At 65.7% G+C, this 57,671-nt stretch carries 50 protein-coding genes (1 of these 50 cut by a window edge); 21 read left to right on the forward strand and 29 right to left on the reverse strand.

Features of this window, described 5'->3' with window-relative positions:
- Together H292_RS26740 and H292_RS0103715 are read left to right on the forward strand one after the other, a co-directional pair.
- A partial coding sequence (locus tag H292_RS26740) for an HNH endonuclease signature motif containing protein (RefSeq protein WP_196806152.1) occupies window positions 1-677 on the forward strand: 677 nt, incomplete at its 5' end.
- Between the two features lie 672 nt (window positions 678-1,349).
- On the forward strand, window positions 1,350-2,864 hold the full coding sequence (locus tag H292_RS0103715; RefSeq protein ID WP_020110469.1) for a DUF2339 domain-containing protein: 1,515 nt from the start codon (window positions 1,350-1,352) through the stop codon (window positions 2,862-2,864).
- A gap of 62 nt (window positions 2,865-2,926) precedes the next feature.
- Here H292_RS0103715 and H292_RS0103720 read toward each other — a convergent pair whose 3' ends face one another.
- The 4 genes from H292_RS0103720 to trmB form a co-directional block, all read right to left on the reverse strand.
- Complete coding sequence (locus tag H292_RS0103720) at window positions 2,927-5,086, reverse strand: MMPL family transporter (RefSeq protein WP_020110470.1); 2,160 nt, start codon at window positions 5,084-5,086, stop codon at window positions 2,927-2,929.
- Between the two features lie 209 nt (window positions 5,087-5,295).
- Window positions 5,296-8,892, reverse strand: a complete 3,597-nt coding sequence (locus H292_RS0103725) for an MMPL family transporter (RefSeq protein WP_020110471.1) — start codon at window positions 8,890-8,892, stop codon at window positions 5,296-5,298.
- Complete coding sequence (locus H292_RS0103730; RefSeq protein ID WP_019665556.1) at window positions 8,893-9,597, reverse strand: NYN domain-containing protein; 705 nt, start codon at window positions 9,595-9,597, stop codon at window positions 8,893-8,895.
- Window positions 9,594-10,373, reverse strand: a complete 780-nt coding sequence (gene trmB, locus H292_RS0103735; protein ID WP_019665557.1) for a tRNA (guanosine(46)-N7)-methyltransferase TrmB — start codon at window positions 10,371-10,373, stop codon at window positions 9,594-9,596. Before trmB ends, H292_RS0103730 begins: the two co-directional genes overlap by 4 nt.
- 164 nt (window positions 10,374-10,537) lie before the next feature.
- Here trmB and H292_RS27645 point away from each other — a divergent pair, with 164 nt between their 5' ends.
- From H292_RS27645 to H292_RS0103755, 4 genes are all read left to right on the forward strand, one after another.
- On the forward strand, window positions 10,538-11,632 hold the full coding sequence (locus tag H292_RS27645) for a hypothetical protein (protein ID WP_155949754.1): 1,095 nt from the start codon (window positions 10,538-10,540) through the stop codon (window positions 11,630-11,632).
- Window positions 11,629-13,128 (forward strand): hypothetical protein, encoded by a 1,500-nt coding sequence (locus H292_RS0103745; protein WP_020110473.1) that lies wholly within the window; start codon window positions 11,629-11,631, stop codon window positions 13,126-13,128. Before H292_RS27645 ends, H292_RS0103745 begins: the two co-directional genes overlap by 4 nt.
- Before the next feature lie 5 nt (window positions 13,129-13,133).
- Window positions 13,134-13,472 carry a DUF6802 family protein gene (locus H292_RS0103750; protein WP_020110474.1) on the forward strand — a complete coding sequence of 113 codons (339 nt, stop codon included), beginning with the start codon at window positions 13,134-13,136 and terminating at the stop codon, window positions 13,470-13,472.
- Between the two features lie 329 nt (window positions 13,473-13,801).
- Window positions 13,802-15,634, forward strand: coding sequence for a phosphoenolpyruvate carboxykinase (GTP) (locus H292_RS0103755; RefSeq protein ID WP_020110475.1), 1,833 nt, complete (start codon window positions 13,802-13,804; stop codon window positions 15,632-15,634).
- A 106-nt stretch (window positions 15,635-15,740) separates the two neighbouring features.
- Here H292_RS0103755 and H292_RS0103760 read toward each other — a convergent pair whose 3' ends face one another.
- Complete coding sequence (locus H292_RS0103760) at window positions 15,741-16,625, reverse strand: ROK family protein (RefSeq protein ID WP_020110476.1); 885 nt, start codon at window positions 16,623-16,625, stop codon at window positions 15,741-15,743.
- Window positions 16,626-16,795: 170 nt separating this feature from the next.
- Entirely contained in the window at window positions 16,796-17,593 is a 798-nt protein-coding gene (locus H292_RS0103765) for a class I SAM-dependent methyltransferase (protein WP_179278556.1), read from the reverse strand.
- Between the two features lie 166 nt (window positions 17,594-17,759).
- Between H292_RS0103765 and H292_RS0103770 the strand changes: the two genes are divergently transcribed.
- Window positions 17,760-18,971 (forward strand): glycosyltransferase family 4 protein, encoded by a 1,212-nt coding sequence (locus tag H292_RS0103770; RefSeq protein ID WP_020110478.1) that lies wholly within the window; start codon window positions 17,760-17,762, stop codon window positions 18,969-18,971.
- On the opposite strand, the gene H292_RS0103775 is transcribed toward H292_RS0103770, so the two are convergent.
- Window positions 18,909-20,606, reverse strand: a complete 1,698-nt coding sequence (locus H292_RS0103775; protein WP_027498592.1) for a hypothetical protein — start codon at window positions 20,604-20,606, stop codon at window positions 18,909-18,911. The two genes, H292_RS0103770 and H292_RS0103775, sit on opposite strands and share 63 nt — an antisense overlap.
- Before the next feature lie 25 nt (window positions 20,607-20,631).
- Here H292_RS0103775 and H292_RS0103780 point away from each other — a divergent pair, with 25 nt between their 5' ends.
- Window positions 20,632-21,834 carry a lipopolysaccharide biosynthesis protein gene (locus tag H292_RS0103780; RefSeq protein ID WP_027498593.1) on the forward strand — a complete coding sequence of 401 codons (1,203 nt, stop codon included), beginning with the start codon at window positions 20,632-20,634 and terminating at the stop codon, window positions 21,832-21,834.
- Between the two features lie 138 nt (window positions 21,835-21,972).
- Here the strand turns inward: H292_RS0103780 and H292_RS0103785 are convergent, their stop codons facing one another.
- Window positions 21,973-23,100: a DUF3068 domain-containing protein gene (locus H292_RS0103785; RefSeq protein WP_019665566.1), complete on the reverse strand. Its 1,128-nt coding sequence runs from the start codon at window positions 23,098-23,100 to the stop codon at window positions 21,973-21,975.
- Between the two features lie 209 nt (window positions 23,101-23,309).
- On the opposite strand from H292_RS0103785, the gene H292_RS26750 reads away from it, so the two are divergent.
- Window positions 23,310-24,428 carry an acyltransferase family protein gene (locus H292_RS26750; RefSeq protein WP_020110482.1) on the forward strand — a complete coding sequence of 373 codons (1,119 nt, stop codon included), beginning with the start codon at window positions 23,310-23,312 and terminating at the stop codon, window positions 24,426-24,428.
- Between the two features lie 12 nt (window positions 24,429-24,440).
- Here the strand turns inward: H292_RS26750 and H292_RS26755 are convergent, their stop codons facing one another.
- From H292_RS26755 to H292_RS0103805, 3 genes are all read right to left on the reverse strand, one after another.
- Window positions 24,441-28,739, reverse strand: coding sequence for an alpha-(1->3)-arabinofuranosyltransferase (locus H292_RS26755; RefSeq protein WP_037187960.1), 4,299 nt, complete (start codon window positions 28,737-28,739; stop codon window positions 24,441-24,443).
- Window positions 28,720-28,890: a DUF2613 domain-containing protein gene (locus H292_RS27805; RefSeq protein WP_019665569.1), complete on the reverse strand. Its 171-nt coding sequence runs from the start codon at window positions 28,888-28,890 to the stop codon at window positions 28,720-28,722. The genes H292_RS26755 and H292_RS27805 overlap by 20 nt, the downstream gene beginning before the upstream one ends.
- Before the next feature lie 84 nt (window positions 28,891-28,974).
- Window positions 28,975-29,442, reverse strand: coding sequence for a universal stress protein (locus H292_RS0103805; RefSeq protein WP_019665570.1), 468 nt, complete (start codon window positions 29,440-29,442; stop codon window positions 28,975-28,977).
- An 85-nt stretch (window positions 29,443-29,527) separates the two neighbouring features.
- Here H292_RS0103805 and H292_RS0103810 point away from each other — a divergent pair, with 85 nt between their 5' ends.
- Window positions 29,528-30,694 carry a glycoside hydrolase family 3 N-terminal domain-containing protein gene (locus H292_RS0103810; RefSeq protein ID WP_019665571.1) on the forward strand — a complete coding sequence of 389 codons (1,167 nt, stop codon included), beginning with the start codon at window positions 29,528-29,530 and terminating at the stop codon, window positions 30,692-30,694.
- A 121-nt stretch (window positions 30,695-30,815) separates the two neighbouring features.
- Window positions 30,816-31,421, forward strand: coding sequence for a TetR/AcrR family transcriptional regulator (locus tag H292_RS0103815; RefSeq protein ID WP_019665572.1), 606 nt, complete (start codon window positions 30,816-30,818; stop codon window positions 31,419-31,421).
- 116 nt (window positions 31,422-31,537) lie between these two features.
- On the opposite strand, the gene H292_RS0103820 is transcribed toward H292_RS0103815, so the two are convergent.
- Window positions 31,538-32,395 carry a MaoC/PaaZ C-terminal domain-containing protein gene (locus H292_RS0103820; RefSeq protein ID WP_020110484.1) on the reverse strand — a complete coding sequence of 286 codons (858 nt, stop codon included), beginning with the start codon at window positions 32,393-32,395 and terminating at the stop codon, window positions 31,538-31,540.
- On the reverse strand, window positions 32,392-33,738 hold the full coding sequence (locus H292_RS0103825) for a 3-oxoacyl-ACP reductase (RefSeq protein ID WP_019665574.1): 1,347 nt from the start codon (window positions 33,736-33,738) through the stop codon (window positions 32,392-32,394). Before H292_RS0103825 ends, H292_RS0103820 begins: the two co-directional genes overlap by 4 nt.
- Window positions 33,739-33,870: 132 nt before the next feature.
- On the opposite strand from H292_RS0103825, the gene H292_RS0103830 reads away from it, so the two are divergent.
- Window positions 33,871-35,169 carry an acetyl-CoA C-acetyltransferase gene (locus H292_RS0103830; protein WP_020110485.1) on the forward strand — a complete coding sequence of 433 codons (1,299 nt, stop codon included), beginning with the start codon at window positions 33,871-33,873 and terminating at the stop codon, window positions 35,167-35,169.
- Window positions 35,170-35,293: 124 nt separating this feature from the next.
- Here the strand turns inward: H292_RS0103830 and H292_RS0103835 are convergent, their stop codons facing one another.
- From H292_RS0103835 to H292_RS26760, 5 genes are read right to left on the reverse strand one after another with little or no spacing between them, the layout of a single operon-like run.
- Entirely contained in the window at window positions 35,294-36,613 is a 1,320-nt protein-coding gene (locus H292_RS0103835) for an ABC transporter substrate-binding protein (RefSeq protein WP_020110486.1), read from the reverse strand.
- Entirely contained in the window at window positions 36,610-37,665 is a 1,056-nt protein-coding gene (locus H292_RS0103840; protein ID WP_020110487.1) for a branched-chain amino acid ABC transporter permease, read from the reverse strand. The genes H292_RS0103835 and H292_RS0103840 overlap by 4 nt, the downstream gene beginning before the upstream one ends.
- A 1-nt stretch (window position 37,666) precedes the next feature.
- Entirely contained in the window at window positions 37,667-38,545 is an 879-nt protein-coding gene (locus H292_RS0103845) for a branched-chain amino acid ABC transporter permease (RefSeq protein WP_019665578.1), read from the reverse strand.
- 26 nt (window positions 38,546-38,571) lie between these two features.
- Window positions 38,572-39,291, reverse strand: coding sequence for an ABC transporter ATP-binding protein (locus tag H292_RS0103850; RefSeq protein WP_019665579.1), 720 nt, complete (start codon window positions 39,289-39,291; stop codon window positions 38,572-38,574).
- Complete coding sequence (locus H292_RS26760; RefSeq protein ID WP_231383744.1) at window positions 39,284-40,186, reverse strand: ABC transporter ATP-binding protein; 903 nt, start codon at window positions 40,184-40,186, stop codon at window positions 39,284-39,286. The genes H292_RS0103850 and H292_RS26760 overlap by 8 nt, the downstream gene beginning before the upstream one ends.
- Before the next feature lie 148 nt (window positions 40,187-40,334).
- Between H292_RS26760 and H292_RS0103860 the strand changes: the two genes are divergently transcribed.
- Window positions 40,335-41,633: a PucR family transcriptional regulator gene (locus tag H292_RS0103860; protein ID WP_269210580.1), complete on the forward strand. Its 1,299-nt coding sequence runs from the start codon at window positions 40,335-40,337 to the stop codon at window positions 41,631-41,633.
- A gap of 195 nt (window positions 41,634-41,828) precedes the next feature.
- Window positions 41,829-44,588: a VanW family protein gene (locus tag H292_RS0103865; RefSeq protein ID WP_020110490.1), complete on the forward strand. Its 2,760-nt coding sequence runs from the start codon at window positions 41,829-41,831 to the stop codon at window positions 44,586-44,588.
- Here H292_RS0103865 and H292_RS0103870 read toward each other — a convergent pair whose 3' ends face one another.
- Entirely contained in the window at window positions 44,589-45,356 is a 768-nt protein-coding gene (locus tag H292_RS0103870; RefSeq protein ID WP_020110491.1) for an SGNH/GDSL hydrolase family protein, read from the reverse strand.
- Window positions 45,357-45,517: 161 nt separating this feature from the next.
- Here H292_RS0103870 and H292_RS0103875 point away from each other — a divergent pair, with 161 nt between their 5' ends.
- The 5 genes from H292_RS0103875 to H292_RS0103895 all read left to right on the forward strand — a co-directional run bounded on the left by H292_RS0103875 (window position 45,518) and on the right by H292_RS0103895 (window position 48,933).
- On the forward strand, window positions 45,518-46,030 hold the full coding sequence (locus tag H292_RS0103875; RefSeq protein ID WP_019665584.1) for an NADPH-dependent FMN reductase: 513 nt from the start codon (window positions 45,518-45,520) through the stop codon (window positions 46,028-46,030).
- Window positions 46,027-46,518: a flavin reductase family protein gene (locus H292_RS0103880; RefSeq protein WP_019665585.1), complete on the forward strand. Its 492-nt coding sequence runs from the start codon at window positions 46,027-46,029 to the stop codon at window positions 46,516-46,518. The genes H292_RS0103875 and H292_RS0103880 overlap by 4 nt, the downstream gene beginning before the upstream one ends.
- A gap of 191 nt (window positions 46,519-46,709) precedes the next feature.
- On the forward strand, window positions 46,710-47,219 hold the full coding sequence (locus H292_RS0103885) for an NADPH-dependent FMN reductase (RefSeq protein WP_020110492.1): 510 nt from the start codon (window positions 46,710-46,712) through the stop codon (window positions 47,217-47,219).
- Entirely contained in the window at window positions 47,216-47,716 is a 501-nt protein-coding gene (locus tag H292_RS0103890) for a flavin reductase family protein (protein WP_020110493.1), read from the forward strand. Before H292_RS0103885 ends, H292_RS0103890 begins: the two co-directional genes overlap by 4 nt.
- Window positions 47,716-48,933: a bifunctional 3,4-dihydroxy-2-butanone-4-phosphate synthase/GTP cyclohydrolase II gene (locus H292_RS0103895; RefSeq protein ID WP_033188883.1), complete on the forward strand. Its 1,218-nt coding sequence runs from the start codon at window positions 47,716-47,718 to the stop codon at window positions 48,931-48,933. The genes H292_RS0103890 and H292_RS0103895 overlap by 1 nt, the downstream gene beginning before the upstream one ends.
- A 132-nt stretch (window positions 48,934-49,065) precedes the next feature.
- On the opposite strand, the gene H292_RS0103900 is transcribed toward H292_RS0103895, so the two are convergent.
- Window positions 49,066-50,901: an acyl-CoA dehydrogenase gene (locus H292_RS0103900; RefSeq protein ID WP_020110495.1), complete on the reverse strand. Its 1,836-nt coding sequence runs from the start codon at window positions 50,899-50,901 to the stop codon at window positions 49,066-49,068.
- Between the two features lie 93 nt (window positions 50,902-50,994).
- The gene (locus H292_RS0103905; protein WP_020110496.1) at window positions 50,995-51,618 is read right to left on the reverse strand and encodes a class I SAM-dependent methyltransferase; all 624 of its coding nucleotides are present in this window, start codon (window positions 51,616-51,618) and stop codon (window positions 50,995-50,997) included.
- A gap of 81 nt (window positions 51,619-51,699) precedes the next feature.
- Here H292_RS0103905 and H292_RS0103910 point away from each other — a divergent pair, with 81 nt between their 5' ends.
- The gene (locus tag H292_RS0103910; protein ID WP_020110497.1) at window positions 51,700-52,134 is read left to right on the forward strand and encodes a MarR family transcriptional regulator; all 435 of its coding nucleotides are present in this window, start codon (window positions 51,700-51,702) and stop codon (window positions 52,132-52,134) included.
- A gap of 17 nt (window positions 52,135-52,151) precedes the next feature.
- Here H292_RS0103910 and H292_RS28350 read toward each other — a convergent pair whose 3' ends face one another.
- From H292_RS28350 to H292_RS0103950, 8 genes are read right to left on the reverse strand one after another with little or no spacing between them, the layout of a single operon-like run.
- Window positions 52,152-52,313 (reverse strand): hypothetical protein, encoded by a 162-nt coding sequence (locus H292_RS28350; RefSeq protein WP_019665594.1) that lies wholly within the window; start codon window positions 52,311-52,313, stop codon window positions 52,152-52,154.
- Window positions 52,314-52,358: 45 nt separating this feature from the next.
- The gene (locus H292_RS0103920) at window positions 52,359-52,700 is read right to left on the reverse strand and encodes a DUF4180 domain-containing protein (protein ID WP_020110498.1); all 342 of its coding nucleotides are present in this window, start codon (window positions 52,698-52,700) and stop codon (window positions 52,359-52,361) included.
- A complete protein-coding gene (locus tag H292_RS0103925) occupies window positions 52,697-53,113 on the reverse strand; it encodes a helix-turn-helix domain-containing protein (protein WP_019665597.1) in 417 nt (138 codons plus the stop codon). The genes H292_RS0103920 and H292_RS0103925 overlap by 4 nt, the downstream gene beginning before the upstream one ends.
- A gap of 34 nt (window positions 53,114-53,147) precedes the next feature.
- The gene (locus H292_RS0103930) at window positions 53,148-53,603 is read right to left on the reverse strand and encodes a hypothetical protein (protein WP_019665598.1); all 456 of its coding nucleotides are present in this window, start codon (window positions 53,601-53,603) and stop codon (window positions 53,148-53,150) included.
- A gap of 26 nt (window positions 53,604-53,629) precedes the next feature.
- Window positions 53,630-54,292 carry a TIGR04282 family arsenosugar biosynthesis glycosyltransferase gene (locus tag H292_RS0103935; protein ID WP_020110499.1) on the reverse strand — a complete coding sequence of 221 codons (663 nt, stop codon included), beginning with the start codon at window positions 54,290-54,292 and terminating at the stop codon, window positions 53,630-53,632.
- A complete protein-coding gene (locus tag H292_RS0103940; RefSeq protein WP_020110500.1) occupies window positions 54,289-54,936 on the reverse strand; it encodes a glycosyltransferase family 2 protein in 648 nt (215 codons plus the stop codon). The genes H292_RS0103935 and H292_RS0103940 overlap by 4 nt, the downstream gene beginning before the upstream one ends.
- A complete protein-coding gene (locus tag H292_RS0103945) occupies window positions 54,920-55,987 on the reverse strand; it encodes an NAD-dependent epimerase/dehydratase family protein (protein WP_020110501.1) in 1,068 nt (355 codons plus the stop codon). Before H292_RS0103945 ends, H292_RS0103940 begins: the two co-directional genes overlap by 17 nt.
- Window positions 55,984-56,775 (reverse strand): S-methyl-5'-thioadenosine phosphorylase, encoded by a 792-nt coding sequence (locus H292_RS0103950; RefSeq protein WP_020110502.1) that lies wholly within the window; start codon window positions 56,773-56,775, stop codon window positions 55,984-55,986. The genes H292_RS0103945 and H292_RS0103950 overlap by 4 nt, the downstream gene beginning before the upstream one ends.
- 16 nt (window positions 56,776-56,791) lie before the next feature.
- On the opposite strand from H292_RS0103950, the gene H292_RS0103955 reads away from it, so the two are divergent.
- A protein-coding gene (locus H292_RS0103955) for a hypothetical protein (RefSeq protein WP_020110503.1) crosses the window boundary here: on the forward strand, window positions 56,792-57,671 show its 5' portion. The gene runs 491 nt beyond the window's last position; 880 of the gene's 1,371 nt are visible here — the first part of the coding sequence; it begins with the start codon at window positions 56,792-56,794; its stop codon lies beyond the right edge, outside the window.

Raw genomic sequence — 57,671 nt, forward strand, 5'->3', positions numbered from 1 at the left:
CGGGTACCGGGCATGCAGTGACCGCGGCCGGGACCACCATCCGGATGCGTGATGCGATCCGAATGGCCTCCCACGCGGAGCAGTACCTCGCGCTCTTCGACGACGACGGCCGGCCCCTGCACCTGGCCCGCACCAAACGACTCGCCTCCGCCGATCAACGCATCGTGCTCATCGCCGCCGACCGCGGCTGCAGTTTCCCCGGCTGCACCCGTCCGGCGACGCGATCGCAAACCCACCACATCGAAGAATGGGCGCAGGGCGGGCGCACCGACATCGGGGATCTGACATTCGGCTGCGATATCCACCATCCACTGGTCGGGCCGGGAGACAACGAGTGGGCGACGACGAAAGCCGGGCCCGATCACCCCTATCCCGGGCGGACACTGTGGCATTCACCGGTCTCGGTCGACCCCCAGCGCCGCGGGCGGGTCAATCACTTCCATCACCCGGGGGAGTACATCGTCTCCTCCGACACACCCCTACCCGGACTCGAAAACCACACGACCCACACCACCGGCATCACCGACACGACCGGCACCACTCGAAACGGCGCCATCCGACCCCAGGACGGACAACCCACACACCCACCCACACCGAGCACCCCCACACCGAGCACCCCCACACCAAGGACCCCTGAAGCGAGCCCAGCGGAACAGGACCCACCACCAGGTCGATGACCACCAGCAGGCTGCCAGCGGCACACACGCTCCGCGTGTGCCGCTGGCAGTCATGCCCGCAGCAGGAACGCAATGCGCAGTAGCAAGATCAGTGCGCCACAGGGTTCATCATCGCCGCGGGCAGCCGGCAGCGGGACAACGCCGTGGCCTGAGCCCTAGCCCGAAGCCCGAGCCTAAGCCGTCGCTCGGTGCCGAGGAATTACCCACGTCGCCCGGGTAGTTCTACTCAGGACTCGGGGGTGGGCGACGACAACACTGAACCGCATGACAACACCAGGGATCGATCCGCGATTGGTTTCCGGCCTCGCGAGCCAGTTCGCCTCCTTGAGCGAGCAGATGCGCCGGGTGTCCGGCGACCTCGGCGTCCTGCAGAGCCAGCTGACTGTGCCTCGGACGGAACAGCCCAGCCCGGCTTCGCAGCCTGCGGTCCACTACCCGTCGCAGGGAGTTCCGTACGCGTACCCGGGTTCGTCTCAGCAAATCCATCCGCATGCGCCCACGCACCAGCCTGCATCCATGCATCCACAAATGCCCGTACATCCGCAAACGCCCGTACATCCGCAAACGCCGGTGCGCCCCCAGGTGCCGGCGCAGCCTCGGACGCCGGTGAGGTCTCCGGTTGCTCCGAGGCAGCCTGCGCCGAACGCGGAGCCCTGGTGGCAACGCGACGGTGTGATCAGCCGCGTACTCGCAGTCGCGGGTGCAGGAGTCACTCTGGTCGGCGTGGTCATGCTTCTCGTGCTCGCGGCACAGGCCGGATGGTTCGGCCCCGAGCTCAGGGTCGTAGCCGGGGGAGCATTCTCTGTCGCACTGGTGTACGCAGGGTCGCGGATCTACCGCAAATCCGGTGGACGGGTCGGTGGAATCGCAACCGCAGCAACAGGTATCGCCGGACTCTACTTGGACGTCGTGGCGGTGACCGTCATCTACGAGTGGCTGGAGCCCGCGATCGGACTCGTAGCGGCATTCGGGATCGCGGCGGCAGGCGTCGCGCTGGCCGTCTCCTGGCGCTCGCAACCGATGGCAGTCCTCATCCTCGCCGGCGTTGCGGTGTGTGGGCCGGTGGTCACCGGCGGAATCACGTTGTCGCTCATCGCGTTCTTCACTGCCACGTTCATCGCGAGCTTCGCTGCGCAGCTCGGCCGTGACTGGCCGTACCTCGCTGCCGTGCGGACGCTCCCCGTTGTGGTGGCCACCCTCGTCGGGATCGCTCAGGCGGTCAGCTTGGATGTGATGGGGAGCGACGCATTACCGCTCCTGATCGTATCGGGGATCGTGGCCGCGTTCGGTGTCGGTAGTTCGGTGGAGTTGTTGCGTCGCACTGCAGCCGACGTCATGGCGTCGGTGATGGCCGGAGTATCCGCCGTTCCAGTCCTCGCGGTGGGAACGCTGTTCGAGCCGTGGACAGTGACCTTGGTCGAGGGTGTGGTCGCGATAGCCTGCGTCGTCGTGATCGCGATGGTCTCCTGGTTGCCTGCCCTCGCCCGTACGATCCTGACGATCGTCGGCTCGCTTGCGTTGCTGCAGGCAGTGCTCGTACCGACGGCAACCGAACTGCGGCCGCTCGCTTTGCTGGTCGTCTCCGCTGTACTGCTCGCTACGGCGCACCGCGGAACCTCGAAGCCGGCGTACTACTCGGCCCTCGCGTTCGGCCTGTTCGGTGCACTGGGATATCTGGTGGTCTCCCCGCCCGCAGCGATGATGGATGCGCGTTATGCAACAGACGAATTCGGTGTCGTGCTCGCTGGCGTGCTTCTCGCGATCGTATCGGCCGGACTGGTAATGGTCGGTATCCAGCTGAAGATCGTGGATAAGAACGCGCAAGCGTGCTCGGTGGTTGCCGGACTGGCGTCTCTCTACGCACTGGCGTCGGCAACGGTTGCCCTCGGAGTGGCGGCGATCGGCGGAACCACCGGATTCGTCGCCGGACACTGCGTCGCAACCATCGAAGCCATGGCGATCGCGATGGCACTGCTGGCTTTCGGCCTCAAGAGCGAAAAGTACGCGCACACTGCACTGTTGGCCGGACTGTCTCTGACCGCGGTGTCCGTCGCGAAACTGTTCCTCTTCGACCTCGTGGCCTTGGACGGACTGTTCCGAGTCGGAGCTTTCATCGTTGTCGGACTGCTGCTGCTCTTCGCGGGCACACGCTACGCAAAGGTGTTCGCCGACCGCGCCGCGAGCTGAATCAGCACGACGCTACCCGTCGCGGTTCCTGCTGCTCAGGAGCTGAGACGGGTAGCGCCGGTCTATAGGTACTTCTCGCCGAGACCCAGCTTCTGTTGAAATTTCTTCATGGACTTCGGTGCCCACCAGGCGCTGTCGCCGAGCAGCTTCATGACCGACGGCACGAGGAACATCCGAATGACCGTGGCGTCGATGATGAGTGCGGCGATCATCCCGTACGCGATGTACTTCATCATCACCAAGTCCGAGAATGCGAACGACCCGGTGACGACGATCAGAATCAGCGCCGCAGCAGTGATGATTCGCCCCGAATGGGCTGTCCCGATGCGCACCGCGTCCGTGGTGCTGGCACCCTTCTCCCGCGCTTCGACCATCCGTGAGAGCAGGAACACTTCGTAATCAGTGGACAATCCGAACACGATGGCGCCGATCAACAACAGAATCATCGCCATGATCGGCCCAGGTGTGAAGTTCATCAGGCTCGCACCGTGGCCGTCGATGAAGATCCAGGTGAGGATCCCCATCGTCGCACCGAGCCCCAGGGCGGTCATGAGGACGGCTTTGATGGGCAGGACCAGCGATCCGAATGTCAAGAACATCAGCAACGTCACAACGAGGACGACGAGGACCGCCGTCAGTGGAAGTCTTTCCTCCAATGCCTCGATGGAGTCGTATTCGATTGCAGGAGTTCCGGTTACGGATACCGTCGCGCCGTCGGGAACCTCGATTCCGCGTAGGTACTCGATTGCCTCGGACGATTCGTTCCTGTCTTCGAGACCAGCTTTGAAGACGATGATGCCGTTCTTGCTGGTGCCCGTCGGTGAGAATTTCTCGACGAGACCGGGTGCCTCGTTCGCCTGCTTGGTGATCTGCCCGAGCGAAGATCCCTGCGCGCCCTCGATGACCAACTTCAGGGGCTCGGTACGTTGCCCGGGAAACAACTCGTCGAACTGAGCCTGGGCGACGCGTGTGGGGTTGTCCGGCGGCAGGTAGGTCTCGTTGATTCCGCCGAACTCGATCTTCCCGACGGGAAGAGTCAGTACCAGCAGGCCGAGAACGATGACCACGGCCACCTTGATCGGACGCCGCATGACCCAGGAAGTGAGCTTGCCCCACATCCCGTTCTCGATTTCCTCGGACGAGCGGGTCTTTCGCATGAACTTCAGACCCAACGCGTCCACGCGTGGCCCGAGAATTGCGAGGAGCGCGGGAAGCACCGTCACCGCGGTCAGGGCGGCAAGCGCAACAGTCGCAATCGACCCGTAGGCAACCGATTTGAGGAACCCGTGCGGAAAGAGCAGGAGACCGCCCAGGCTGGCCACGATCATCGTCGCCGAGAAGACCACCGTTCGCCCGGCCGTCATGACCGACCTCTTCACGGCGTCCGCGGTGGTGCGACCGTCTCCGAGTTCTTCACGGAAACGCGAGACGATGAACAGGCCGTAATCGATGGCGAGACCGAGACCGACCATCGAGACGACCGGGGCGACAAAAGTGTTCACCTCGGTGAAATCGGTGAACAGGCGCACGATTCCGTTGGCGCCGACAACCGTCAGGCCACCCACGATCAACGGCAGCGCCGCAGCGACCACACCGCCGAAGACGAAGAACAGCAGAACCGCGACAGCAGGGATGGCGAGGATTTCCATCCGGTGAATGTCTTCGGACATCGTCGACTGCAGGGCCCCTGCCACCGCCTGCAGACCGGTCACCTGGACATCACCGCCCTGGCTGTCGATATCAGGAATGTAGAACGCGTCCTTCACGTCCTGAAAGTTGTTGGTCAGCTCGGTGTCGTCGTCTCCGACGATGGCGATGCTGGCGATCGCGTGACGCTTGTCCTCGGTCGCGAGCGCCGCAGCGCTGACGACGCCGTCGACCTGGAAGTAGGTGCCGTTGATCTTGGCGATTCGATCCGGGTGGTCGGCGACGAGCGAACCGAGGCTCTTCGTCACGGCCGCGGTGAAGGCCGGATCGTCGACGGTCTTGCCCTCGGGCGCGGTGTACAGAACGATGACGTCGCCCTCGGTGTCGCGTCCGAACGTGGAGTCGGCGAGCGTAGCCGCAGCCACCGATTCCGAACCTGGATCGTCGAACCCGCCCTGGCTCAGATGGTTCTCGAAACCCACTCCGTACGCAGCCATCGCGAGGAGGCCCGCGACCATCACACCCAACACCGTGTACCGCCAGCGATGGACGAGATCTCCCCAGGTGGCGAACACTCAGTCTGCTCCTCGTTGTCGTCGAAAATCGGCCACCGACGCCGACGAACGTGCAGCGTGGCGGGGTCCTAGGGGACAACGGCCGAGAATGCGCCGACGTTCCGATCGAGCGTTGTGACACCGAACAATGCTGCCCGACGAATCTGTGGCCGAACACGACGAAGGCCACCCGAGCCGCCTCGGGTGGCCTTCGACAAGGTGAAGATTCGTTACTTGCGACGCTCGCGCGCCAACAGCTCGCTGACGCTCAGTGTCTGACGGCTGTCGCCTCCGCGGTGTCGACCGCTGTCCGGGTCCTCGGTACTGGAAATACCGTCGGCCGGGGCAGTCTGTTCGTCCGAACGACGTGACGAACCTGCCGGACGCTCGTCCGGTGTCGGTGTCGGTGCCGGCCACGACCTGGTCGACTGATCCTCCGGCGCTGGGGTGCGTGGAGCATTGCGCGTCGAAATGTCGTAGCGAGCCCGGGGAGCGGCCTGCGTGCGCGGCGGCGTCGGCTGTTCCGGTTGCGGGGTCTCCGGGCGTGACGCTGCAGAAGAAGCCTCGGCGTCACGGCTCTGATCCTGCGAGTACCCGCGAATCCCGCCGGTCCTCGGCGCGGTCGGCCCTGCTTCCGGCGGCCTGCCGGTGCCGCGCGCGCCATACGCCGAGCCGTTGGAGCCGGCGGAACCGTAACCCGAGCCGTTGGAGCCATGGCCGGAACCGTTGGAGCCTTCAGTGGAACCGTTGCTGGAGCCGTATCCCGAGCCGTTGCTGCCCGACGCGGAGGAACTGCGGCCGTTCGAGCCGTTGCCGTTCGAGCCGCTGCCGTTCGAACCGCTGCCGTTCGAGCCGCTGCCGTTCGAACCGCTGCCGTTGACGCCGGAGCCGTAGTAGCTGTTTCGTCCGGAGCCGTTCGTGCCCGAGCCGTTCGTGCCCGAGCCGTTCGTGCCCGAGCCGTTCGTGCCGGAGCCATGTGTGCCGGATCCGTTCGCGCCGGAGCCGTTGGTTCCCGAGCCGTTCGGTGTTGCGCCGTACGCAGCTGAACCGTTGCGGCGTGGTTCGTCCGACCGACTGGATGCGTTGACGGACGTCCGGTCGGCGTCGGCGCGGGTGTTGTCCGTTGTCGAGCCGACGGGAGCCTGCGTTTCAGGTTTCGGCGCCTCGGGTTTCGGCGTTTCGGGTTTCTGTGGCTCCGACGGCGCACGAAGGTCGGCCAACCAACTCTCGATGGACCGTGGGTCGGGGGAGGAGCTTCGGTTGCTCTGTGCGCGGACCGGTTCGCGCTTCGGAGGTTCGGGCCGCGGCACCGGTGGAGGTGTCGGCCTCTCGACGGCGGGTTGCTTCTGGGTAGCCGGCGGCAGGGGGCTGGGAGCGGAGCCTGCGGAGTGACCCGAGAGGCCGGGAGCGGAGCCTGCGGAGTGACCCAGGGGGCTGGGAGCGGAGCCGGCGGAGTGATCCTGAGTTTCGGGGGCTGCGGACGGCCTGCCGGTGGCGGATCGGCGTTCGTCCTCCCGGGCGGCGTGCGTTGCGCGGATCGGCCCGGATCCTGTCGGCGCGACGACGGGGATCGGTTCGGTCAGTGGTTCGCTTCGGCGCGGGGCGTTGCGCACCGGGGGTGCGACGGGAGCCGGTGCGCCTGCGGTGGCGAGTTCGGGGACGTCGGTAGGCATCAGTTCGTCCTCGAGGATGGTCTCGCCGAGGCCGAGCTTCTCCTGGATTCGCTTCATCCATTTCGGTGCCCACCAGCAGTCGTCGCCCAGGAGTTTCATGGTCGCCGGGACGAGGAACATGCGGATGAGGGTGGCGTCGATGATGAGCGCGGCGATCATTCCGTAGGCGATGTACTTCATCATCACCAAGTCGGAGAACGCGAATGCGCCGGTCACGACGATGAGGATCAACGCCGCCGCGGTGATGATGCGTCCGGTATGCGAGGTTCCGACGCGGATGGCTTCGCTCGTGGACGCACCTCTCTCCCGGGCCTCGACCATGCGTGAGAGCAGGAAGACTTCGTAGTCGGTCGACAATCCGAACACGATCGAGATGATCAACACCAGCACCGGGGCCATGATGGGCCCGGGTGTGAAGTTCATGAAGCTGGCGCCGTTGCCGTCGATGAATATCCACGTCAGGATGCCCATCGTCGCGCCGAGTCCCAGCGTCGTCATGAGCACAGCCTTGATCGGCAACACCAACGATCCGAACGTCAGGAACATCAGCAGCGTCACGACGAACACGACGAGTATCGCCATCAGCGGCAAGTTGTCGATGAGGGCCGCGATGGAGTCCTGTTCGATCACCGGAGTGCCGGTGATCTGCACCGACGAGCCCTCGGGGACATCGATGCTGCGCAGGTAGTCGATGGCGGGCTTCGAGTCGTTTCGATCGACGAGGCCTGCCTTGAAGACGATGATGCCGTCTTTGCTGGCGCCGGTCGGGGAGAACTTCTCGATCAGGCCGGGAGCCTCGTTGAGTTGGCTGGTGATCGCAGCGAGGTTCGGACCCTGCGCGTTCTCGATGACGGCCTTGATCGGCTCGGTGCGCTGGCCGGGGAACAGTTCGTCGAACTCGTTCTGGGCCTGGCGGGTGACGTTGTCCGGCGGCAGGTAGGTCTCGTTGATGCCGCCGAACTTGATGTTGCCGACGGGCAGCGTCAGCAGAACCAGGCCGAGGACGATGGGAATCGTGACCTTCAGCGGGTTGCGCATGACCCACCGGGTCAGCTTTCCCCACATGCCGTTCTCGATTTCCTCGGACGACTTGGTCTTGCGCATGAACTTGAAGCCCAGCGCGTCGACCCGTGGACCGAGGATTGCCAGGATGGCAGGCAGGATCGTGACCGCGGTGAGGGCCGCGAGGGCCACCGTCGCGATCGATCCGTAGGCCACCGATTTGAGGAAGCCCTGCGGGAACAGCAGCAGGCCGCCGAGGCTGGCGACGATCATCGTCGCCGAGAAGACGACCGTCCGACCCGCGGTCATGACCGACCGTCGAACAGCCTGCTTCGTCGAATAGCCGTCACCGAGTTCCTCGCGGAATCTCGACACGATGAACAGTCCGTAGTCGATCGCGAGACCGAGTCCGACGAGCGAGACCACAGGCGCGACGAAGCTGTTTACCTCGGTGAAATTGGTGAAGACCTTGACGATGCCGTTGGCGCCGACGACGGTCAGGCCGCCCACGATCAGCGGAAGGGCCGCGGCGACGACGCCACCGAAGATGAAGAACAGCAGCACTGCGACAGCCGGAATGGCCAGCAGCTCCATGCGGTGGATGTCGCCCGCCATGGTCGATTGCAGGGCACCCGCGACGGCTTGCAGTCCCGTCACCTGCACGTCGACGCCGTCTATGTAGAAGACGTCCTTGACGGCTTGAAAATTGTTGGTGAGTTCGGTGTCGTTGTCGCCGAGCATCGCGATGCTGGCGATCGCGTGGGTGCGGTCTTCGGTCGCCAGGGCATTGACGCTGACCACACCGTCGACCCGGAAGTAGGTGCCGTTGATCTTCTCGATCTGCTCGGGGTTGTTCGCGACGAGCGAGTTGAGACTGTCGGTGACCTTGGCGTTGAACTCCGGATCGTCGACGGTCTTGCCCTCGGGCGCCGTGTACAGCACGATCACGTCGCCCTGTTTGTCGCGGCCGAACGTCTGATCGGCGAGGCGCGCGGCCTGCACCGACTCGGAGCCCGGGTCGTCCCAACCGCTCTGGCTCAGGTGGTCGTTCAGGTCGAGGCCGTATGCGGCGAAGCCCAGAAGCGCGGCCACCATGACTCCGATGACCGTGAACCGCAAGCGGTAGACGAGATCTCCCCATCTGGCGAACACTTAAGAAACTCCTTGGCGCCCGACGAGCAGGGCGGACAGTGGGCGGAACGGCTGCAACCATGCGCCCTCGTCCGGGAGCGAGTCCAGGCTCACCCGTGGCAGAGGCTCACGGAAGACGCCGGGGATGTCCTCGAGGTCGAGGAATTCCAGCGTCTCCGACGTCACCGCCCAGCTTGCGTGCTCACGGAATCCGAGCACCTGAACGGGTACGCCAGTTGCAGCGATGTCCTCCAACGGCTCGCGAAACGCTTGTCCGTCCGCAGACGCGACCATGACGCCGGCCAGCCCGCCGCCGCGATTACGCAGCTCGATGTGGTCCAGCATGTCGGCGTCGACATCACTGTCCTCGTCGACCTTCGGCTTGGCGAACACCGCGAAACCCACGTTACGCAATGCTTCGACCCACGGTCTAACCACATCGGCGCTGCCAGGGGCGATGTTGGTGAACACCGTCGCCTCGGGTTCGAGCGTCGACGTGCCGGTGGCGGACAGTTCCGCCGTCCGTTGAAGCAGCCATCGGCCCAGCGCATCGAATCGCGGGCGGTAGGCAGCCGTCGGCCGACCGCCGAGAATCGCGCCGAGGCCCATGTCGAGATTCGGCGCATCCCACACGAGGAGCACTCGTCTGGTGTGTCGAGTATCACCCGTGTCGATGTTCGGGATCGGGGCCAGCGACGTGTCGACGCTCTGCTCGCTGTACGTCATCGTGGACTCTTCCCCCATATCAGCTCCGTCACCGAGCTACCCACCAATTGGGCTTTGCCCTCGAACTTGGTGACGGGCCGCTCGTGTGTCATCGGAGATTCCCAGTCGAGAACGGTCAAACCGGGCTCTGCGTTCCCGGCTTCGGCAATCCACTCCGCATAGTCTGCGTGATCGGTCGCGACGTGCAGTACTCCGCCAGGTTTCAGACGGTCGACGATCATCGCGAACGTGGGGGCCTGCAACAGGCGGCGCTTGTGGTGACGCGCCTTCGGCCAGGGGTCGGGGAAGAACACGCGGACCCCGGTCAGCGACTCGGGCGTCAACATGTTCTCCAGAACGTCCATCGCATCGCCGCGGAGCAGCCTGATGTTCTCGATGTCGTCGCGCTCGATCTGCTGAAGGGTCTGAGCCAACCCGGGCCGGTAGACCTCGACCGCCATCAGGTTGACGTGCGGCTCGGCCTTGGCCATGGACGTCGTGGCAGTTCCGGTTCCCGATCCGATCTCGAGGATCGCCGGAGCGGAACGACCGAACCAGGCGTCGACGTCGATCTTCTCGTCGGCGACGTCACGGCCGATGCGCGGCCACAGCGAATCCCACGTGGCCTGCTGGGCATCGGTCAACGCGCCGCGCCTGGACCGGAAACTGGTGACGCGCGGGTACAGCCGAGAGCCTCGATTCGACTCTCCACCGGCCACGTCCGGCGTGTCCGGGGTCTCCGAATCGAGATGTTTGGCTGTGCTCCGTGCGTCGTTCACCGCACCATTGTCGCGCATCGACGGACTGTGTGACAGGTGGGTCTCGAGTTGAAGTTGAGACTTGTCGTGAAGGCGCAGGCCAGAGCCCGCGACCTCACGCCCGTGTCGCCGAATGTGTGCCAGAATTGCCCGGCGCGACGGGGTGGGGACCGCGCACGCGTGACGATGTGAAGGGGGATCACATGGGTGGGGACAGTGCGGGTGGGGACAGTGCGGGTGGGGACAGTGCGGGTGGGGACAGGGTGGGTGGGGATCGCGAGGTGGGTGGGGATCGCGAGATCTCGGAGGGTCGGGTGCGAGCGCTCGCTCCGAGCGGAACCGTGCTGCGGCGGGAGGTCGATGCCGAGGCGGATGTGTGCTTTCGGGACATCCGCATCCAGGTGACCGGACGCGCAGGCGTCGGGAAGACGACGGTTCGGTCGGTGCTGGCGGCCCATCACGAGCTGCGCACGATCGCGGCGTCGATCGAGGAGACGGCGTCGATCGATGTCCCGCGGGTACCGGATCCCGAGCTCGACGGCGATGTCGTCGTGTACGTGGTGGCAGGGGACGCCCAGGTCGTCGACGTCGACGCGGCACAAGGCACACGCGGCGTCGTGGTCCCCGTTCTCGCGAAGGCAGACGCAGTGGACCGCCTTCAGGACGTCGTCGACGGTGTGTCGACCAAGCTGGGTTGCACTGTCCACCCGCTGATGGGAACCATCGCGATCAGTGTCATGAACGGCCGGCCGTCGACGTTCGACACGCTGCGAGAGTCGGCCGCGTCGGTGACGCCGGAGATGCTGCTGACTCCCGAGCGGTTCCTTCGAGCCGGCATTCCCATGTCGAAGCAATCGCGGGCCGAACTCGTCCGCAGTGTCGAGGTGGCGGGAGTCGGCATTGCTGCACGGGCTCTGACGGAGTCTCCCGGGATGGACGACGTCACCGTTCGGTTGCTGCTTGCGGAGAAGAGTGGAGTCGACGCCGTCGTGAAAGCCGTCCGGCGAGCAGTGGACGACGTTCGCGCCGCACGACAGGGTCGGTTGTTGCTTCGGCTGAACCAACTCGCGGCCCGGCACCAGGAGTCGATGGAGGTCGAGCGGTATCTGGCGTCCGACGAAGCCGTGTTCGCAGGCATGCGGGCGGCTCTGCACACCCTGGGCGAAAGCGAACACCCCAACCCGACCCTCGCCACCGTCCGCTCCTGGCGCGAACGCCGCGACACCGCACTCGAACCAGCGGTTGCGCGAGCAGCGACCGCTGTCGGCCGCGGGTACCTGAGGATGCTGTCGCGGTGATCGACCTCCCGAGCGACATGGACGGCGTGATCAAGCGGTGGTACCCCGCAGGAGTCGACGAGATCGCCTCGGGCCGAGCCGCGGATCCCGTAGGGGTGTTCGTGCACGGTTCGAGCGGAGCCGGAGTGTCCGCCGTCGACGCGCAACTGGACCTGTGGTCCGTGGACGGGGTCGACCGGGCGCCGGACGTCGAGTCGGCAGCGGTGGTCCTGTTCGTCGTCGACGCATCGGCGCCCATCGGCCGGACAACACTCGCCGCTCTTGCGCCGGTGCTCGAATCGACGGCAACCGGCGTTCTCGTCAACAAGGTCGACGCACATCGCGGCTGGAGGGACGTGGTTCGTTCGGTCACCGAGTCCATCGCCGAATTCGTTCCGCGAGCAGTGGACGTCGCGGTGCTGCCCACGTCCGCTCTGCTCGCCGAAAAGGCTCGGGCAGTGCAGGATCCGCTGACTCGTACGACGATGGTCGAGGAATCGGGAATCAGGGACGTCCTCGATTTCGTGGAGAGCGCCGCAACGCAGCACACCGAGGTTCTCCGACGACGCAAGTACGACGCGGCCGTTCGGCATGCCGCGGCCGGGGCGCGGCAGCGGATCGTGGACAAGGCCAGAGCGGTCACGAGCGCGTCGAACACCGCCGCGCTGCGTGCCGAACGAGCCCGGTTGACCGATGTTCGCGATCGGACCAGGGCAGAGCGGACCGCCGCGCTGCGGACCGGACTGCAACTCGCTCGCGCGGAATCGGTGCACGATGTGTCCGAGGCCGTTCGTGAATTCGCCTCGTCCGCACGACAATCGATCGATACTGCCGGCCGGTCCGAGCTTCGTCACCTCCAGCCGGAGATGACAGCACGGCTCGACGCGGTCGCGTCCACGGTCGACGCGCGGTTGTCCGACAGGCTCCGCGCGATCGACATCGATCTGGAATTGTCCGTCGAGCTCCCTGCGGTCACCGGTTCGCCACTCGCGCACCCCGAACCGTCGATTCGGCGCGGAGGGGTCGAGGACAAGATGATGATCGTCCTCGGTGCGTCGGCGGGAGTGGGGCTGTCGCGGCTCGTGGTGTCGCCGCTGTCCGTCGTCCCGGCGCTGGAGATCGCGGTGATTCCGTTGTCACTGCTCTTGGGCGCGTTCTGTGCGTGGTGGCTCGTCGGGTCGAGGAAGCTCGTCGCGGACCGGGCTCACCTGAGAACATGGGTCGCCGACGCGTCGGCCGCGGCGAGGTCGACGCTGGAGCAGCGTGTCCTGGCCCGAATCCTGACCGCCGAATCCGCGTACTCGGCCGCCGCTCGCGAGACCTCCCGCGCAGCTGCGCGGGCTGCGGACACAGAGCTCGAGAGAGTCGAAGCGGAGCTGCGGGTGGTGTCGGAGAACCGCGCATCCGTGCTCGCTGCGTGCGACCGAGACCTCGCGGCGCTGGACCGCGGCGCCCTGAGGTTCGCCGCCGGTGGACGCGAGGAACCGGAGACGCCGCCGATGCGTCTGAACCAGTAGAGGCTGTGTCCGCGGAGATCGGAGATACACACGTGGAGTGGAACGAGTTGTTCGACGGCAGCGGTGACGGCGATGCCGTCGACCCGGCGCACGATCCGGTCTCCGGTCCGTCCGGTGTCGGCTCGATCGAGTTGTTCGATCTCGACGACGACGGGTACGAGGAGACCAGGGTCAGCCACACCGAGGCGGGAATGACCGTCGCCAGGGATCGTGACGGGGACGGTGTGATGGACACGTTCACTTCCATCCAGAGTGGCGGCCGTTACCAATCCTGGGAGATTTCTCGTGCCGACGACGGCACGGCGAGGTGGGAACAGACGTCCTCGGGGGACGCCTTCGAGTAGGAAACTCGCATTGTTTTTAATGTCCTTACAAGGAGATTCGGCTGCTGGGGGGCCTCGAATGCGCACGTAGGAGTAGCTGAATCGGTCTTGTGACCAATCGGACAACAGCCTGATTCCGGATTGGCAACTCACGGCGTTAACCTGAAACCAGGACACCCGGCGCCCGTGTCCTCGGTTTGACGTTGCCGCTATGATGCGGTATACGCAGATCGTGCGATCGGGCAGCTCCCCACCGAGAGGGGAAGATCGGATCTGCGTCTGCCTCGCCGAACTGCCCTGTGCGCGAGCAGACACCAGAATCTGGTTCCGGCTCACCCCAGGAGAGTTAGATGACCTCAGCGACCATTCCCGGTTTGAACGGCACTGACGCCGCGCCTCCCACCCAGCACAAGGAACTCCTTGCGTGGGTGCAGCAGGTAGCGGAACTCACCGAGCCGGATCGTGTGGTCTTTGCTGACGGATCCGACGAGGAGTGGGAGCGTCTGACCACCCAGCTGGTGAACGCCGGTACCTTCACGCGTCTCAACGACGAGAAGAAGCCCAACTCGTTCCTCGGCAACTCGGACCCGTCGGACGTTGCCCGCGTCGAGTCACGCACCTACATCTGTTCCGAGCGCGAGATCGACGCAGGCCCGACGAACAACTGGATGGACCCGTCGGAGATGCGTTCTCTGATGACCGACCTGTACCGCGGCTCCATGCACGGCCGCACCATGTACGTCGTTCCGTTCTGCATGGGACCGCTCGGCGCCGACGACCCCAAGCTGGGCGTCGAGATCACCGACTCGGAGTACGTCGTCGTCTCCATGCGTGTCATGACCCGTATGGGTGCCGCTGTCCTGGAGAAGCTCGGCACCGACGGCTTCTTCGTCAAGGCTCTGCACTCGCTCGGCGCTCCGCTCGCCGACGGCCAGGACGACGTCCCGTGGCCGTGCAACGACACCAAGTACATCACTCACTTCCCCGAGGATCGTGAGATCTGGAGCTTCGGTTCGGGTTACGGCGGCAACGCCCTTCTCGGCAAGAAGTGCTACTCGCTGCGTATCGCATCGGCGATGGCGCACGACGAGGGCTGGCTCGCCGAGCACATGCTGATCCTCAAGCTCATCTCGCCGGAGGACAAGGCCTACTACATCGCCGCGGCATTCCCGTCGGCCTGTGGCAAGACCAACCTCGCGATGATTCAGCCCACCATTCCGGGGTGGCGCGCCGAAACCATCGGCGACGACATCGCGTGGATGCGCTTCGGTGAGGACGGCCGCCTCTACGCCGTCAACCCGGAGTTCGGTTTCTTCGGTGTTGCACCGGGAACCAACTGGGACTCCAACCCCAACGCGATGAAGACCATCGACCAGGGCAACTCCGTCTTCACCAACGTCGGCCTCACCGACGACGGTGACGTGTGGTGGGAAGGCCTGGAGAACCGGCCGGATCACCTGATCGACTGGAAGGGCAACGACTGGACGCCGGATTCGGATTCGCTTGCCGCGCACCCGAACTCGCGTTACTGCGTACCCATGGCTCAGTGCCCGTCGATGGCCGACGAGTGGGACGACCCGAAGGGTGTCCCGATCTCCGCGATCCTCTTCGGTGGGCGCCGCAAGACGACGGTTCCGCTGGTCACCGAGGCTCGCGACTGGCAGCACGGTGTCTTCATGGGCGCCACCGTCGGCTCGGAGCAGACGGCCGCCGCCGAAGGCACTGTCGGCACCATCCGTCGCGACCCGATGGCCATGCTTCCGTTCCTCGGCTACAACGTGGGCGATTACTTCCAGCACTGGATCGACCTCGGCAAGAACGCCGACGACTCCAAGCTGCCGAAGGTGTTCTACGTCAACTGGTTCCGTCGTGGCGACGACAAGCGCTTCCTGTGGCCCGGATTCGGTGAGAACTCCCGCGTCCTGAAGTGGATCGTGGAGCGCATCGAGCACAAGGCCGCCGGCGTCGAGACTCCTATCGGTGTCGTTCCCACGGCCGAGGCCCTCGACATCTCCGGGCTCGACACCACCACCCAGGACGTCGCCGAGGCACTCGCGGTGAACGTCGACGAGTGGAAGGCCGAGATCCCGTTGATCGAGGAGTGGTTCGACTTCGTCGGCGAGAAGCTCCCCACCGGCATCAAGGACGAGTTCGACGCGCTCAAGCAGCGCTTGGGTGCCTGAGTGTCGTAGCTAGCACCCTTTTCGTAGACCTGGCACCCCTGTTCCGATGCGAACAGGGGTGCCAGCCTCGTAAACAGGGTGTCAGGTTCCCGGCCGCTGAGCCGATTCAGCCACCGGACGCCAACACCGCTGCGCCCGTCAGGGTCCCGACGGCTCCGAGCTTCGCCGGCACGATCTCGAGGCCGTCGAGAAACTTGAGCTTGGCGTGCAGGGCGGCGGACTCCTGGATGGGATCCCACAGCGGTGGGCCCGCTTGAGCGAAACCGCCGCCGACCACAACAAGGTTCACGTCGACCAAGGCTGCCGCCGACGCGATCGCCTGACCCAGCGCGACACCGGCACGCTGAAGAGTGGTGATGGCGACGATGTCCCCGTCGCTCGCGGACTGTGCGAGGTCGGCGCCGGTGCTGCCGGTCCATCCCTGTTCCTGGGCCCACCGGACCGCCGACGGCCCGCTGGACACCGTCTCCACGCAGCCGAGGCCGCCGCACGTACAGGGCGTCGCCGATCCGGGTACGACGATGTGTCCGATGTGGCCTGCGTTTCCGCTACGCCCGTGCACGATGCGGCCTCCCAGCACCAATCCGCCGCCGATCCCGGTCGACACGACGAGGCTCAGTACGTCGTCGACGCCGACAGCAGCCCCGAAGCGGTGTTCGCCGAGCGCAGCGCACCCACCGTCCATCGCCAGCGTGACCGATGCGCTGTCGAACCGCGTCCGTACGGCGTCGGTGAGGGCGAAGCCGTCCTTCCATTCCGGGATGTTGATCGGCGCGACCGTGCCTGCGACGGTGTCGACCGGGCCGGCGCACGCTATCCCGATCGCGTCGACGTCCGAGCCGACGGACACCGCGTCCAGCAGTTCCTCGCAGGCTTGCCATACGTCCGACTGCGGGGTCGGCACGGTCAGCGGTTCCCCCGGCCTTCCGTCTTCGCCGACGACGGCTGCGGTGATCTTGGTTCCCCCGATATCCAGTGCCAGCGCTGTCATCGTTCCAACGTACCGGCGCGAGTGGAGCCTGCGGAATGAGCCGGGTGAGCGCCGCGAGTGGAGCCTGCGGAATGAGCCGGGTGAGCGCCGCGAGTGGAGCCTGCGGAATGAGCCGGGTGGGCGGCGCGAGTGGAGCCTGCGGAATGAGCCGGGTGAGCGGCGCACTCGCGTCAGGTGGCGCGGAAGACGAGGACGAGGTTGCTGGCGAGGAGTTCGCGGAGGCCGGGAACCCTCATGATCCACCATGCCCATCGGGGGTGGTATCGGGGGAATGCCGCGAGGAGGGTTCCGCTGGAAGTGTTTCGAGCCCAACGTAATCCGTCGCCTGCTCCGATGTCGAACAGGGATTTGCCGAATCTGTTCTTCGGCTCGTGTCCGTGTGTACGCAGGTATCGCCGGGCCGCGTATTCGCCGCCGACGTAGTGCCACGGCCGTGTTTCGTGCCCGCCGAACGGGCTGAGCCACAGTGTGTAGGACAGGACCGTCAATCCGCCGGGTCGGGTGACGCGGAGCATTTCCTCGGCCATGACCCAGGGCTCGCGGACATGCTCGGCGACGTTCGAGGAAAAGCAGATGTCGACGCTGTCGGTGAGAAATGGCAGCGCCATTCCCGAGCCCCGGACGCTGCCGTGGACGGTCAGGCCTGCAGCGTGCAGTTCGGATGCGTCGGGTTCGACGGGGAAGTACCGAGCTCCGCTGCGTTCGAAGCCCTCCGCGAAGTAACCGGGCCCCCCGCCGACGTCGAGTACGACACGGTTCTCGAGAGAGTCGCCAGTCATGCCCCGGTAGAGGTCGCCGATCAATTCGACGGAGTCACGGGCGAGCGCGCCGTAGAAGATGTCGGGCGCGGTCTGCTCGTGCCCGAAGTCCCGGAGCAGCCCGACCGACCTGCTGAGGGTGGCGCGTTTCGCGAACAGTCGAGTGACCCGGTCCCTACGCACGAGGAAGAACACTAGGCGAGAGTCCATGTCGAGCGACCGCTGGGCCACACGAACGGCTAGGGTGTCCAGAAGTTTCAGCTGTCCAGAAGTTCAGCTGTCCAGAAGTTTCAGCTGTCCGGAAGAGTCAGCTGTCCGGAAGAGTCAGCTGTCCGGAAGTTTCGGTGATGGTGTCGGCCGCGAAGGGGGTACGGGCGTGCGCGAGGTGCTGCTGCTCTGCTGGCGCGACACCGGGCACCCCCAGGGCGGCGGCAGCGAGCGGTATCTCGAGCAGGTCGGGGCCGGGCTGGCTGCCCAGGGAGTGAAGGTGACGCTGCGGACGGCGTCGTATCCGGGCGCGCCCGCCGAGGAGATCGTCGACGGAATCCGCATCAGTCGCGCCGGTGGACGGTTGAGTGTGTATCCGCGGGCACTCGCGTCGATCGTCGCGGGGCGCCTCGGGTTCGGTTCGCTTCGCGGAATAGCTCCCGACGCCGTCGTCGACACCCAGAACGGCATTCCCTTCTTCTCCCGGATCGTGTCCGGAGCACCGGTGACGTTGCTGGTGCACCACTGTCACCGTGAGCAGTGGCCCGTCGCCGGACCCCTCATGGCCAAGCTCGGATGGTGGCTCGAAAGCACGGTCTCTCCGCGGATTCACCGTCGTAACCAGTACCTGACGGTGTCCTTGCCGTCGGCCGACGAGCTGGTTGCCCTCGGTGTCGATCGCGAGCGAGTTGCCGTCGTGCGCAACGGCGCGGACGAGATTCCCGCAGGAACGCCGGTGGACACCAGAACTCCGTACCCGTCGCTGTCGGTGCTGTCGCGGCTCGTTCCGCACAAGCAGATCGAGGACGCACTGGCTGCGGTGGCCGCTCTGAGGTTCCGAGTCCCCGGACTGCACTTGGACATCATCGGAGGCGGTTGGTGGGAGGAGAACCTGCGTGAGCGGGTCGAGCAACTCGGCATCGCGAGCGCGGTGACGTTCCACGGCCACGTCGACGAGGTTCGCAAACACCAACTCCTCGGACAGTCGTGGGTGCACGTCATGCCGTCGAGGAAGGAAGGCTGGGGACTCGCAGTGGTCGAGGCGGCCCAGCACGCAGTGCCGACCGTCGGATACCGCAGCTCCAAGGGCCTCACCGACTCCATCATCGACGGTGTCACCGGTGTGCTGGTCGGCTCGGACGGCGCTGATCGTGATGTCACCGCGCTGACGGACGCTCTCGCCGAGCTACTGCTCGACGACGACATGCGTGCCGATCTGGGTGAGAAGGCCAGGGTCCGCGCGCTCGAATTCTCGTGGAGGCAGACCGCTCGCGGTGTGCAGAGCGTTCTCGCGGCGTCGATGCGCGGCTCGCACGTGTCAGGTCTCGTGTCCGCCGGCCTTCCGGGTGCGGACCGACCAGCCGAAGCCGCCCACCAGTAGCACCAGCCACACGAGGTGGGCGGCGACGACCGCCCGGTCGTCCGTCGGTTCGATGCGGATCTCGCCCGGCACCCGGTACAGCGCGAGCTCGTCGTCCTCGTACTCCACCGTCAGCTGCCGCAGCGCCGCGGCCGAGTTGCCCAGCTGCCCGGGCGTAGTCCGTTCGACGAGCACCCACCCGACTCCGAGCCCGGCCACGTCCTCGGGAGTACCGCCGTCCAGAAGAACCTGTTCGACGGCCTCCGCCCTGCTGCCTTCTCCGCGGACCGACCCGCCTGCGACGAGGAGCTCCCCGGTCTGCAGTACGTCCAGCGGCAGCATGCGAGGCGCAGGGTCGAGAACAGCGGCGTCGCCGCTGTACGGGAACCGGCGGAACATACCTGCGGGCAGCACGGCGACGTCTCCGTCCTCCCCGGCCAACTCGTCGGCGACCACCGACCACGACGCCGGATATTCGACGGGTTTCACCTGGCCTCCGACTCCCCAGGCGAGGTCCGGCAACGCGATCACCACGGCCAACGCCGCTGCGACTCCGGGAAGCCAGCGGTTCCCGAGTTTCGCGGCAGCCCACGTGACACCTGCCGCCGCGGCGAGAACGTAGAAGGGCACGGCGAGCGCAACCCACTTCTGGGCGTCGCGCAGCAGACCGGCGCCGGGCACCTCGGCGGCAGCCCATTCGCCGACGCGAATCCCTGGAGCCGTCGCGGCGAGGGCAGGCCCAGCGATCGCGAGGACGGCCGCCACGGCCAGAGCGGTCACGACGGGGTTGCGTCGGCGTCGCCACAGGGGTCCGATGCCGAGCGCGACGATCGCGAGCAGCAAGGCGGTGCCCAGGACCGCGAACGCCGATGTTCGCGTGACGGGAACGGCATCGGCGTTCCAGATGCCGCCGAGTCCCGCGAGGGAACCGACCGTCCCGAGTCCGGGCTCGGCGCGGGCTGCGAACGCGGCGACGCCGGCGGGGTCGGTACCGGTGGCCCCCGAGCCCGACACCGCCGTCGCGACGAGCCAGGGCGCCGACGCCAGCAAGGTCAATCCCGCTGTGAGCGGAAATGTTTGCCTGGACGCGCATAACCACGCACATGACGCGGCGAGCAGCGCACCCGTCGGCGTCAGGCCCGCGACGGCCAGACAGACCGCGAGCCACCCCCACCGGCCCGTCCGCCTGAGATCGAGCGCAGCGACGACCGTCCACGGCAACGCCGCGTACCCGATAAGAAGACTCCAATGCCCCTGCAGCAGACGCTCGGCGACGTAGGGATTCCAGATCGCGACCGTCGACGCCACCAGCAGTGCAGGCAGCGGTGCCGACGGCAGCACGGTCCGCGACATCTGCGCGGCACCCCAGCCGGCGAGCCACAGCGCTAGCAGCAGAGCAGCTTTCACGACGAGTCCGCCGTCGACCACCGTGGACAGGGCGGCCACCACCGCGTCCTGCGGGACCGCCCGGGCGGCGGCGTCGCCGACCCCGAGAGCCGAGTCGGTGAAGTAGGACCTGGGTGTACTGACGGCGTCGCGCAGAAGTAGATAGCCGTTGCCGAACAGTGGGCCGAGCACCACGGACGCGAGGGCGACGCTGTAGAGCGGAGGCGCCCACCGGGACCGGCGCGCAGCCCACCGACCACCCGACGCCATGTCCGGCACCCTATACCGTGGGCGCATGCCGACTCGCCCTGTCTCCGCCTCCGGGTCCGCAGGCAGAGCGATGGTCGCCGGAATGACGATGGTGACCATCGGATCGATGACGGCCAACATCGCCTCGTATCTCCTGCATCTTCCGGCGAGCCGCCTGCTGGGTGTGGCGAAGTACGGCGAGTTCGCGAGTCTGCTCGCCGCCCAGTTGGTGCTCGCAGTTCCGGCGCTCGCGTTGCAGTCGGTCGTGGCCAGGGAAGTGGTGCGCGGACGAAGCACCGGCAAGCTCCGAAGCCTCGGATACCGCTGCGCCGGCGTCGTCGCCGTTCTGTCGGTGCTGGCGGCACCGACAGTGGCGGTGGCGATGGACACGAGTGTTCTGGCGACGACGTCGGCGCTGGTCGTCGCCCCACTACTCGTGCTGCTCGCGACCGAACAAGGGCTACTGCAGGGCACCGCGCGGTTCGGCCGATTGAGCATCGTGCTGGCATCCGCGGGCTTCGGCAAGGTCGTTCCCGCGGTCGTCGCGCTGTTCCTCGGCGCGGGTCCCGGCACAGTGCTCGCAGTCAGTGCCGCCGGCACAGGACTGGTCGCCCTCGGCGCACGGCTGGCCAACCGAGAGCCACCCGGGCCCGATGGTCCGCACACCGGTGACGTGCGCATCGGCGTCGCCACCGTGCTGCGGGCGTCGCAGGTTCAATTGGTGCTGATTCTGCTGTCGTCGGTGGATCTGCTCCTCGCGCGCGCACTGCTGACCGAAGCCGACGCAGGCATCTACGCCCTCGGCGCCGTCGCCACGAAGGCAGCGTTCTGGCTGCCGCAGGCAGTGGGGGTAGTGCTGTATCCGCGTATGGCCAACCCTGCGCACTCGGCGTCGGCGCTGCGATCGGCACTGTCCGTCGTCGCCGGAATCGGTGCGGTTCTGATCCTCGGGGCGGCCGTCGCCGCGGGGCTGATCCCGCTGATCGTGGGCGAGGACTACGCAGCCGTGCAGGGATACCTGTGGATCTTCGCGTTGCAGGGCGCCTGTCTCGCGGTGCTCCAGAGCGCGTTGCTGTGGGCTATTGCAGGGGAACGCACGACGCTTGCGATCCTGGCGTGGCTCGGGCTGGCCGCCGAAGTCGCCCTGTTGACGCTGTGCGCGTCCACGGTGCTGCAGTTCGTCGTGGTCGCGGTGTCCGTGGCCGCGACAACTGCACTCGCGGTGTGCGTGGCCGCCCTGCGTTCCTGAGTGCACTCGAATCCGCCTCGGACGGCACATCCGGCCCTGCCGCATCGGTCTGTGTGCACCTGGGACCGGCCACCCTCGGCCTGAGAACGACCAACGGCGCGACCCGAATGGGCCGCGCCGTTGTTGTTCGTGAAGGTGCTACTCCTTGGAGAGGTTGGTCCTCGGAATGACCTCGGTCTGATCGGTCGTCCAGTCGCGGTTCTGCGGAGCTGCCGGTGCTGCACCGCCGCCTCCGCCCTGCTGCGGGCCGCCGGTACGCACGGGACGACGCGGGCCGTTGCCGCCGCGGAGTCCGAGCACGATACCTGCGATCAACGCGATGACGCCGAGGATTCCGGCGATGATCGGCACGGTACGTCCGAACGTCGACAGTTGGTCCTGGCCGTCCTTGGCGCGCTGGATCTGGTATTCGACGGTGTTCTCGTCGAACTTGATCGGCGCGTTGAGCACGTCCACCTCGGGCTGGCCCGCAGTCCGCGAGTAGTACTGGTGGATCTGCTCTTCACCGTCGACGATGACACCGGTCTTGGGCTCCACCCACACCGTCCGTGTGTTCTCGTACCAGCGGGTCATGGTGACGGGAGCTTCGCCGCCCTCGACGCCCCACGTGTCGGCGGGGAGGGTGACCTTGTTGGTCGGGAGGTTGACGACGCCGGACAGATCTACGGGGCCGACGGTCTGCTCGTACTTGTAGACGGGCGTGCCGTTGATCTCGGTCTCTTCGACGAAGTCGATGTCCTGCGACGCGCGGGCGTTGATGTCGAAGAACGGGTACGCCTTCTGCTCCGCGTTGAACGGGAACTTGTACTGCAGGCCGGTGTGCGGAACTTCCTCGGCCGGCTTGTCGCCCTGGACCTGGATGGTGCCGACGGGGTTCTCGACGGGCTCGGACGACACACGATCGAGCGTCACACGGTCGACGCTGGCGGTGAGCAGCCCGGTGTCGCCCTGCTTGTCGGTGCGGCGCAGCGTCTGCCCGGCCTGCACGGTGATGTCGTCGGCGTTCGACGGCTCCTCGGTGGTGACGAAGCGCTGCGACACGAGGTTCACGTTCTCGTCCACCTGAGCGCGGCCCGCGGCCAGCGATGCAGCGTTGAGAACGCTTCCGGTGCCGGTCGATACCGTCGTGACCTCGAGATCCAGCGGTGTCTTCTCCAGGCGGGGCACGGTGTACGTCGGGATCAGAATCGCTGCTACCAGCAGGAATGCGCCCAATCCGACGAGTACGAGGGCAAGAATCCGGCTCGGCCCTGAGCGCTCCGCCATGTGAGAATCTCCTTAGTCTTATTTCCTTGGCGCGCCGCTGCTTCCACCCCCGACAGGTCAGGGTAGGAAACGCCCGTTCCTGGAGTGTCCGATTGGTATCGCCACGTCGCTGGTGACAGTAACAGTCATCACGTCGTACGGTCGCGGGCACGCCCGACGACCGTGGACTTTCACAAGCGGACGACGCGGGGTGCTTGACTGGTCGCGTCATGACTACGTCCACCGAATCGCTGCCGAAATCCGTCGCGCCGCTGCGCGGATTCATTCCGTCGCTCGAGGGAATGCGCGCGTTCGCGTCGATCGGCATCATCGTCACCCACGTGGCCTTTCAGACAGGCGCCGCGAATTCTCCCGTCATGGGCCGAATCTGGGGCAGGTTCGACCTGGCTGTCGCGCTGTTCTTCGCGTTGTCCGGGTTTCTGCTGTGGCGCCCGCACGCGGCGCAGGCGCGCGGGTTGGGTCGTGCTCAGCCGATCGGCCGCTATCTGTGGTCGCGCGCCGTGCGCATCCTTCCGGCGTACTGGGTCGTGGTGACGCTGGTTCTGCTGTTCCTGCCCAACACGGGAAGCAGTTGGCGTGTGTGGGCGGCCAACCTGTCCTTGACACAGGTGTTCGTGCCTCTGACTCTCACCGAGGGCATGACTCAGATGTGGTCTCTGTCGGTCGAGGTCGCCTTCTATCTGGTGTTGCCGTTCCTCGGCCTGGCGTTGGCTGCCCTACGAGGCGATCGAGCACGGTTCCGCATTCCCGTCGTCGCAGCTGTGGCCGCGATCAGTCTGTGCTGGGCGTTCGTACCAGTGTCCACACCCGAAGCGATTCACCACGACAACTGGTTGCCTGGATACTTCCCGTGGTTCGCGGCCGGAATGCTCCTGGCCGAGTACACGACCCGCCCCCCGACGTGGTTGCACCGTCTGGCGAGCCACCGAGTACTGATGGCCGCGATCGCACTGGTGGCGTTCGGCCTGTCGGCGACTCCGCTCGCCGGGCCGGAAGGGCTGGTGCGTCCCGAGCCGTGGCAGTTCGAGGTCAAGATCGTGCTCGGTGCAGTCCTCGCGTTCGCGTTGTTGGCGCCTCTCGTCCTGGCCGACGGACCCCGACGCATCCTCGAGCACCCGGTCACCCTTGCTCTGGGCCGCTGGTCCTACGGCATCTTCATCTGGCATCTGGTGATCCTGTCGATGGTCTTCCCCGTGTTCGGGATCATCCCCTTCAGCGGACACTTCCTGCTGGTTCTGGTCGTGACCGTCGCATTGTCGATTCCCGTCGCCGCCGCGAGCTACGCGCTGATCGAAGAACCGATGCGGGTGTGGCTTCGCCGCCGGTGACGTGACCGCCGGTTATCGGCGAGCCCGCAGAGCACTCACTGCCACGGCGACGAGTGCCACCAACGCGGCAAGCTGGATCAGGGACGAGTGGCCGATGTAGCCGTCGGGAGATCGCCACGGACCCTTCGACAGCAACGCCGTCGCGAGCAGCGTTCCGACCCCGGCGACCCACACCGCCGCACTGGCTTCCACCGATCGACCGAAGCGTCGGCCCACGGCCACTGCCACGGCCGCGACTGCGGCGACGACGGCAACTCCGGCCGGCCCGGAGATCACGGCGACGGCCGCGGTCAGTCCGAACCACCCGAGCACCGCGCTGCGCCAGGGCCGTGGTGCCGGGTCCTGGGTTACGCGACTTCGACGAAGAGCGAAGAACGCCAACGGGATCAGCAGGAACAATCCGCCGAAGATTCCGAGTCGGTACCACTTGTCCGACGGGTACTCGAGCGTCACCGTTCCCGACGTCCCGGCCGGCACGATCCAGCCTTGCTGCCAGCCGTTGACGGTGACAGCCTGCAGTTCTGAAGCGGGAGTGGAGCCTGAGGATGCTGCGGTGGCGTGCCAGCCGGTATTGCTGCTTTCCGGTACCACCAACAGTTGATCGACGTCCGATTCACGAATGGTCACTTCTCGGTGGTCGGCGTCCCACGCTGTCGTCTCCGCGGTTCGGGGAGACGAGCTGGTTGCGCTGACGGCGGGGACGGGCATCGTGCGGAGTCGCACTCCGTCGACGACGAAGGCTGCACCTGGGTCGACGACGACGTCCTGTCTGCCTTCCGGCAGGGGTATCGGGTTGAGCGTCTCGTTCGGAACGGGGAAGGGACCCTCGCAGATGGTCGCCTGCAGTGGTTCGCCCGACAGGAATTGCCGCGCCGTCGCCGTCACCGACGCCCGGATGGTCTGGCCCGCAATGGACATGATCGGCCCGACGTCGCAGGCGACGGTGATCGTGCGGTCATCGGCTGCGTCGGGAGCGGCGCCGATGTCGCGGCCCCCCGACAGCACGGCGACGTCGGCGAGACCGGGCGGTTGCGGGAGGACGAAGCCGAGGGAGTTCTTGTCCAGCCGATCGTCCCAGTCGACGATGGAGAGCACGATCCGATCCGTCACCTGTGGCGCGAGATCGATGGTCGTCGGCCCGTCGGGATCCACCTCGCGAACCTGCGGTCCGCCACCGAGATTCACGGCGACGGTCGTCGGATGAGCGGGCAGGTCGCCGAGGCTCGGGGTCACGGTGAGGCCGTCCACCAGCGTCGGCGCGGGCAGGTCGATCGTCAGTGTCGGCTGCGTTCCGGCTCGCTGCTCGATGCTCTTCTCGGGCGCGGTCCAGGATGTTCGGTCGTCGCCGTCGGTGGCCGCGAAGGCGGATCCTTGGAGGTCGCCGACGTCGGATGCGCCCGTTGCCACGGGTCGTCCCGGTTGTGCCAGCAGCGCTTCCAGCTCGGGGCTCTGTCGGGTGCGCAGGGTCAGTTCCGGCAGCACTGCGGTTCCGGTCGGCACCGACAGGGTGCGCGAGAACCTGCCGAGCTCCTCGGGTGCCGCGGACAGTCCACTGCTGCATCGGATTCGGTCCTCGGTGTCCAGGCAGGCCGGTCGTCCGGGGAACTCCTGGCCGAGGTTCCACGACGTGACGTCCGCTCCGGGCGTGACGCCCGGCAGCACCGCACGGTGCACGATCGACACGGGCTGCGGGTTGTCGCGGTCCAAATAGTCCTCCACCGACAGTTCGCTGATTCCGAATTGACTTCCCCGAGTGCCGTCCACGGTCGATTTCGCCGTGATGCGCACCCACGGTGTCGATCCGCCGGGGAGCGAGACGGTCATGGGCTCACCCGCAGTGTCGACCCGCGCCGCGGTACTGCCACCCGGAGTGGTGATCTCGAGCCACTTCACCGGGTCACCGATGGTCCCCGGGCTGGTACGCAGATGCAGGAGCCCGCCGGAGATCGGCTCGTCGAAGTCGAGTTGAAGCCACTGTCCCACAGCGCTTTCGATGCCGTTGCTGACCCAGCTCGTCGCAAGATCGCCGTCGACGACCGCCGCGACCCCGCTTCCCGGTTTGGTGCCACCGATCTGAGTGGAATCCGATGCGGAACTCGAGGCGGTGATGCTCGCGCCCTCCCATTCGCCGTCGACGGTGTCCGCGCCCGCGACGGGATAGTCCGCGACTTCGTTCAACGAGCGACGAGGATCGTCGGCGGTTCTCAGCGCCGAATTGTGGTTGTCGACCTGCCCGAAATCCGTCTCCCTGTTCATCGGAGTATCGGTGACAGTGACCGAATCGACGTCCAGGCCCGCGGTGGTGGCGTCGGACGCGAGGATGACGGGGCCTGCGGGCACCGGGTCGGGGACACCGGATCGCCGCTGTTCGTTCAGTCGCTGAACGGATTCCGGGCCACCTTGAACGAACGGGACACGGTTCAGATCGACGGTGTAGGGCCCCGAAACTTCAGATTCCTTCGAGCTTGGCTCCTGCGGCTTCACCGAATAGATCTCGACAGCCGGATACGGCGGCCGCATGTCACCGTCGACCGTGATGCCGTCGACTGTTCCCGGTGCGATGTCCTCGCCGAACTCCGCGACTTTCTCGAGGCCGGGGGAGCCGTCGAGTGCGGCGTGGACCTGGACGGGGCGTGCGGAACGCGACGTCTCGGGATCGAGATCGTTGCGGACGACCACGTAGTGAATGCCCTGCCCGACGAGGGTGTCGGCCAAGCCGACCGAGGATCGGCCGTCGGCGATCAGTCGTTGGACGGAGTCGAGGGCCCGGATCGCACCGGGCGGGGTCAGTGGTACCGAGTCGCGGACGGCCCACGGCGTCGTCGCGAGGGCTTGGAGTGGTTCGTCGCGAGTCAGTCCCCACGTCTGAATCGCGAAGGGCGCGCCGGGAACAACGAGCGCGCGCTCGGCATCGGAGCCGTCGGGTGAGTTGCCCGACGCGTGAGCGGTGAGCCAGTCCGCGGCGTCGTGCCAGTACTGCGGGATGGACTGGTATGCCCCTCGGGGTGCGAGTTTGCCGGTCCACGCGAGGGAGGTGGAGAACGTCAGCGCGACGAGCACGAGCCCGGCGACGGCGACCATCTTGTCCTTCTCCGGGTGTGCGATGGCTGCTCGCCAGGTGCGCGTCGGTGCGGCACCGGGAAGCGGGACTCGGGCGAGAAGGTGAGCGAGTCCGAGTACCAAGGGGATTCGGACGAGCGGCTCGAGTTTGTGGACGTTGCGGAGCGGCGCGCCGCCCGAATCGAGGAACACGCGAACGGTGTCGGCGATCGGCGAGCCGAGTCCGCCGACGTATCCGGCTGTGAGACCGAGGATTCCGACGAACAGCATGACGGTCAGGCGGCCACGGGCGGGCATCGATCGCATCGCGAGACCGACGACACCGGCTGCGGCGACGACTCCCGTCGCGACGACGGCGGCCGGCTGCGTGACCAGCACTGCTCCGGCGACGCGCTCGGGCGAGACGAACGGTGTCCAGCTGCTCGTCCCGCGGAGGATCTCGATCAACGAGGCCCACTGGGTCGTCGTCCCCGAGGATTCGATGTAGTCCAGGAACGGTGGGCTGACCGCGCCGAGCAGAAGAAGCGGAACGATCCACCACAGGGTCGCGAGGGCCAGGAAGCCGGCCCACCACGCACCGAAGACGATCCACAGTCGGTTGGGTCTGTGGCAGAGAATCCAGACGACGCCGACGAGGCACGCGGCTGCCGTCGCGACAGCGTTGACGGCGCCCATCAACGCCACGGCCACCGCCGATTGCGCGGCGAGAGTGCGGGTGGAGGTGCTGCTGCGGAACGCCCGGACGATGGGAATCAGTACCCAGGGCGCCAGCATCATCGGCATGGATTCCGACGAGATCGATGCGAGCGTCGTGATGACTCGGGGAGACAGCGCGAACGCGACGGCGGCGATGATCCGCGAGCTGCGGCTGCCGATTCCCAGAGCTTCGGCGAGGCGAACGATGCCCCAGAACCCGGCTGTCAGCAGTAGCGCCCACCAGATGCGCTGTGTGATCCACGGGGGAATCGACGCGATGTCGCCGAGCGCGAAGAACGCGCCGTGCGGAAAGAAGTAGCCGTACGCCTGGTTCTGCACCTGGCCGAGGGGAGCTTGCGACGTCCACTGATGGGAGGCGCGCGCGAGGAAGCCGAGGGGATTCTGCGTCAGGTCGTACTTGGTGTCGGCAACGGTGTAGCCGGGAACCTGCAGGAAAGCGAGGAGAAACGCCAGAGTGGAGACGCCGAGCAACCACCTACGACCGAGTGGTTCGGAAGAGATCGAAGCAGGTGCGTCAGCGGCTGCCGTACTCAACCTGGTTCAGCAGGGACGAATCAGCATTGCCGGAGCGATCGATCTCGGGACGCGTGTTGTCGGCCGCCGCAGCAGTGACTCCGAATACCACCCCGGCACCGAGCACAGCGCCGACTACCGCAGCAACAACTCCCGGGACAGCGAACTTCATCTCGGTTCTCCACTTTCGTCGACTGGCACGCGTGCGCGGCTCACGCTATCACCCGCAGGCCCGGTAGCCGGAGCGCACGCGCGGCTACTTTCCAGGCGGCACGATCAGAACAGGCCGGTGACTGTGGCGAAGCACATGGTCCGCGACCGAGCTCTGGAGAAGTGAACGCAACCCCGTCGTGCCGCGAGTGCCGGTGACGATGATGTCCACGTCGAGATCGTCGGCCTTCTCCACGATGGCACTCCAGATGGCCGTCGTGCACTCCGCGCAGTGGCCCTCGACCTGAAGGCCGGCCTGCTGGGCGAGGCGAACGCCCTCGTCGTTGGTCACCTTCGCGTCGGTGAGCGCCACATCCTCGGCCTCGTCGTCGGGAACCCATTCGGGCTGCATGACGCCGGACAGCCCGGACATCCGTGCTGCCTGGCGCACCATCGGCTCCCACGCGGTGACGACGATCGCGCGTGTCGTCGTCAGGAATCGGCCGGCGTACTCGATGGCGCGTTTGGCGTTGTCGGAGCCGTCGTAGGCAATGAGAATCAGGTCTGCGGACATCTCGTAGTCCCTCCTCGTGTCGCTTTTGTCCTTAGGTTACTGCGCGCGTACAGCGGTGTGGGACCACTCCGCTACGGTCGGGGGCATGAGGAAATTCCGATCGCCCGTCGCGGTCGCTGCAGTGGTGATCGGGGTCGGGTTCACGGCCTCGTGTTCGTCCGGTGACTCGGTTCAGGTGGCCACGGAGTCTGCGTTGCCGCCGACCACGACCACCACGACGACGCTTCCCCCCACCACCGACGCTCCGGTGAACTCCTGCGAGGCTTTCGTCGAGACACTCAGCGAGCGGCAGCGATTGGCGCAGTTGCTGACCGTCGGCGTGACCGGGACTGCCGATGCCGTCGACATCATGGCTCGTGAACAGGTCGGCGGAATCTTCATCGGAAGCTGGACGGACTCGTCGACGCTCGCGAACCGCGAGGTTCCGCAGATCGACGCCGCGGCAGCGGTCCCTCCGATGGTCACCATCGACGAGGAAGGCGGGCGTGTGTCCCGCGTCGCGGATCTGCTGGGCGAGGACCCGTCGGCGCGTCGGACGGCTTTGACGATGTCCGTGGACGCCACGTATCGGATGGCGCTCGAACGCGGCCGCGGCCTGCGGGACCTCGGGATCACCGTCGATTACGCGCCCGTCGTCGACGTCAGCAGTCAACCGAACGATTCGGTGATCGGCGACCGTTCGTACTCCGCCGACCCCATTCAGGTCGTCGCCTACGCCGGTGCCTACGCGCAGGGCTTGCGCGACGCCGGTGTTCAGCCCGTCATCAAGCACTTCCCCGGCCATGGTTCTGCATCCGGCGATTCGCACACCGGTGCGGTGACGACGCCGCCGTTGGAGGACCTGATCCAGTCGGATCTGATCCCGTTCGCGCAACTGTCCGCCGGCGGTGTCGGCGTGATGGTGGGACACCTCGATGTACCGGGCCTGACCGAGCCGGGTGAGCCTGCCAGCATCAGCCCGGCGGCGATGTCGCTGCTGCGCGACGGAGTCGGGTACGGCGCGGCGCCCTTCACCGGACCGATCTTCACCGACGACCTCAGCGGGATGGCGGCCATCACCGATCGGCTGGGCATCGTCGCGGCTGTCGAGGCAGCTCTCGTTGCAGGCGCGGACGTCGCTCTGTGGCTCACCACCGACGACGTTCCGCAGGTGCTCGACAACCTCGAGGACGCCGTGGCGACAGGTCGCCTCGATGCAGCGCAGGTCGACGAGTCCGCGGCGACGGTGGCTCGCTTCAAGGGTGTCTGCTAGAACTTTCCGGGTGCGTCCGGATTTCTTCGGCGCCGCTGCATGCATCCGGCAGGCGCAGTAGTGACGCAGGCCTCCTTACCGTGGAGTAAGGTCATGAGTTCGATATCGGTTTGGAGGACTCATGGCTGGTGGCACCAAGCGATTGCCGCGCGCCGTACGTGAGCAGCAGATGCTCGACGCGGCAGTCGACGTGTTCTCCGACAACGGTTTTCACGAGACCTCCATGGACGCGATCGCCAAGAAAGCGGCGATCTCCAAACCCATGCTCTATCTGTACTACGGCTCCAAGGACGAGCTCTTCGCGGCGTGCATCAACCGTGAAGGCGTCAAATTCGTCGAGGCACTGACACCCGCTGCAGACCCCACCCTCACTCCACGTGAACAGCTCCGACGCGCACTTCTCGGCTTCCTCGGCTTCGTCGGCGAGAACCGGAAGTCCTGGATGGTGCTGTACCGGCAGGCAATAGGCCAGACAGCCTTCGCCTCACAGGTCCAGAGCAGCAGGGACCGACTGATCGAACTGACCGCCCGTCTCCTCGAGATGAGCACCAAGGAACCGGATCCGGACCAGAACTTCCCCCTCATGGCAGTGGCCCTCGTCGGTGCAGGCGAAGCCGTCGCCGACCGCGTCGCCGGCGGAGAAATCGAAGTCGACGCCGCCGCGGACCTGCTGGAAAACCTCGCCTGGCGCGGTCTGGCGGGCAAGAAAACCGCTCCGACGCAGTAGCCGGCGTACCCCTCGTTGTGGGAGCGGGCCGGCCCTGCTTTCGGAGCGAACGTGCCGTTCGGTCACTTGAAGTGACCGAACGGCACGTTCGGTCCCGGAAGGGGGTGAAACTGCACCTATCGCAGGGTTGCGGTGAGGTGGGGGTAACCCTTTTTCGGGTTCTTGAGTGACAGGTCCCAGCCGGCACCGACGGATTCGGCGTAGAGGTTGACCGTTGCGGGCAGGACTATGGGCTTGCCGAAGCGGACGTTGTAGGTCACTTTGTCGGGGATGCGACCTTCGATGACCTGCAGTACTGCTGCTGCACTCCACATTCCGTGTGCAATGGTCCGCGGGAAGCCGAAGGCCTTGGCGCCCAACGACGACACGTGGATCGGGTTGCGGTCCCCGGAGACCGATGCGTACCTGCTGATCGTCTTCTGATCCACTCGCAGTGTGCGTGTCGGGGGCGGCGGGACCTCGTCGGCGGGCGGTGCTTCGCGAGGTCCACCGGACAGTGAGGTCTTCTGCAGGCTCAGGAAGCTCGAGGTCTGCTTCCAGACGAGCTCGCGTCCGACGCTGACTTCGCTGATCACGTCGATCAACAAGCCCTTGCGGTGTTCACGCAGGTTCTCCGCGTGCACACGTACATCCAGGGGCTCCGAGGAGGAGATTGCCCGGTACTGCTCGATGACGTTCTCGGCGTGGACCGATCCGATGGCGGCGAACGGAAATGCCTTGGACACCATCAGTTTCATGACCGTCGGGAAGACGAGCGTGAACGGATACGTCACCGGCAGAGTGTCGCCGAACCGCAGTCCGGTGGCCCGGCAGTACGCGGCCAGGTTGTCGGGGTCGACGCGAAGCCCGCGGAGTTCGTACACCGTCGACGGCGCCGTGGTGGACTTCGATCCGAGGAACGGCAGGGCTCCGAGCGCAGCGGAAGTGTAGATCTCCGACGTCTTCGGCTGCTCCGTGAGCTGGACGAGGCTCATGCGCCGAGGAGGCTCTGGCCGCAGACTCGGACGATCTGTCCGGTGACGGCGTTGGACGCGGGGGAGGCGAAGTAGGACACCAGCTCTGCGACGTCGACGGTCTGGCCGCCCTGCAGCAGCGAGCTCATGCGTCGGCCTGCCTCGCGTGTCGCGAACGGAATCGCTGCCGTCATCGCGGTCTCGATGAATCCGGGGGCGACGGCGTTGATGGTGATGTTCTTCTTCGCGAGAACCGGTGCCGATGCGTGAACGAGGCCGATGACGCCTGCCTTGGACGTGCCGTAGTTGGTCTGGCCGCGGTTGCCGGCGATACCGGCGATGGAGGAGACGTCGACGACGCGTCCGCCTTCCTTGAGTGCTCCCGATGCCACGAGCTGGTCGGTGATGCGCTGCGGTGCAGCCAGGTTGACGCCGATGACGGAGTTCCAGCGGCTGTCGTCCATGTTGGCGAGCGTCTTGTCGCGGGTGATGCCTGCGTTGTGGACGATGATGTCCGCGCCGCCGTGGCGTTCGAGCAGATGCTTGGAGAGGACCTCGCCGGCGTCGGGTGCCGTCACGTCGAGAGCGAGGGAAGTGCCGCCGACCTTGTTCGCGGTCTCGGACAGTGCTTCACCGGCAGCGGGGATGTCGGCCGCGATGACGGTTGCGCCGTCGCGGGCGAGGACCTCGGCGATGGTGGCGCCGATGCCGCGGGCAGCGCCGGTGACGACGGCTACCTTGCCGGCGAGAGGCTTGTCCCAGGATGCGGGTGCTTCGGAGTCTGCGTCGCCGACGGCGATGACCTGGCCGTCGACGAATGCGGACTTCGCGGACAGAAGGAAGCGGAGTGTGGATTCGAGGCCGGAGAGTCCGGTCGATGCCTTGGGCGAGATGTAGACGAGCTGAGCCGTCGCGCCGCGCTTGACCTCTTTGCCGACGCTGCGGGTGAATCCTTCGAGTGCGCGCTGGGCGACGTGCTCGTCGACGCTCGCGGTCTCTTCCGGCGTCGTGCCGATGACGACGACGCGCGCCGAGGGTGCGAGGTTGCGGATGACGGGCTGGAAGAACTGGAACAGCTGCTCGAGTTCGGAGACGTTGCCGATGCCGGTGGCGTCGAAGACCAGGGCGCCGTACTTGTCGTCGTGTGCCTGGGCCTGCGGGTAGTCCGACAGCAGTTCGCGCAGCGGCTCGACGAGTCGGCCCTGTCCGCCGATGAGCACGGGGCCGGCGAGAGGCGGCTCGCCTGCCTTGTAGCGACGCAGCTTCTCGGGCTGCGGCAGACCTGCCTGCTTGGCGATGAAGGCTCCGGGCGCGGACGCCAGGAACGTGGAGTAGAGGTCTGGGGCTCCCTTGGTGGCTGCCACTGTCCTACCTTTCGATTTGGCGCCTCCCTTCTGTGAAGCAGGGAGCGCACGACCGGGTGTCGACAACCAACTTACTCGTCAGTAAGATGATTCTCCACCAGGGTCTTTTTCCACGATGTTTGGAGACGAAAAGTGACAAGCAAGCAGCTACGACCGGTCGCAATCGTCGGTGGCAACCGCATCCCGTTCGCGCGCTCCGACAAGAAGTACGCTCTGGCTTCCAACCAGGATATGCTCACCGCCACCATCGACGGGCTGGTCAGCCGGTTCGGGCTGCAGGGCGAGCGTCTCGGTCTCGTTGCTGCCGGTGCTGTCCTCAAGCACTCGCGTGACTTCAACCTGACCCGCGAGGTCGTGCTCGGTAGCGCGCTGAGCCCGTACACCCCGGCTTTCGACATCCAGCAGGCATGCGGCACCGGGCTGCAGTCGATCATCGCGGTCGGCGACGCCATCGCGTCGGGACGTATCGATGCAGGCATCGGTGGCGGCGTGGACACCACGTCGGATGCGCCGATCGGCGTCAACGACGAGCTCCGCGAATTTCTTCTGTCTCTCAATCGCGCGAAGACCACCACCGATCGCATCAAGCTGCTCGGCAACGTTCGTCCGTCCATGCTCGGCATCGAGATCCCGCGCAACGGCGAGCCGCGTACCGGCCTGTCGATGGGCGAGCACGCCGCGATCACGGCCAAGGAGTTCGGTGTTCGCCGCGAGGACCAGGACGAGCTGGCCGCAGCGAGCCACAAGAACATGGCAGCCGCGTACGACCGCGGCTTCTTCGACGACCTGGTGACGCCGTTTCTCGGTCTCACCCGCGACGACAACCTGCGTCCGGGATCGACCGTCGAGAAGCTGTCGACGCTCAAGCCCGTGTTCGGCAACAAGCTGGGCGACGCCACCATGACGGCAGGCAACTCGACGCCTCTCACCGACGGCGCGTCGGCGGCGCTGTTGTCGACGGACGAGTGGGCCTCGGAGCGCAACCTTCCGGTTCTGGCGCATCTGGTGGACTCCGAGACGGCTGCGGTCGACTACATCCACGGCAACAGCTCGTTCAAGGACGGACTGCTGATGGCCCCGACTTACGCCATTCCGCGTCTTCTGGCTCGCAACGGGCTTACGCTGCAGGACTTCGACTACTACGAGATCCACGAGGCGTTCGCATCCGTCGTGCTCGCGACGCTGCAGGCATTCGAGAGCGACGAGTACTGCAAGGAGCGGCTCGGGCTGGACGGTGCGCTCGGGTCGATCGACCGGAGCAAGCTCAACGTCAACGGATCGTCGCTGGCTGCCGGTCACCCGTTCGCAGCTACCGGTGGCCGTATCGTCGCGTCGCTGGCCAAGATGCTCGCAGAGAAGGGCTCGGGCCGTGGCCTGATCTCCATCTGTGCGGCCGGTGGTCAGGGCGTCACCGCAATCATCGAGCGCTAGGTAACCGGCGCTCGAACCAGGGGGCAGACGGTCGGCAGGAGTGGAGCCTGCGGAACGACCCGGTCGGCAGATCCGCAAGCGAGGGGTTTACGGATCTGTCGACCGTGACCTGCGAGAAGTCGTTCTAGCCGGGAATTCCGCTTTCGGGCGGGGTGGACTCTTCACCGGTGTACTCGACTACTTCCGAGTCTCCGATGTCCGTCTGTAGGACCGGTGTCAGGTACTCGGGTACGCCGTTCACGATTTGGTACACACTTGCGCCGGAGATGCCGAGGTGGCTGTCGTCCGAGTACCGGAAGGGCGCCAGTTGTGGTCCCTGGAAGTCCATGCCGCCCTCTTGGATGGCGGAGACAATCCCCTCGCGAGTGGGGTTCTCGCCTGCTGCTTCCAACGCTTGAACGAATGCGTATGCCTGGCTGAGGCCGTAGATGCGGTAGTTGGTGAGAGGTTGGCCGTCGCCGTTCTCCGCCCACACCTTCTGCCACAGTTGGGTCCAGGGGTTCTCGGGTGAGTCGATTCCGGGGATGTACTCGAGCGAGATCATGCCTTCGAGCGATTGGTTTCCGTCGGTGACGGCGCCCTGGGAGAACCGTCCGAGGAGTGACCCGACGAGATCGACGTCGGATCCGATCGAGGAGTAGAACCATTCCGGGTCGTAGTTGAGGCGCATCGCCGTCAACTGGCTGAGGGCGGTGTAGGACGGGACGTTGAAACCGAGTACCAGGTCTGCGCCTGCGCCTTGGAGTGCGGCGATCTGCGGCGCGACGTCGGTGTTGCCGGAGGTGTAGCGGACCACCTCGACGATCTGGTCGTCGAGATATTGTCGGACCGCAGCTTCACTGTCGCGTCCGAGGTCGTCGTCCTGTAGGTACAGGCCCACCTTGGCATCCGGGCGATTCTTCTTGACCCAGTCGCCGATGATCTTGCCCTCGACCTGGTAGTCGGGTTGCCAGCCGAACGTGTTGGGGTACTTCGCCGGGTCGTTGCCCCACATGATCGCGCCGGAGGAGACGAACAGGTCCGGTACGCCTTGTTCGTTGAGGAAGTCCACCACCGCGCTGTGTGTCGCGGTGCCGAGTCCGCCGACGACGGCGAAGACCTCGTCCTGCAGAACCAGTTCGTTGACGACCTGCGTCGTGGTCGTCGGGTCGTAGGAGTCGTCACGTACGACGTACTCGATCTGCCTGCCGTTGATGCCGCCCGCGGCGTTGACGTAGTCGAAGTAAGCCTGTGCGCCGGTGGGGATTTCGCTGTATCCGGGGGCGGCGACACCGGTCAGCGGGAAGTGCGCACCGATCTTCACCGACGTGTCGGTGATGCCAACGGTCGAGCCCTCCGACGTTTCGGAGGCCTCGTCTCTACCTCCCGCGCCGCACGCGGCGGCAAGTGACACCACCGCGACCAAGGCGGTCGCCCGCGCTGCCAGCGATCTGGTTCTGTTCATCGTTCCCCTTTTCTCGTGATGCTCCGTGTGAGACGCCACTTTCGGTAGGTTCCGGTCAAACCGAGTGGAGCGAACAGGATCACGAGAACCGTGAAGATTCCCGTGACGAGTGGTGCGAGCTCGGCGGATTGGAGGCTGCTCAGTCCGGCGTCGAGTCCGAGGTTCGTCACCACCGGCGGAATGTAGGTCAGCAGTGCGGCTCCGATCAGGGCGCCCGACAGTGTTCCGAGCCCGCCGATCACCACCGCCGACAGCAACGTCAGCGACAGTGTCAGGGTGAATCCGCTCGGTGCGGCGATGCGGGCGGACATCGCGAGGACAGCGCCTGCGGCTCCGGCGCAGGCCGAGCTGACGACGAACGCCAGTATTCGTGCCCGGCCCAGGTCGATCCCGGCGAGTTCCGCGGCCACCTCGTCGTCGCGCACTGCTCGCCAGCGTCGCCCGATGCGGCTGGCGGACACGTTGGCGAGGAGGAAGAAGACGACGACGAGAAGGATCCAACTGACGTAGGCGACGAATTTGGTTCCGCTGAGCTCGTTTCCGGTGATGAAGTACATGACGTCGTCGATCGGTCCCGGTACTTTCGGAGCGGGAACCACGAGGCCCTGCTCACCGCCGAGGTAGTCCTTGAAGTACAACGCGAGGCCGGGAACGGCGACGGCCAGGGCCAGCGTCGCGCCCGCCAGATACGGTCCGTGGAGACGGGCCGCGGCGACGCCGACGACGATTCCGACGATGCCGGTCACGACGGTGGCGGCGAGCAGGACCAACGGTACGGACCACCCGGAATCCTGGGCTCGTAGCATCAGGGCCGCGGTGTAGGCGCCGACGGCCATGAACGCTCCGTGACCGAGCGAGAGCTGACCGCTCAGTCCGGTGAGGACGGTGAGGCCACCGGCCGCGATCGCGAGGTAGGCCACCGACGTCAGCTGGCTCTGCCGGAACGTGCTCAGCGATTCGAGAGCGAGAACGACGACGACCAGACCGATTGCCGCGCAGAGGAAGTGACGGCGAACCGGTGTGGATGTCATGCGGGTGAGGACAGCGTTCATGTCACACCCTCCGCGCCGCGGTGCCGGCGAACAGCCCGCTCGGTCTGAGCAGCAGTACGACGATGAGGATCACCAGTGCCGCGGAGGAGACCAGATCCTGGCCCAGGTAGCCGCTGACGAAGCTCAGTCCCACACCCATCAGCAAGCCGCCGACGACGGCACCACCCGGACTGTCGAGACCGCCGAGAACGGCTGCAACGAAACCGAATACGACGATCGAATCCATGTATCCGGGGTGGACCAACGAGCCTCCCGCGATCAGCAGACCCGCCAGGGATCCGACCACGGCGGCCAGTGCCCATCCGAGGGTCAGCATGCGGCCGACGCGGACACCGAGCAGTTTCGCCACCTCCTGCTCGAAGGCGCTCGCACGCATCTTCAAACCCAGGTCGGTGAACCGGAACAGCAGCACGAGCAGTCCGAGGACGATCAGCACTGCCACGATCTTGAAGACGTCGTACCCGGTGAGCGCGATGTTCAGATCGCCGACCTTCTGGCCGGTCAAGCCGAACGGCGCAGGGAAGGAACGGAACTGGTTGCCGAACACGATGGCTGCCACCGCGTGGATGATGATGAACAGTCCCAGCGTCAGGATGACGGGGTTGATGTGCGACGAACTGTCGACGAACCGAACGACGAGACGTTCGACGGCTGCTCCCAGGATCAGACCGCAAACGAGAGCGACGCCGAAGCCGATCCAGTACGAGTATCCGGCGTCGATGACCACCAGCGCGACGTAGGTGGTGATCATGGCCATCGGAGCTTGAGCGAAGTTGACGATGCGTGTCGACCGCCAGATCAGAACGAGGGCGAGGGCGAACGCGGCGTAGATCATGCCGGTCGTCACTCCGTTGATGAGGATGGTGAGCAGTTGCTGCACTTGAGGTGGCGTCCTTTCAGCTCGCGTCAGAACCCGAGGTAGGCGTGTCGGAGGGCGTCGTCGTCGGCGAGTGTGGCTGCTGGGCCTTCGACGGCGACCTTGCCCAGATCGAGGACAACGGCGTGTTCGGCGATCGACAGGGCGCTTCGTGCGTTCTGTTCGACGAGAAGAACTGTCATGGACTCGGTTTCGACGAGTGTGCGGAGCGTGTCGAAGATCTGCGCGACGACTTTCGGCGCGAGACCGAGCGACGGTTCGTCGAGGAGGAGCACGGACGGCGTTGCCATCAGCGCGCGTCCGATGACGAGCATCTGCCGCTCACCGCCGGACAGGGTATGGGCGGACGACGTGCGACGACCGTCGAGTGGCGGGAACATGCCGTAGACCCGGTCGAGCGTGACGGCGTCGTGACTTCGGTTGCGTCCCAGAGCTCCGAGGCGGAGGTTCTCCTCGACGGTGAGCTCGGCGATGACGCCCCGTCCTTCGGGGACGTGGGCAAGTCCTTTGCGGGACATGCGGTCCGGCGGCACTCCCACCAGTTCCGTGCCCGCCAGGCGAATGCTGCCCGACTCGGGCTTCAGCAGCCCCGAGACGGTTCGCAGCAGGGTGGTCTTGCCGGCACCGTTGGCGCCGAGCACCGCGGTGATCGCACCGGCTGCGACCGTCATGGACACCGAATCCAATGCTGTGACAGGTCCGTAGCGAACGGTCAGGTCCGTGATGTGAATCTGGGCCGAGTCACTCACCGTGGGTCACCTCGTTCCCGAGATACGCGGCCAGAACGGCCGGGTCCTGACGGATCTCGTCGGGTGAGCCGTGGGCGATCACCTTGCCGAAGTCGAGGACGAAGATTCGATCGCACACGCTCATCACGAGGTCCATGTGGTGTTCGACGAGCATCACCGACGCCGGCGCGGAGGGAGCGGGAGTGGAGCCTGCGGAATGACCCGGGGAGGCGGGAGTGGAGCCTGCGGAATGACCCCAGGGGGCGGGAGTGGAGCCTGCGGAGGGATTTGTTTCGGGGTGGGCGAGGGCTCGGATTTCGTTGCCCAGTTCTGCCATCTCGTCGGAGGACAGTCCGGATGCGGGTTCGTCGAGCAGGATCAGTGACGGTTCGCTGACGAGTGCGCGAGCGAGGGCGACGCGTTTCCGCACGGCGTAGGGCAGGCTCGGCGGCAAGCGGTCGGCGTACCGGTCGATTCGGAGTCGTTCGAGCGTGGCCATTGCGGCCGATCGCACTGCGGCGTCGTCGGATGCACTCGATGGCAGCCCGAGCAGTCCGGCGAGTATTCCGGTGCGTGCCCGTCTGTCGGCGCCGATCATGACGTTGTCCACGACGCTCATCCGGTCGAACAGGCCGAGTCCTTGGAGTGTTCGGCTCATGCCCAGCTTGGGGAGGTCGTGGGGTCGCAGCCGGGACAGGGGCTCTCCGTTTCGAGTGAGCGTTCCGGTGTGCGGGCGGACGAGTCCGCATGCAACGTTGAACAGTGTGGTCTTGCCTGCGCCGTTGGGGCCGATGACGCCGAGGACTTCACCGGGTCGAACGTCGAGACTGACGTTCGACAGTGCGACGACGCCGCCGAACGTGACGTCGACGTCGGTCATGGTGAAGATCGGACTGGGGGTAACCGTCGAACTCAAGTGATCCACCTCACAATCTGTGTGCGTTCACTATGGTTGCCGCGCACAACGGGCGGTATGGGCGCAGCGCACAGAATGTTTGGGTCCCGCGGCACCAGTACCGGTCAAATCGCCCTGCCGACTGGGCGGGATGCGCAAAACTGTGTCGATGGTTGCCTTCGACCGCCCCACCGACCGTCCTTCGGTGGGTGCTGCTCGTGTGCGGGTGCCTGCGTCGGATCAGGAGAAGATTCAACGGGCGTGGTCGGCGTTGATCGATCGGGCGGATTCGATTGCGGACTCCATCACGCTGGCGCTGATCGAGCAGGAACCTGCGTACCTGGCCAGCGCGACGCCCGACATTGCCGGCGAGATCAGGCGAAGTACCCGCGAACACATACGCCAGGGGCTGCGGACGCTGTCCGGTGTGTCGGCCGCGGACGACAACACCCGTGAGGTGTGGCGCCGCACCGGGCGGGAGCGTGCGCGTCAGGGCATCCCGATGGAATTGGTGCTCAAGGCGTACACACTCGGCAGTCGGACGCTGTGGGAAGAGTTGGTTCACGCGCGTGATCGGCGGCGGTCCGACATCGACGAACATCTTCTTCTCGTGGCGGGTCAGCAGTTGTGGCGTGCACTCGACGGGCAGTACGAGACTCTGGTCGACGCGTACCGCCGCGAGAGCGCTCGGATGCAGCAACGCGATCTTGCCAACGTTCTGGTGGTACTGGACGGCCTGCGGTCCGGGCGTGGAGGTGATCCGTCGTTCGTACTCGAAGCGCGTGCGACACTGGGACTTTCGGCGTCGCAGCAGATCGCGTGTGTCGTCGGGCCCGTCGACGACCAGGGTTCACCGCCTCTCACTGCGCCGGAGGATGCGCTGGATCAGATCGGTGCGGTGTCTCATTGGAACATCCGCGACGGGCATCAGTTCGCGCTCGTTGCATTGACGAAGGGATCGTTGAATTCCGTCGTCGACGCGCTCGCAGCCAGGGCGGTGGGCCCGGTGGGTGTGGCACATTCGCCCGACGGTGTGTCCTCGTTCGCGGCGGCGTATCGGCTGGCGACGCTCACCGCGGACACGATTTCGGAGGAGGCCGGGGTGGCATTGGCGACCGATCGGCTGCCGCGCGTGATCATGGCGGCCGACGAGGAGTCCTCGGACCTACTGGTTCACCACGCGTTGGGGAACATGTGGACGCATCCCGAGCCTCAGCGTGGGACGTTGCTCGAGACGCTCGCCCACGTGCTTGCCAGTGATGGGTCGCCGACGAATGCCGCGAAGGTGCTGTATTGCCACCGCAACACCGTGATCTACCGAGTCCGTCGTATCGAGGAGTTGACCGGCAAGGACCTCACCGATCCGAGGGACCGGCTTCTGCTCACGCTCGCACTGGTCAGGACCGGTCATTGGGTGCGTGCTGTCGGGCAGGGCGACAGCACGACACCCCGCCGATCATTCACCTGAATGAATTGGCGAGACACCGCGCGATCGGTTGTAACGCTTCACAAGCATGCGCGATACTCGTAGTGGCTCCACACTGCTGCCCGACCCCCGACCCGGCAGCGGTGTGGAGCCTCTTTCGTGGGCCTGCGGCGGCCGGGGTTTCCCGATGCTCGAGTCGATCCCCTCACGTGTCGATGCGTAAGCTCGTGCGCGACAGTGTCGGTGTTCGTCCGGGGTTTCGGGAGGGTCGAGAACGTGAGCGTCGGTGGAGACGGCAAGGGCAAGCACGAGCGCGGCTCCCGGTCCGACGAGGAAGCCCGTGACGAGGCGCTTCGTGGCGATGCGGGTGATGCCGGCGCGCACGGCGACCCACGGGACGACGTCGAAACGGTCGACACCGAGCCCGGGCACGTTCTGCCGTACGAGGCCATCACCGAGGTGATGCGTGCCATCGATCCCGACGAGCCCCCTCCAGGGCAGTCCCCGGCTCAGTCGTCCGAATCAGCTGTCCCTCCTGGCCCTCAACCACCTCTACAGGAGCGCGTCGAGCAGGAGTCGGCCGAGCAGGGACCGGTGGCGGAAGACCGGTCCGACGAGATCTCAGCCCATGAGGTCTCAGCCGACGAGCTGCCAGCAGATGAGATAACAGCCGAGGACGAACACGGCGCCGACATTGCGGCAGAGAATTCTTCGGTCACGGACGCTGGGGCCGTTGCATCTCACGACGTTGCCGCTGAGAACGATGCCGCTGAGAACGATGTCGCTGAGAACGATGCCGCTGAGAACGATGTCGCTGAGAGTGATCGACTCGAGGACGGACCAGTCGCGGGCCTCCCCGGTGAGGGATCGCCGACTCCGCTCACCTCCGAAGAGCCTGATGCCGACGAAGCGATTGCTCCCGAGCCCGACACGCAGGACCAACCCACACCCCCTTCCGGGCTTCCGGCAGCAGGGCACGTCAGCTCGGTCGGGCCCGGTCCAGTCGAGTCGGCTCCGACGCAGGCGTATTCCGCAGTGACACCGCCCGGTGATCGGGGGCCGATGGCCCCGGAGCCCGCGGGTGAGGACAGCGCCACCGTCGCGATTCCCGTCGTCGCAGCGTCGTCCGAACATCAGGCTGCCCCCACCGCGCAGCCTGCCCCCACAGCGCAGTTCGTACCTGCCGAGCCCGCTGACGGCGACACGGAGGGACAGCCCGCTGGCAAGGAAGAAGAGAAGTTCTCTCGCATGAAGATTGCCGTTCTCGCAGGCGCCGCGGTGGCGATTCTGGGAGTGTTCTACGCGGCGGACATGCTCTCGACGAGTGGTTCGGTTCCCCGGGGCGTCACCGTCGCCGGTATCGAGGTCGGCGGTCTGAGCCACGAGGACGCCGAGGCGAAGCTCGTGTCCGAGCTCGGCCCCCGTGTGAACGAGGCGGTCGTGGTCGACGCCGGTGATCAGCAGTTGCAGGTGGTGCCGTCGGAGGCCGGTCTCGGAGTGGATTGGGCGACGACGCTCGACCGTGCCGGTTCGCAGCCGGTCAGTCCGTTCACACGTGTGATGTCGTTCTTCACCGATCGTGAGATCGGCGTCGAGTCGACCGTCGATGCCGCGCTGCTCGATGCCAGTGTGGAATCGATTCGGGCACAGACGGATCGAGCGCCGTCGGAGGGCGATGTGGTGTTCGAGGGCACTACTCCGGTCGGTGTCACCCCGGCGCCGGGGCAGACGATGGACGTGCAGGCTGCGCGGGACGAGATCGAGGCGAACTGGGCGTTCGGTGCGGTCGAGGTACCGGTGGAGACCGTCGACGTGACCGTTCATCAGGACGAGGTCGATCGTGTTCTGGCCGAGGTCGCTACGCCTGCGGTGTCGGCGCCGGTGGTGTTCACCGGCCGCGACGGTGCGCGCGCGGTGCTGTCTCCGGAGAACGTGGCCGCGGTGCTGAGCTTCGAGCCGGACGGCGACGGTGTTCTCGCAACCAGGTACGACACCCCCGCCGCGACGGCGCTTCTCGCCCCGCAGTTGGCGTCGACGGAAACCCCGCCGAAGGATGCGACGTTCGCGCTCGGTGGCGGTGCCCCGACAGTCGTTCCCGCCGTCGTCGGTGAACTGGTTCAGTGGCCGAAGACGTTGGAGCAGTTGCCTGCTCTGCTCGGCTCCTCTGATTCCCGTTCCAGCGACGCGATCTACGAGCAGGCTCAACCCGCCTTGACGACGGAGGGTGCGCAGGCGCTCGGGATCCAGGAGGTGGTGGCGGAATACACCACGGGCGGTTTCGAATACGCGTCCGGTGTCAACATTCGGCTGACCGCCGACATCGTCAACGGCGCGTTGGTGAAGCCGGGTGAAACCTTCTCGCTCAACGAGTACACGGGCCCTCGTGGCACGGCTCAGGGTTTCGTGGAATCGGGCATCATCGACAACGGGCGACCGGACAGGGCTGTCGGAGGCGGAATCAGTCAGTTCGCGACGACGCTGTACAACGCGGCGTACTTCGGCGGCATGGAAGATGCCGGGCACACCGAACACAGCTACTACATCAGTCGATACCCGGAGGCCCGCGAGGCGACCGTGTTCGAGGGTGCGATCGATCTGAAGTTCACCAACACCGGCAAGACGGGTGTGGTGATCGAGTCGTTCGGGTCGAGTTCGGATGTGACAGTGCGTCTCTGGGGCACCAAGACGGTGGATGTCCAATCCATCACCGGGCCCCGGTCCAATCCGACGAGCCCGAACACCATCACTTTGCCGGCCGGCAATGCGTGTGTGCCGTCCGGTGGTGGGCCCGGTTTCACCGCCAGCGATACTCGGGTGATCACGGACATCGCCACCGGCAACGAAATCTCCCGTGACACGAGGACGGTCAAGTACGACCCGATCCCGATCGTCCGGTGCGAATCGCCCGAGCCCGAACCGGAGCCCGAGGACGAGCCGGCCGACCGACCGGCCGGAGCAGCTCCTCCGGCCGCGCCGCCCGCGGAGGACGGCGAATAGTCAGACCGTGATCGGTTGCGGGGCAGTGTGCTTCGGACTGATGTCGTCTCCCGACGACGCACCGCGGAGGCGTCGGGACACCCACGGCGCCGCGAACGATTTGACCCATTCGGCGTTCTCGCGTCGTTGGTGTGCCTTCTCGACAGGAGGCAGCGGATCGAGGGCCGGCAGCGAGATGGAGTGTTCGACGCCGATGAAGTCCAGCACTTCCGCAGCCATTCTCGTGTGTCCGCGGGTGGACATGTGGAGTCGATCCCAGTCCCACATGCGCGGGTCGTCGTAGCCGTCGAAACGCCAGTAGTCGATCAGTTCGACGCCTCGGTCGTCGGCGACTTCGCGGAGCAGTTCGTTGTAGATCGCGGTGCGACCGCGGAAGGTCCGGAAGATCGGTGACCATCCAGCGTCGTAGGCCGTGAATGCCACTACGCGTGCGCCGGTCGATGTCAGATCCGCGAGGGCGGCGTCGTAGCGCTCGACGATTCCGTCGATGTCGACCTTCGGCCGCATCATGTCGTTTCCGCCCGCGTAGATGGTGATCAGGTCGGGGGCGACGTCGATCGCGGTGCCGACCTGGTCTTGGATGACCTGATCGAGGAGTTTTCCTCGCACTGCGAGGTTGGCGTATCGAAAGTTCGGGTTGTGGGCGCCGAGTTGGTCGGCCACTCGGTCCGCCCAGCCCTTGACTCCGTTGGGGCTCGACGGGTCGGGGTCACCGACGCCTTCGGTGAAGGAGTCGCCGAGAGCGATGTAGGTGTCGATTGTCGGCACTGGACCGTCCTTTGTGAGTTCTGCTAACTACCTCAGAGTACGACGCAGGAACGTCGGCGATCATTCCCGGGGTTTCGATCTGCGTGATTCAGAACCTGGACACCCGTCCGCGGTGAGGTGTTGGCTGATGGGGAATGTGTTCTCGGATCGAAAGAAGGCTCATGACGGTCACCGTGGTGGCAGGCAATCCCAAACCCGAATCCAGGACTCTGGCGGCAGCGCATCTGTTGGCGTCGGAGATCACCGGAGGGCAGGCCGACGGTCAGGTGGACGTCATCACGCTCGGATCCGGGCTGCTCGGCTGGGGTGACGACGCGGTGAAGGCGGCTGTCGACCGGGTGGCGACGTCCGACATCGTCGTGTTCGCGAGCCCGACGTTCAAAGCCACGTACACCGGTGTGCTGAAGTTGTTCCTCGACCAGTTCGCCACCGACGAGGGTTTGCGTGATGTGGTGGCCGTCCCACTGATGCTCGGAGCGGGACCTGCTCACGCGTTGGCTCCGGATCTGCTGCTCAAGCCGGTGCTCGTGGAGCTCGGCGCCATCACGCCGGCTCCCGGTCTGTACCTCATCGATACCACTTTCACCGAGGACACTCGTATCGTGGACTATGCGCGGCGATGGGGACCCGTCATCACGGCCGCCGCAGACGCACGAAAGGGAGCTTCGGCATGACGCTCACACACACCGACCTCGACCAGGCGACGTTGCGCCAGGCGTACGCGCAGTTCCCCAGTGGGGTCGTCGCCGTCGCGGCGGAGATCGACGGGGTTCCGGTCGGGCTCGCCGCGAGCAGTTTCGTCGCGGTGTCGATCGAGCCGCCGCTGGTGGCAGTCTGCATTCAGAACACGTCGACCACATGGCCCAAGCTCGAAGGCGTCCCCAACATCGGAGTCAGTGTTCTGGGCGAGGCTCACAACGATGCTGCGCGGACGCTTGCAGCCAAGACGGGTGACCGCTTCGCCGGGCTCGACCTGACGACCACCGAGCAGGGCGCCGTGTTCATCGAGGGCGCGACAGCGTGGCTCGACACGACGATCGACCAGCAGGTTCCGGCTGGAGATCACCTGATCGTTCTGTTGCGCATCCATTCATTGAAGGTCCAGAGCGACATCGACCCCATCATTTTCCACGGCAGCAAGTTCCGCAAGCTTCAGGCGTAGCCGCTGCGGCGTTGTGCGGCGTTGCCGCTGCGGCGTTGTGCGGCTGGCTGCGGGCTCATGCCCTGGTCGGTTGCACGGCGTGGAGGTACCGTCGCGGCGCAATACGTCCGCCACATTCGGGTTGCATATTCGACACGACCTCGGTGTTGAGTAGCAGTCACATCAGGAATCGATGTGGCTGGAGGCCCGAAGTGAAACTGACAGTGGTTGCAGGCAACCCGAAACCCGGCTCTCGGACGTTGGACGCTGCGCGCCTCGTAGCCGAGGCCGTGGCCGGCCGTGAGGTCGACGAGATCATCGACGTCATCACCCTCGGTCCAGGCCTACTCGGGTGGGGCGACGTCGGCGTGGCGTCCGCAGTCGAGTCGGTCCGCGGCTCGGACCTCGTGGTGGTGGCGAGCCCGACCTTCAAGGCGACCTACACCGGTGTGCTGAAACTTTTTCTCGATCAGTTCGCAACCGGGACAGGGCTGGAGAACGTAGTCGTCGTGCCGGTGATGCTCGGCGCAGGCCCAGCGCACGCCATGGCGCCTGATCTGTTTCTCAAGCACACACTCGTCGAACTGGGCGCTGTCACTCCCGCTCCCGGTCTCTATCTGATCGACACCACGTACACAACGGACACCGCAATTGCCGATTACGTCGCACGCTGGGGCCGCGTGTTGACCGATGCGGTCACGACACGAACGGACATCTCATGACTCTCGCTACCACTTCCCTCGACTCGGCCGTTCTCCGTTCGGCTTTCGGCCAATTTCCCAGTGGCGTCGTAGCGCTGTGTGCCGAAATCGACGGTGTTCCAGTGGGTATGGCGGCCAGTAGCTTCGTGTCGGTCTCGATCGACCCGCCTCTGGTTGCTTTCTGCGTTCAGAACACGTCCACGACCTGGCCCAAGTTCGCGGCCGCGGATCGCATCGGTATCAGCGTCCTCGGTGAGGCACACGATGTCGCTGCTCGGACGCTGGCCGCGAAGACCGGCAACCGATTCGAAGGTCTGGACGTGACCACCACCGAGGACGGTGCCGTATTCATCGGCGGTGCGAGCATGTGGTTGGACGCAACCGTCACCGAGGAGGTCCCCGCAGGTGATCACGCGATCGTGTTGATGCGGATCAACGAACTCGAGATCAAGGACGTTGCGCCGATCGTGTTTCACGGCAGCAAGTTCCGTCGCCTGGCCGTGGAGGTCGAGCAGTGATGAAGGAAGCGCTCGACGCACTCCGTGCAGGCAAACCCGTACTGGTGACCGACGACGCACGGCGTGAGAACGAAGGCGATGTCATCCTCGCTGCGGATCGGGTGACGCCCGAATGGACGGCGTGGACCATCCGCAACACCTCGGGATTGCTGTGCGCGCCGATGTCCGGAGCACGCGCCGACGCATTGGAGCTGCCGCCGATGGTGGCGGACAACCAGGATCCGAAGAAAACGGCCTACACCGTGACGGTGGACGCTGCCGAGGGCGTGACGACGGGTATTTCCGCAGCCGATCGCGCCCGCACTCTACAGGTGCTGGCCGATCCGTCCTCCAGCGCAACCGATTTGATCAGGCCCGGGCATGTCATCCCACTGCGTGCGCGCCCCGGTGGAGTGCTCGAACGTCCGGGACACACCGAGGCCGCCGTCGATCTGTGCAGCTTGGCGGGAGTGCCCGCGGTCGGCGTCATCGCCGAGCTCGTCGCCGACGACGGGACGATGATGACCTTCCCGGACATCGAGCTTCTGGGGCGTCGGATGCAGCTTCCGGTACTGACCATCGAACAGCTGATCAACTACCGGCTGGCACACGGAGTGACGGCAGTTCCCGCTCCGCGACGCGTCGAACGAGTGGCAGAGACGGTCTTGACGACCGCGCACGGTGAATTCCGAGCAATCGGATATGCGGACAAGGAGACCGGGGCCGAACACATCGCACTGGTCAAGGGTGAGCTCGCCGGGTCACCGATAGTCCGTGTTCACTCCGAATGCCTGACCGGCGAATCTTTTTCGTCCCAACGATGTGAATGCGGACCACAGCTCGACGCTGCATTGGCGCGAGTCTCCCGCGAAGGTGGCGTTGTGGTCTACCTCCGCGGACACGAGGGTCGCGGCATCGGTCTGCTCAAGAAGCTCGCTGCCTACCGACTGCAGGATCAGGGCTTCGACACGATGCAGGCCAACCTCGAACTCGACGAACTGGCCGACGGTCGAGAATACGGCGGTGCCGCAGCCATTCTCGACGACCTCGAGGTGGCCGACGTCCGGTTGCTCACCAACAACCCGCTGAAGGTGGATGGGTTGCGGGAGAACGGTATCGCCGTGACCGCCGTCATTCCACTGCTCGTCGGAGCCGCACCCGCGAACGTGCGTTACCTCGAAACCAAACGTGACCGAATGGGCCATCTGCTCCCGGGGCACTTAGAGCAGAGCATGTGAACGCTCACCTACGTGCCGGACGCACGGCCGAGTGCCAGCACCTGGGTGAGCGTCCGGCCCACAGGTGAGCGTCTGCACCGACGACAGCGGCCGCACCCTCGGGCGAGGGTGCGGCCGTGGTGACAGCAGGGATCAGAATGCTGCTTCGTCGAGTTCCATGACGTCGAGGTCGATGTTGGCGAGGATGTTCCGCGTTGCGGTGAGCTCGGGCAGGATATTCTTGGCGAAGAACGACGCGACGCCGATCTTGCCTTCGTAGAACGCCTTTTCCTTACCTTCGGCGCCGTTGTCGAGTGCCGTGATGGCGATCTCGGACTGACGGAGCAGGAGCCATCCGATGAGCAGATCGCCGAATGCCATGAGGAAGCGCACCGATGCGAGGCCGACCTTGTAGAGCTCGGTGGGCTGTTCCTGTGCACCCATGAGCTGCTGGGTCATCGTTGTGACGATGGCCTGCACGTCCTCGAGTGCGGTGGCGAGAAGCGCGCGCTCTGCCTTGAGCCGGCCGTTGCCTGCTTCGCTGTCGATGAACGACTTGATCTGTCCGGCAACGTGAGCGAGTGCAACGCCGCGGTCGCGAGCGATCTTGCGGAAGAAGAAGTCCTGCGCCTGGATGGCAGTGGTGCCTTCGTACAGCGAGTCGATCTTCGAGTCGCGGATGTACTGCTCGATCGGGTAGTCCTGCAGGAAGCCGGAGCCGCCGAGGGTCTGCAGGCTCTCGGCCAGCTGACGGTAGGCGATCTCGGAGCCGACGCCCTTGACGATCGGGAGCAGCAGGTCGTTGACGCGGTAGGCGATGTCCTCGTCGGCGTCGGAGACCTGCTTGGCCGTGATCGGGTTCTGGTGAGCGGCGGTGTACAGGTACACAGCACGCAGGCCTTCGGCGTATGCCTTCTGCGTGATGAGGCTGCGACGGACGTCGGGGTGATGCGTGATGGTGACGCGCGGTGCTGCCTTGTCGGTCATCTGCGTCAGGTCGGCGCCCTGGACGCGCTGCTTCGCGTAGTCGAGAGCGTTGAGGTAGCCGGTGGAGAGGGTGGCGATTGCCTTGGTGCCGACCATCATTCGTGCGTGTTCGATGACGTCGAACATCTGCGCGATGCCCTTGTGTACCTCGCCGACGAGCCAGCCCTGCGCGGGGATTCCGTGTCCGCCGAAGGTGAGCTCGCACGTCGCCGACGCCTTGAGTCCCATCTTGTGTTCGACGCCGGTGACGAAGACGCCGTTGCGCTCGCCGAGTTCACCCTTCTCGAAGTCGAAGTGGGTGTTCGGGACGAAGAACAGGCTGAGGCCCTTGGTGCCGGGTCCTGCGCCTTCGGGGCGGGCGAGAACGAGGTGGAAGATGTTCTCGAACAGGTCGTCGGACACTGCCGAGGTGATGAAGCGCTTGACCCCCTCGATGTGCCAGGAGCCGTCTTCCTGCTTGATGGCCTTGGTGCGTCCGGCGCCGACGTCGGATCCGGCGTCGGGCTCGGTGAGGACCATGGTGGCGCCCCACTGGCGTTCGACGATGACCTTGGCCCATTCCTTCTGCTCGTCGGTTCCGTTGTGGAACAGGACGTTGGCGAAGGAGGGTCCGGCGGAGTACATGAACGCGGCCGGCTGGGAGCCGAGCAGCATTTCGTTGAGTGCCCAGCCGAGGTTGCGGGGAGCGGCGATGCCGCCGACCTCGTCGTCGAGGCCGACACGCCACCATTCACCGTCGTAGAGGGCCTTGAAGGACTTCTTGAACGAGTCCGGAAGCTTCAGGGTGTGGGTTTCCGGGTCGAACACCGGCGGGTTGCGGTCCGCGTCGGCGAAGGATTCGGCGAGGGGACCCTCGGACAGGCGTACTACCTCGCGCAGCATGTCGCGTGCGGCTTCGCCGTCGAGGTCTCCGAAGTTGTCACCTGCGAGGGACTCGTCGAGCCCGAACAGCTCGAAGAGGTTGAACTCGAGATCCCGAAGGTTGCTCTTGTAATGGCCCATTGCGTCGCTCTCCAGTCAGTGGTGCGGTCTCGTGAGTACCGCCCAAGCGTCTAGCTACTCGGTATAGCTACTCGTCGGTAACATAGAGGCATATTACCCCCGTTCATTCGCGCTGCCAAGGCGGGACCTACTGGCGAGTAGTAACGAATCGATTGCGGTACCGCTGTCTGTCGTTCTGAACCTTGTTTCACAGAGGTTCACGACGGCTCGATCGCCGACGTCGATTGCCAATTCCTCTGGCGTATAGAGTAGTTCGACTTCCTGGGGTCCGCCCACTCCATCGGTGATGTTGTTCGAATGGTGACCGAGAATCATGAGGATTCCATCAGGTTTCAGCGCATCGAGTGCCGTCGAGATTGCTTTGCGGCGTTGCTCGTGGGGTAGATGTAGATAGAGCGCGAGAACCAGGTCGTATCCCGGTTCCGGTAGGACGGTCGTCACATCCGCGTGGACCCAGGTGAGCCTGTTTCGGACGGATGCAGGCGACGCCGACGCGACGCGGTGTGCTCGGGTGAGTGCCACCGACGAGAAGTCGACGCCGGTCACCTCCCACCCCCGCGTGGCCAGCCAGATGGAGTTGCGTCCGGCGCCGCACGCCAGGTCCAGGGCGCGTCCACGGGGAAGCGACGTCGCGATCTCGACGAGTGTCTGGTTGGGCGGTTCGCCGGGGACGGCGTCACGGCGTTCGTACTTGCGGTCCCAGTCTTCGGCATCCATCCCCCGATGATGCCGCAGGATCTGCGCGCTCGGAGGGTCGGCCGTGCGCGCCCCGTTCGTTCGGCACGCTAACCTGTCGGGATGAGCTCGGAATCGGACACGCACCTGGCCAGGGACCTGTCGGTGTCGGCGATGCGCCTGAATCGTCGGCTTCGTCTGCGGCACGCCAGCGACCGAATTCCCGTCGCTCAGCTGTCGATCCTGACGACCCTCTTTCGGGAAGGTCCGATGACCACGGGCGAGCTGGCCGTGCGTGAGCGGATCAAACCGCCGTCGGTGTCGAGATCGTCGCACGCCCTGGTGGAGATGGGTTTACTCGAGCGTGTGCCGCACGCGACCGATCGGAGACAGGTGGTTCTGTCCCTGACGGACTCGGGACGGGCTGTGGCGGACACTGACGTCGCCGAGCGTGAGCGGGTACTTGCCGAGAGACTGGGTGAGCTCAGCGACGACGAGCGCGCCACGCTCGCAGAGGCGGCACAGATCCTGACGGAAATCGTGGAGAAGAACGAGTAGGCGCTCGGAAGCGGCGTCTACCGGTCGTGCTGTACGGCCTCGTCGATCTCGTCGGTGTCCCAGCTCAGGGTCGATCCGAGTTCTTCGCTGTCCGCGCGCTGCGAGACCCGACCCAGCACGACGGCGACGACGAGAGCCATCGCCATCCAGATCGCCACGCCTATGAGTACCCCGGTCACACATTGTTTGTAGCACTTGGTCCTGAGAAATGACTGCGAAAGCGGCTATCGGATTGTTGCAATCCGGTCCTGGAGCGATAACCGATTGGGAACGAACCATATGTGTCGGCCCCGATTGGATTCGGCCACGAATGCGCGTAGCGGCTCGCTGACCTCGGTATATGGCTGGATATCGCCTTCGATGACGAGGAGAATCCGGTAGTTCACTAGTTTCTGTACGAATTCACCGGCGAGGCGGGTGCTGAGATCGAAGAATTCCGGCATCAGCCGCTGCACCGGGACCACGGCGACGCGCGCCTCGATGCCGAATGCCTCGCCGACGATGTCCAGTGCGTCCTGTTCCGTACCGATCGGGTGTCCGTCGGCGGAGACGTGGAGAACGTTCATCGGCTTCCCTCGACGAAGGTGTCGATCAAGCGCAGAACCTCGGCGACGTCGCCTGCACCGCCGAAGACGACGATCTTCAGCGTCGACGTCGATGTGTCGTATGCGGTGTCGATCCGAAGCCGCCGAGCGCTCGGACCACGGCCGGTGGCGGCGGTGGAGAGAAACAGTGCGAGACGCGAGGCAGTGTGCTCGTCGATGGCGGTGGCGTCGACGATGCTCGTCACGTCGACGCCGATCTCCGACGCAGGGGAGTCGCCACTGGTGAGTGCCGCCAGGCCGGCGGGGGTGATGCGGTATTGCTTGCCGATTCTGACGGCGGGCAGACGTCCGTCCTGGATGTAGTTGCGCACCGTCCGGACGTGAAGGCCGAGTAGTTCGGCGACTTGCTCGGCGGTATAGAAGTCGTTCGCCACAATTCCCCAAAATACCCTATGAGGGAATTTCAGGTCAGTCTTCGGTGGTCGCCCCGCTACGCGTGAGCACCAGAGCACTTCCGACGACGCCGATCAGAGTCACCGCAATGGCAATCGACGACCAACCTTCGTTCTGCCAGTACACGTCCTCGAGTGTGATGAGAAGAGCTGCTTCGTCGACGATCAGTCCCAACGCAATGCCGAGTGCGATGCCCATCCACGAGCGAGTTCTCGGGCTGCGGTCGACCAACCCGAAGATCGCGACCGCCGCCAGCAGGAGAATTCCCCACAGATAGTGGTGCAGGTGAACCCCGCCGGCACTGAGATCGCCGACGCCGCGGGTGTCGATCTGGATCAGCCACGTGACCAACCTGGCCCCGCCGAACGTGACGGTGAAGGCCAGCCACGCGAGGACGATTCCGCGGCGCGCGGGATCGACCTGTCTCAGCCGACGGGGAAACCGGATCCGAGCAGGTTTCTTGTCAGACACTGGTGTTCTCCGAGAGCATCCATCGATCATTGCAGACGCGGTACGTACCGCTCGGCCGCGGCCCGAAAACGACTGCCCGACGCGCACTCCGCGGCCACGTACTGCAGGTCGCTCTCGTGATCGACGTCGCGCAGGACGGCCAGGGTCCGCACGCGAGCGCCCAAGTTCTCCAGTGCGGTGCGCGTCGAGGCTCCGGTGGTGGGCGTGGACATGGGAACGTCTCGTAACGCCTGGGCAAGAGCGGCATTCGGCAGTCCCAGTGCCCACCATCCACCGTCCTCGGCGAGACCGAGCACCGACTGCTCCGGTTCCGTCAGGTGCATCGCCGACGCGTCGAGCAGTTCCGCGGTGATCTGTGGGGTGTCCATTCCGATCTGGAAGACAGGGGTACCCGACGCGTCCTCGTGTGCATGGATCAGGCGCTCGGCGAACCCGTCGCCGCGCTGCCTCACCACGGTGCACGACGCCAGTGCCGCTTCCAATTCTTCTCGGCGGCTTGCTTTGTCGAGGTCGCCGGTGATGGCGACGACGCGGTGATCGAAGTCGGCGGCGGACACGGCGTCGAGGGTGTCGAGCAGTGCGGCGGCGGCGAGGTCGGCGGCGGCGTCGGTGCCGAGGGTTGCGGCGAGCCTTGTCTTGGCCAATCCGGGAACGGGGGATTTAGCGACGACCAGGGCGGTGACCTTCATGACAACACCTTCCAGAAGTCCAGTGTGGCAACGATCGTCCCCTTGATCGAGCCGGATACCTTCGATTTGCCGGCGGTTCGCGGATTGTAGGTGACGTCCAGTTCGCGGACGGTCAGCCCGGCCTTGGATGCGAGCACCAGAAGTTGCAGGGGGTATCCCGATCGTCGGTCGGTCACGTTCAGGCCCAGCAGTGTTCGTCGGTGTATCGCCCGCACCGCGCCGAGGTCGTGGACCGGTAGCGAGTACTTGGTTCGCAGTCGGAGGGAGAGAACGGCATTCCCGAGCCGTGCGTGCAATGGGGAGTGGCCGGACTGTCTACGGCCGACGACCAGGTCGGCGGTGTCCAGCGCGCTCACCAGGGCAGGGAGATCCTGCGGATCCATCGACCCGTCTCCGTCCATCACGCAGACGATGTCGGTTGTTGCTGCGAGCACCCCTGCGTGCACTGCCGATCCGTATCCGGGAACGGATTCGTGTACCACGGTGGCGCCGTGTGCTTTCGCGACGTCCGCGGTGCCGTCGGTGGAGTTGTTGTCGACGACGAGCGCGACGTACCCGGTGGGAATTCGTGCCAGCACGCCGGGAAGTGATCCTGCTTCGTTCATGCACGGCAGGACGACCGTCACGTCAGACACGAGGTGCACCGGTGCCTTCCGCGTCGCGCAGTGGTGCTGTCGCGAACTCGCGGAGGCCCTGTTCCGGGGACACTGCGGCGACGAATCCGAGTGTTCTTTCGGCTTTTTCAGGACTGGCGACGATGTGTCGCACATCGCCCGGTCGATACTGGCCGGTGATCTGTGGGGCCGGGCCGCGGCAGGCGTCGGACAGCGTGGAGGCTACTTCCCCGATGGTGATCGGGTGCCCGGACGAGACGTTCAGGGCAGTGAATCCTGGTAATGCGGCGTCGATGGCTGTGGTGTTCGCGGCGGCGATGTCGCTGACGTGTACGAAGTCTCGCGCCTGGTGCCCGTCCTCGTAGACCTGGGGAGCCTTGCCGGCTTCGAGCGAGGACCTGAACATTGCGGCGACTCCGGAGTACGGGGTGTTTCTCGGCATGTGAGGCCCGTACACGTTGTGGTACCGCAGTGCGGTCACCGAACCGCCGGTGGCGAGCGACCAGGCGAGGGCGTAGTTCTCCTGGGCTACCTTGCTCGCTGCATAGGTGCTGCGTGGCCGCAGCTCCGAGTCTTCCTCCACGAGTGCCCAGTCCAGGACCTCGCCGGTGGCGGGGTCGGTGTTCTCGAAGATGCCGTCCGCCAACCTCGTACGGGGGCCCGGCACCACGAGGTCGCCGGCGGCGTTGCGGTATTTTCCTTCGCCGTACACGACCATCGACGATGCCAACACCAGTCTGGTGCAGTCGGTTTCTGCCATCGCTGCGAGCAGAACGGCGGTCCCGAAATCGTTGTGGCTGGCGTAGGCAGGCGCATCGGCGGAGTCCACGCCTGCGCCGACAACGGCAGCTTGGTGGCACACGACGTCGACGCTCGCCAGAAGCTCGACCAACGCAGCGTGATCGCGCACGTCGACTCGGGTGATGTCGCTGCTGGAATCGACGCTGCTGGAATCTAGGCTGTGGCCGTGAGCCGACGCGAGCATCGCGTCGATGGCGACGACGTCATGATTCGGTTCGAGCGCCGATCGGATGTGTCCGCCGATGAAACCGGCTGCGCCGGTGAGAAGGACGCGGGTCATGGCAGCTCGATCGGCAGAGTCACGCCGTCATGGACCCGGCAGGACTCGCACGGACCCATCAGCGCGGCGTTGACAGCGCTGCGCACCAGTGCTTTCAACGGTTCGATGTTCTTCTGGAATTCCGCGAAGACATCGACGGCTCTGACGCCCTGCCCGGTTTCGATTCCTGCGTCGAGGTCCGTGACGAGGGCGATCGGGGTGTAGCAGAGCTCCAATTCTCGGGCGAGCACGGCTTCGGGATGGCCGGTCATGTTGACCAGGGTCCATCCCTGTCGAGCGAACCACTGGCTTTCGGCGCGAGTGGAGAAGCGAGGCCCTTCGACGACCACCATGGTGCCGCCGTCGACCACCCCGTCCTGCAGTGCTGCGGCGCGTAGGTCGCCGCAGTAGGGATCGGCGAACTCCACGTGTACTCCGCCGCGGTCGAAGTAGGTCTGCACGCGCCCACTGGTTCGGTCCACCAGCTGGTCCGGCACCACCACGGTTCCCGGCCCGTACTCGGGAACGAGGCTGCCGACGGCGCACGGCGCGAAGACTCGACCGACGCCGAGCATTCGCAGTGCCCACATGTTCGCGCGGTACGGCAGTGTGTGGGGTGAGTACTCGTGGTTCGCTCCGTGACGAGGCAGAAACGCGACCGGTCGGCCGTCGACGTCGCCGACGGTGATGGGGCCGCTCGGCGCTCCGTACGGGGTGTCCATCTCGATACTTTCGGCGTCGGGCCCGAAGAACGAGTAGAAGCCGCTGCCGCCGATGACGGCGATGTCCGCTCGTTGTCGTGAACTCATGGTGTCATTCTCTTCTATGCTTCAGGGCGACGCTGTATCGCACGAGAAATGGGTGGACGTTATCCGATACTGGAGAGAAGCTCTGGCAGGCGGACTCGCCGCCGTGCTGGTCGCGGTGGCATTCGTCGTACCGTACCTGGGAAACGAACTGATCACCCCGATCATCAACCGGACACCGCAGCAGGTTCGTGATTTTGCGGACGCTGCACCGCTTTTCGGCTTCCGCGAGCCTCATTACGGGTGGGGCACCCCGTTCGCGATTGTCGTTGCGATCGCCGGTGTTCTGTGGGGACCGGAGTTGGCGCGACGTCTGCCGTGGCGTCGGCTGCTGTTCGTGGTGTGGGGATCGTCGGCGGCGTGGACGATGTCGCTGGCGATGATCGACGGATGGCGTAGAGGATTCGTCGATCGGCTCGCGTCCACCGACGAGTATCTGCACGAGGTACCCGGCATCACCGACATCCCGGAGACGCTGAGAGGCTTCTCCGATCGCATTCTGGACTACCAGGTCGATTCCTGGACCACCCATGTGTCCGGTCACCCGCCGGGCGCTCTGCTGACGTTCGTGTGGCTCGATCGGCTCGGGCTGAGCGGTGGAGCGTGGGCGGCGTCGCTGTGTGTCCTCGTCGGAACCAGCGCTGCCGCAGCGGTTCTGGTGACCGTCCGTGCCCTGGGCGACGAGAACATGGCCCGTCGGGCAGCGCCCTTCGTGGTGCTCGCGCCCGCTGCGATCTGGGTCGCGGTGTCCGCGGACGCCTTCTACATGGGCGTCGTTGCCTGGGGTATCGCGTTGCTGGCCGTATCGACACGGAAGAACTCGAGACTTCTCTGGCCCGCGTCCGTGGCTGCTGGTGTGCTGCTCGGCTTCGGGATCTACCTCAATTACGGTTTGGTCT

Origin of the sequence: Rhodococcus sp. 114MFTsu3.1 (assembly GCF_000383555.1) — a bacterium.
In the GTDB taxonomy this organism is placed as follows: domain Bacteria; phylum Actinomycetota; class Actinomycetes; order Mycobacteriales; family Mycobacteriaceae; genus Rhodococcoides; species Rhodococcoides fascians_E.

What these genes read in the sequence shown, in the direction of transcription:
- H292_RS0103895 (WP_033188883.1), top strand. Translation starts at nt 47,716, where the DNA reads ATGAAGGAAGCGCTCGACGCACTCCGTGCAGGCAAACCCGTACTGGTG.
- H292_RS0103785 (WP_019665566.1), bottom strand. Translation starts at nt 23,100, where the DNA reads ATGGCGGAGCGCTCAGGGCCGAGCCGGATTCTTGCCCTCGTACTCGTC.
- H292_RS0103880 (WP_019665585.1), top strand. Translation starts at nt 46,027, where the DNA reads ATGACGCTCACACACACCGACCTCGACCAGGCGACGTTGCGCCAGGCG.
- H292_RS26750 (WP_020110482.1), top strand. Translation starts at nt 23,310, where the DNA reads ATGACTACGTCCACCGAATCGCTGCCGAAATCCGTCGCGCCGCTGCGC.
- H292_RS0103905 (WP_020110496.1), bottom strand. Translation starts at nt 51,618, where the DNA reads ATGGATGCCGAAGACTGGGACCGCAAGTACGAACGCCGTGACGCCGTC.
- H292_RS0103835 (WP_020110486.1), bottom strand. Translation starts at nt 36,613, where the DNA reads ATGAACAGAACCAGATCGCTGGCAGCGCGGGCGACCGCCTTGGTCGCG.
- H292_RS0103945 (WP_020110501.1), bottom strand. Translation starts at nt 55,987, where the DNA reads ATGACCCGCGTCCTTCTCACCGGCGCAGCCGGTTTCATCGGCGGACAC.
- H292_RS0103875 (WP_019665584.1), top strand. Translation starts at nt 45,518, where the DNA reads ATGACGGTCACCGTGGTGGCAGGCAATCCCAAACCCGAATCCAGGACT.
- H292_RS0103910 (WP_020110497.1), top strand. Translation starts at nt 51,700, where the DNA reads ATGAGCTCGGAATCGGACACGCACCTGGCCAGGGACCTGTCGGTGTCG.
- H292_RS0103805 (WP_019665570.1), bottom strand. Translation starts at nt 29,442, where the DNA reads ATGTCCGCAGACCTGATTCTCATTGCCTACGACGGCTCCGACAACGCC.
- H292_RS0103900 (WP_020110495.1), bottom strand. Translation starts at nt 50,901, where the DNA reads ATGGGCCATTACAAGAGCAACCTTCGGGATCTCGAGTTCAACCTCTTC.
- H292_RS27805 (WP_019665569.1), bottom strand. Translation starts at nt 28,890, where the DNA reads ATGAAGTTCGCTGTCCCGGGAGTTGTTGCTGCGGTAGTCGGCGCTGTG.
- H292_RS27645 (WP_155949754.1), top strand. Translation starts at nt 10,538, where the DNA reads ATGGGTGGGGACAGTGCGGGTGGGGACAGTGCGGGTGGGGACAGTGCG.
- H292_RS0103810 (WP_019665571.1), top strand. Translation starts at nt 29,528, where the DNA reads ATGAGGAAATTCCGATCGCCCGTCGCGGTCGCTGCAGTGGTGATCGGG.
- H292_RS0103760 (WP_020110476.1), bottom strand. Translation starts at nt 16,625, where the DNA reads ATGACAGCGCTGGCACTGGATATCGGGGGAACCAAGATCACCGCAGCC.
- H292_RS0103765 (WP_179278556.1), bottom strand. Translation starts at nt 17,593, where the DNA reads ATGGACTCTCGCCTAGTGTTCTTCCTCGTGCGTAGGGACCGGGTCACT.
- H292_RS0103815 (WP_019665572.1), top strand. Translation starts at nt 30,816, where the DNA reads ATGGCTGGTGGCACCAAGCGATTGCCGCGCGCCGTACGTGAGCAGCAG.
- H292_RS0103920 (WP_020110498.1), bottom strand. Translation starts at nt 52,700, where the DNA reads ATGAACGTTCTCCACGTCTCCGCCGACGGACACCCGATCGGTACGGAA.
- H292_RS0103775 (WP_027498592.1), bottom strand. Translation starts at nt 20,606, where the DNA reads ATGGCGTCGGGTGGTCGGTGGGCTGCGCGCCGGTCCCGGTGGGCGCCT.
- trmB (WP_019665557.1), bottom strand. Translation starts at nt 10,373, where the DNA reads ATGCGCGACAATGGTGCGGTGAACGACGCACGGAGCACAGCCAAACAT.
- H292_RS0103755 (WP_020110475.1), top strand. Translation starts at nt 13,802, where the DNA reads ATGACCTCAGCGACCATTCCCGGTTTGAACGGCACTGACGCCGCGCCT.
- H292_RS0103730 (WP_019665556.1), bottom strand. Translation starts at nt 9,597, where the DNA reads ATGACGTACAGCGAGCAGAGCGTCGACACGTCGCTGGCCCCGATCCCG.
- H292_RS0103935 (WP_020110499.1), bottom strand. Translation starts at nt 54,292, where the DNA reads ATGAAGGTCACCGCCCTGGTCGTCGCTAAATCCCCCGTTCCCGGATTG.
- H292_RS0103780 (WP_027498593.1), top strand. Translation starts at nt 20,632, where the DNA reads ATGCCGACTCGCCCTGTCTCCGCCTCCGGGTCCGCAGGCAGAGCGATG.
- H292_RS0103820 (WP_020110484.1), bottom strand. Translation starts at nt 32,395, where the DNA reads ATGAGCCTCGTCCAGCTCACGGAGCAGCCGAAGACGTCGGAGATCTAC.
- H292_RS0103840 (WP_020110487.1), bottom strand. Translation starts at nt 37,665, where the DNA reads ATGAACGCTGTCCTCACCCGCATGACATCCACACCGGTTCGCCGTCAC.
- H292_RS0103890 (WP_020110493.1), top strand. Translation starts at nt 47,216, where the DNA reads ATGACTCTCGCTACCACTTCCCTCGACTCGGCCGTTCTCCGTTCGGCT.
- H292_RS0103950 (WP_020110502.1), bottom strand. Translation starts at nt 56,775, where the DNA reads ATGAGTTCACGACAACGAGCGGACATCGCCGTCATCGGCGGCAGCGGC.
- H292_RS0103860 (WP_269210580.1), top strand. Translation starts at nt 40,335, where the DNA reads ATGGTTGCCTTCGACCGCCCCACCGACCGTCCTTCGGTGGGTGCTGCT.